57 protein-coding genes and 1 riboswitch (2 of these 58 only partly in view) are annotated in these 53,851 nt (G+C 73.2%); of the genes, 37 read left to right on the forward strand and 20 right to left on the reverse strand.

Annotation, left to right across the window (positions count from 1 at the left end):
* Window positions 1-195: the 3' end of an anti-sigma factor RsbA family regulatory protein gene (locus tag ACP4J0_RS06440; RefSeq protein ID WP_426597628.1), read on the forward strand. Its footprint begins 735 nt before the window's first position; the window shows 195 of its 930 coding nt (coding positions 736-930); its start codon lies off the left edge, out of view; its stop codon occupies window positions 193-195.
* A gap of 134 nt (window positions 196-329) precedes the next feature.
* Window positions 330-1,175: an RNA polymerase sigma factor SigF gene (locus ACP4J0_RS06445; RefSeq protein ID WP_426597629.1), complete on the forward strand. Its 846-nt coding sequence runs from the start codon at window positions 330-332 to the stop codon at window positions 1,173-1,175.
* Window positions 1,176-1,188: 13 nt separating this feature from the next.
* Here the strand turns inward: ACP4J0_RS06445 and ACP4J0_RS06450 are convergent, their stop codons facing one another.
* Window positions 1,189-2,289 (reverse strand): Ku protein, encoded by a 1,101-nt coding sequence (locus tag ACP4J0_RS06450; RefSeq protein WP_426597630.1) that lies wholly within the window; start codon window positions 2,287-2,289, stop codon window positions 1,189-1,191.
* 227 nt (window positions 2,290-2,516) lie between these two features.
* Between ACP4J0_RS06450 and ACP4J0_RS06455 the strand changes: the two genes are divergently transcribed.
* Window positions 2,517-3,638, forward strand: a complete 1,122-nt coding sequence (locus ACP4J0_RS06455) for a lipid II:glycine glycyltransferase FemX (RefSeq protein WP_426597631.1) — start codon at window positions 2,517-2,519, stop codon at window positions 3,636-3,638.
* 40 nt (window positions 3,639-3,678) lie between these two features.
* Here ACP4J0_RS06455 and ACP4J0_RS06460 read toward each other — a convergent pair whose 3' ends face one another.
* Window positions 3,679-4,419, reverse strand: a complete 741-nt coding sequence (locus tag ACP4J0_RS06460; protein ID WP_426597632.1) for a class I SAM-dependent DNA methyltransferase — start codon at window positions 4,417-4,419, stop codon at window positions 3,679-3,681.
* A gap of 119 nt (window positions 4,420-4,538) precedes the next feature.
* On the opposite strand from ACP4J0_RS06460, the gene ACP4J0_RS06465 reads away from it, so the two are divergent.
* A complete protein-coding gene (locus ACP4J0_RS06465; RefSeq protein ID WP_426597633.1) occupies window positions 4,539-5,237 on the forward strand; it encodes a type 1 glutamine amidotransferase in 699 nt (232 codons plus the stop codon).
* 3 nt (window positions 5,238-5,240) lie between these two features.
* Here ACP4J0_RS06465 and ACP4J0_RS06470 read toward each other — a convergent pair whose 3' ends face one another.
* Window positions 5,241-6,416: a GDSL-type esterase/lipase family protein gene (locus ACP4J0_RS06470; RefSeq protein ID WP_426597634.1), complete on the reverse strand. Its 1,176-nt coding sequence runs from the start codon at window positions 6,414-6,416 to the stop codon at window positions 5,241-5,243.
* Window positions 6,417-6,520: 104 nt separating this feature from the next.
* Window positions 6,521-7,090: a TetR/AcrR family transcriptional regulator gene (locus ACP4J0_RS06475; protein ID WP_426597635.1), complete on the reverse strand. Its 570-nt coding sequence runs from the start codon at window positions 7,088-7,090 to the stop codon at window positions 6,521-6,523.
* Between the two features lie 247 nt (window positions 7,091-7,337).
* Between ACP4J0_RS06475 and ACP4J0_RS06480 the strand changes: the two genes are divergently transcribed.
* From ACP4J0_RS06480 to ACP4J0_RS06505, 6 genes are all read left to right on the forward strand, one after another.
* Entirely contained in the window at window positions 7,338-7,913 is a 576-nt protein-coding gene (locus tag ACP4J0_RS06480) for a GNAT family N-acetyltransferase (protein ID WP_426597636.1), read from the forward strand.
* A 111-nt stretch (window positions 7,914-8,024) separates the two neighbouring features.
* Window positions 8,025-8,597, forward strand: a complete 573-nt coding sequence (locus ACP4J0_RS06485; RefSeq protein WP_426597637.1) for a DUF488 family protein — start codon at window positions 8,025-8,027, stop codon at window positions 8,595-8,597.
* Window positions 8,598-8,648: 51 nt separating this feature from the next.
* On the forward strand, window positions 8,649-9,614 hold the full coding sequence (locus tag ACP4J0_RS06490) for a hypothetical protein (RefSeq protein ID WP_426597638.1): 966 nt from the start codon (window positions 8,649-8,651) through the stop codon (window positions 9,612-9,614).
* Window positions 9,615-9,685: 71 nt separating this feature from the next.
* Entirely contained in the window at window positions 9,686-9,991 is a 306-nt protein-coding gene (locus ACP4J0_RS06495; RefSeq protein ID WP_426597639.1) for an SCO0607 family lipoprotein, read from the forward strand.
* Window positions 9,992-10,256: 265 nt separating this feature from the next.
* Window positions 10,257-11,087, forward strand: a complete 831-nt coding sequence (locus ACP4J0_RS06500) for a hypothetical protein (RefSeq protein ID WP_426597640.1) — start codon at window positions 10,257-10,259, stop codon at window positions 11,085-11,087.
* 94 nt (window positions 11,088-11,181) lie between these two features.
* Window positions 11,182-12,045: a DMT family transporter gene (locus tag ACP4J0_RS06505; RefSeq protein ID WP_426597641.1), complete on the forward strand. Its 864-nt coding sequence runs from the start codon at window positions 11,182-11,184 to the stop codon at window positions 12,043-12,045.
* A gap of 45 nt (window positions 12,046-12,090) precedes the next feature.
* Here the strand turns inward: ACP4J0_RS06505 and ACP4J0_RS06510 are convergent, their stop codons facing one another.
* Complete coding sequence (locus tag ACP4J0_RS06510; protein WP_426597642.1) at window positions 12,091-12,375, reverse strand: hypothetical protein; 285 nt, start codon at window positions 12,373-12,375, stop codon at window positions 12,091-12,093.
* 275 nt (window positions 12,376-12,650) lie between these two features.
* Between ACP4J0_RS06510 and ACP4J0_RS06515 the strand changes: the two genes are divergently transcribed.
* Window positions 12,651-13,133: a hypothetical protein gene (locus ACP4J0_RS06515; protein ID WP_426597643.1), complete on the forward strand. Its 483-nt coding sequence runs from the start codon at window positions 12,651-12,653 to the stop codon at window positions 13,131-13,133.
* 57 nt (window positions 13,134-13,190) lie between these two features.
* Here ACP4J0_RS06515 and ACP4J0_RS06520 read toward each other — a convergent pair whose 3' ends face one another.
* On the reverse strand, window positions 13,191-15,566 hold the full coding sequence (locus ACP4J0_RS06520; RefSeq protein ID WP_426597644.1) for a glycoside hydrolase family 65 protein: 2,376 nt from the start codon (window positions 15,564-15,566) through the stop codon (window positions 13,191-13,193).
* Window positions 15,563-17,953, reverse strand: a complete 2,391-nt coding sequence (locus ACP4J0_RS06525; RefSeq protein WP_426597645.1) for a phosphoketolase family protein — start codon at window positions 17,951-17,953, stop codon at window positions 15,563-15,565. The genes ACP4J0_RS06520 and ACP4J0_RS06525 overlap by 4 nt, the downstream gene beginning before the upstream one ends.
* A gap of 448 nt (window positions 17,954-18,401) precedes the next feature.
* Here ACP4J0_RS06525 and ACP4J0_RS06530 point away from each other — a divergent pair, with 448 nt between their 5' ends.
* The 3 genes from ACP4J0_RS06530 (at window position 18,402) to ACP4J0_RS06540 (ending at window position 21,057) form a co-directional block, all read left to right on the forward strand.
* Window positions 18,402-18,563 (forward strand): hypothetical protein, encoded by a 162-nt coding sequence (locus tag ACP4J0_RS06530; RefSeq protein ID WP_426597646.1) that lies wholly within the window; start codon window positions 18,402-18,404, stop codon window positions 18,561-18,563.
* A gap of 18 nt (window positions 18,564-18,581) precedes the next feature.
* Window positions 18,582-19,265: a TetR/AcrR family transcriptional regulator gene (locus ACP4J0_RS06535; protein WP_426597647.1), complete on the forward strand. Its 684-nt coding sequence runs from the start codon at window positions 18,582-18,584 to the stop codon at window positions 19,263-19,265.
* Window positions 19,266-19,434: 169 nt separating this feature from the next.
* A complete protein-coding gene (locus ACP4J0_RS06540) occupies window positions 19,435-21,057 on the forward strand; it encodes an MDR family MFS transporter (protein WP_426597812.1) in 1,623 nt (540 codons plus the stop codon).
* A gap of 144 nt (window positions 21,058-21,201) precedes the next feature.
* Here ACP4J0_RS06540 and ACP4J0_RS06545 read toward each other — a convergent pair whose 3' ends face one another.
* Both ACP4J0_RS06545 and ACP4J0_RS06550 read right to left on the reverse strand, forming a co-directional pair.
* Complete coding sequence (locus ACP4J0_RS06545) at window positions 21,202-21,714, reverse strand: GNAT family N-acetyltransferase (protein WP_426597648.1); 513 nt, start codon at window positions 21,712-21,714, stop codon at window positions 21,202-21,204.
* Window positions 21,715-21,918: 204 nt separating this feature from the next.
* Window positions 21,919-22,446 (reverse strand): copper chaperone PCu(A)C, encoded by a 528-nt coding sequence (locus ACP4J0_RS06550; RefSeq protein ID WP_426597649.1) that lies wholly within the window; start codon window positions 22,444-22,446, stop codon window positions 21,919-21,921.
* A 394-nt stretch (window positions 22,447-22,840) separates the two neighbouring features.
* Here ACP4J0_RS06550 and ACP4J0_RS06555 point away from each other — a divergent pair, with 394 nt between their 5' ends.
* Complete coding sequence (locus tag ACP4J0_RS06555; RefSeq protein ID WP_426597650.1) at window positions 22,841-23,293, forward strand: flavodoxin family protein; 453 nt, start codon at window positions 22,841-22,843, stop codon at window positions 23,291-23,293.
* A gap of 336 nt (window positions 23,294-23,629) precedes the next feature.
* Here the strand turns inward: ACP4J0_RS06555 and ACP4J0_RS06560 are convergent, their stop codons facing one another.
* The 5 genes from ACP4J0_RS06560 to ACP4J0_RS06580 form a co-directional block, all read right to left on the reverse strand.
* Complete coding sequence (locus tag ACP4J0_RS06560) at window positions 23,630-24,481, reverse strand: ABC transporter ATP-binding protein (protein WP_426597651.1); 852 nt, start codon at window positions 24,479-24,481, stop codon at window positions 23,630-23,632.
* Window positions 24,478-25,572 carry a FecCD family ABC transporter permease gene (locus ACP4J0_RS06565; protein WP_426597652.1) on the reverse strand — a complete coding sequence of 365 codons (1,095 nt, stop codon included), beginning with the start codon at window positions 25,570-25,572 and terminating at the stop codon, window positions 24,478-24,480. Before ACP4J0_RS06565 ends, ACP4J0_RS06560 begins: the two co-directional genes overlap by 4 nt.
* A 14-nt stretch (window positions 25,573-25,586) precedes the next feature.
* A complete protein-coding gene (locus ACP4J0_RS06570) occupies window positions 25,587-26,657 on the reverse strand; it encodes an ABC transporter substrate-binding protein (protein WP_426597653.1) in 1,071 nt (356 codons plus the stop codon).
* Window positions 26,658-26,720: 63 nt separating this feature from the next.
* Window positions 26,721-26,906, reverse strand: a riboswitch (cobalamin riboswitch).
* Between the two features lie 106 nt (window positions 26,907-27,012).
* Window positions 27,013-27,945 (reverse strand): M56 family metallopeptidase, encoded by a 933-nt coding sequence (locus ACP4J0_RS06575; protein ID WP_426597654.1) that lies wholly within the window; start codon window positions 27,943-27,945, stop codon window positions 27,013-27,015.
* Window positions 27,946-27,951: 6 nt separating this feature from the next.
* Complete coding sequence (locus tag ACP4J0_RS06580; RefSeq protein WP_426597655.1) at window positions 27,952-28,335, reverse strand: BlaI/MecI/CopY family transcriptional regulator; 384 nt, start codon at window positions 28,333-28,335, stop codon at window positions 27,952-27,954.
* Between the two features lie 136 nt (window positions 28,336-28,471).
* On the opposite strand from ACP4J0_RS06580, the gene ACP4J0_RS06585 reads away from it, so the two are divergent.
* Window positions 28,472-29,047: a TerD family protein gene (locus tag ACP4J0_RS06585; protein ID WP_426597656.1), complete on the forward strand. Its 576-nt coding sequence runs from the start codon at window positions 28,472-28,474 to the stop codon at window positions 29,045-29,047.
* 28 nt (window positions 29,048-29,075) lie between these two features.
* Here the strand turns inward: ACP4J0_RS06585 and ACP4J0_RS06590 are convergent, their stop codons facing one another.
* The 3 genes from ACP4J0_RS06590 to ACP4J0_RS06600 all read right to left on the reverse strand — a co-directional run bounded on the left by ACP4J0_RS06590 (window position 29,076) and on the right by ACP4J0_RS06600 (window position 32,032).
* A complete protein-coding gene (locus tag ACP4J0_RS06590; RefSeq protein ID WP_426597813.1) occupies window positions 29,076-30,767 on the reverse strand; it encodes a hypothetical protein in 1,692 nt (563 codons plus the stop codon).
* A 130-nt stretch (window positions 30,768-30,897) separates the two neighbouring features.
* The gene (locus ACP4J0_RS06595; protein ID WP_426597657.1) at window positions 30,898-31,569 is read right to left on the reverse strand and encodes a lytic polysaccharide monooxygenase auxiliary activity family 9 protein; all 672 of its coding nucleotides are present in this window, start codon (window positions 31,567-31,569) and stop codon (window positions 30,898-30,900) included.
* A 229-nt stretch (window positions 31,570-31,798) separates the two neighbouring features.
* The gene (locus ACP4J0_RS06600) at window positions 31,799-32,032 is read right to left on the reverse strand and encodes a hypothetical protein (protein WP_426597658.1); all 234 of its coding nucleotides are present in this window, start codon (window positions 32,030-32,032) and stop codon (window positions 31,799-31,801) included.
* Window positions 32,033-32,502: 470 nt separating this feature from the next.
* Here ACP4J0_RS06600 and ACP4J0_RS06605 point away from each other — a divergent pair, with 470 nt between their 5' ends.
* The 19 genes from ACP4J0_RS06605 to catB all read left to right on the forward strand — a co-directional run bounded on the left by ACP4J0_RS06605 (window position 32,503) and on the right by catB (window position 48,909).
* Window positions 32,503-33,159, forward strand: a complete 657-nt coding sequence (locus ACP4J0_RS06605) for a class I SAM-dependent methyltransferase (RefSeq protein WP_426597659.1) — start codon at window positions 32,503-32,505, stop codon at window positions 33,157-33,159.
* 82 nt (window positions 33,160-33,241) lie between these two features.
* The gene (locus ACP4J0_RS06610; protein ID WP_426597660.1) at window positions 33,242-33,559 is read left to right on the forward strand and encodes a gas vesicle protein; all 318 of its coding nucleotides are present in this window, start codon (window positions 33,242-33,244) and stop codon (window positions 33,557-33,559) included.
* A 36-nt stretch (window positions 33,560-33,595) separates the two neighbouring features.
* Entirely contained in the window at window positions 33,596-34,114 is a 519-nt protein-coding gene (locus ACP4J0_RS06615; protein WP_426597661.1) for a gas vesicle structural protein GvpA, read from the forward strand.
* A complete protein-coding gene (locus tag ACP4J0_RS06620; RefSeq protein WP_426597662.1) occupies window positions 34,111-34,875 on the forward strand; it encodes a GvpL/GvpF family gas vesicle protein in 765 nt (254 codons plus the stop codon). Before ACP4J0_RS06615 ends, ACP4J0_RS06620 begins: the two co-directional genes overlap by 4 nt.
* 4 nt (window positions 34,876-34,879) lie before the next feature.
* Window positions 34,880-35,158: a gas vesicle protein GvpG gene (locus ACP4J0_RS06625; protein ID WP_426597663.1), complete on the forward strand. Its 279-nt coding sequence runs from the start codon at window positions 34,880-34,882 to the stop codon at window positions 35,156-35,158.
* Window positions 35,155-35,694, forward strand: coding sequence for a hypothetical protein (locus tag ACP4J0_RS06630; RefSeq protein ID WP_426597664.1), 540 nt, complete (start codon window positions 35,155-35,157; stop codon window positions 35,692-35,694). Before ACP4J0_RS06625 ends, ACP4J0_RS06630 begins: the two co-directional genes overlap by 4 nt.
* Complete coding sequence (locus ACP4J0_RS06635; protein ID WP_426597665.1) at window positions 35,691-36,599, forward strand: SRPBCC family protein; 909 nt, start codon at window positions 35,691-35,693, stop codon at window positions 36,597-36,599. The genes ACP4J0_RS06630 and ACP4J0_RS06635 overlap by 4 nt, the downstream gene beginning before the upstream one ends.
* An 18-nt stretch (window positions 36,600-36,617) precedes the next feature.
* Window positions 36,618-36,962: a gas vesicle protein gene (locus tag ACP4J0_RS06640; protein ID WP_426597666.1), complete on the forward strand. Its 345-nt coding sequence runs from the start codon at window positions 36,618-36,620 to the stop codon at window positions 36,960-36,962.
* Window positions 36,959-37,855, forward strand: coding sequence for a GvpL/GvpF family gas vesicle protein (locus ACP4J0_RS06645; RefSeq protein WP_426597667.1), 897 nt, complete (start codon window positions 36,959-36,961; stop codon window positions 37,853-37,855). The genes ACP4J0_RS06640 and ACP4J0_RS06645 overlap by 4 nt, the downstream gene beginning before the upstream one ends.
* A gap of 35 nt (window positions 37,856-37,890) precedes the next feature.
* Window positions 37,891-38,100 carry a gas vesicle protein gene (locus tag ACP4J0_RS06650; protein WP_426597814.1) on the forward strand — a complete coding sequence of 70 codons (210 nt, stop codon included), beginning with the start codon at window positions 37,891-37,893 and terminating at the stop codon, window positions 38,098-38,100.
* The gene (locus tag ACP4J0_RS06655) at window positions 38,097-38,390 is read left to right on the forward strand and encodes a gas vesicle protein K (protein ID WP_426522593.1); all 294 of its coding nucleotides are present in this window, start codon (window positions 38,097-38,099) and stop codon (window positions 38,388-38,390) included. Before ACP4J0_RS06650 ends, ACP4J0_RS06655 begins: the two co-directional genes overlap by 4 nt.
* A 170-nt stretch (window positions 38,391-38,560) precedes the next feature.
* Window positions 38,561-39,658 carry a substrate-binding domain-containing protein gene (locus ACP4J0_RS06660; protein WP_426597668.1) on the forward strand — a complete coding sequence of 366 codons (1,098 nt, stop codon included), beginning with the start codon at window positions 38,561-38,563 and terminating at the stop codon, window positions 39,656-39,658.
* 134 nt (window positions 39,659-39,792) lie between these two features.
* Window positions 39,793-41,124 carry an extracellular solute-binding protein gene (locus tag ACP4J0_RS06665; protein ID WP_426597669.1) on the forward strand — a complete coding sequence of 444 codons (1,332 nt, stop codon included), beginning with the start codon at window positions 39,793-39,795 and terminating at the stop codon, window positions 41,122-41,124.
* A gap of 26 nt (window positions 41,125-41,150) precedes the next feature.
* Window positions 41,151-42,137, forward strand: a complete 987-nt coding sequence (locus ACP4J0_RS06670) for a carbohydrate ABC transporter permease (protein ID WP_426597670.1) — start codon at window positions 41,151-41,153, stop codon at window positions 42,135-42,137.
* The gene (locus ACP4J0_RS06675) at window positions 42,134-42,997 is read left to right on the forward strand and encodes a carbohydrate ABC transporter permease (RefSeq protein ID WP_426597671.1); all 864 of its coding nucleotides are present in this window, start codon (window positions 42,134-42,136) and stop codon (window positions 42,995-42,997) included. The genes ACP4J0_RS06670 and ACP4J0_RS06675 overlap by 4 nt, the downstream gene beginning before the upstream one ends.
* Window positions 42,994-44,025, forward strand: coding sequence for a hydroxyacid dehydrogenase (locus ACP4J0_RS06680; RefSeq protein ID WP_426597672.1), 1,032 nt, complete (start codon window positions 42,994-42,996; stop codon window positions 44,023-44,025). Before ACP4J0_RS06675 ends, ACP4J0_RS06680 begins: the two co-directional genes overlap by 4 nt.
* Window positions 44,022-45,935 (forward strand): DUF2264 domain-containing protein, encoded by a 1,914-nt coding sequence (locus ACP4J0_RS06685; RefSeq protein WP_426597673.1) that lies wholly within the window; start codon window positions 44,022-44,024, stop codon window positions 45,933-45,935. The genes ACP4J0_RS06680 and ACP4J0_RS06685 overlap by 4 nt, the downstream gene beginning before the upstream one ends.
* Before the next feature lie 328 nt (window positions 45,936-46,263).
* Window positions 46,264-46,491, forward strand: coding sequence for a hypothetical protein (locus tag ACP4J0_RS06690; protein WP_426597674.1), 228 nt, complete (start codon window positions 46,264-46,266; stop codon window positions 46,489-46,491).
* 138 nt (window positions 46,492-46,629) lie between these two features.
* Window positions 46,630-48,909: a catalase CatB gene (gene catB / locus ACP4J0_RS06695; protein WP_426597675.1), complete on the forward strand. Its 2,280-nt coding sequence runs from the start codon at window positions 46,630-46,632 to the stop codon at window positions 48,907-48,909.
* Between the two features lie 55 nt (window positions 48,910-48,964).
* Here the strand turns inward: catB and ACP4J0_RS06700 are convergent, their stop codons facing one another.
* On the reverse strand, window positions 48,965-49,846 hold the full coding sequence (locus ACP4J0_RS06700; RefSeq protein ID WP_426597676.1) for a YegS/Rv2252/BmrU family lipid kinase: 882 nt from the start codon (window positions 49,844-49,846) through the stop codon (window positions 48,965-48,967).
* A gap of 72 nt (window positions 49,847-49,918) precedes the next feature.
* Window positions 49,919-51,517, reverse strand: coding sequence for an FAD-binding oxidoreductase (locus ACP4J0_RS06705; RefSeq protein WP_426597677.1), 1,599 nt, complete (start codon window positions 51,515-51,517; stop codon window positions 49,919-49,921).
* A gap of 79 nt (window positions 51,518-51,596) precedes the next feature.
* Between ACP4J0_RS06705 and ACP4J0_RS06710 the strand changes: the two genes are divergently transcribed.
* Window positions 51,597-52,214: a TetR/AcrR family transcriptional regulator gene (locus ACP4J0_RS06710; RefSeq protein ID WP_426597678.1), complete on the forward strand. Its 618-nt coding sequence runs from the start codon at window positions 51,597-51,599 to the stop codon at window positions 52,212-52,214.
* Complete coding sequence (locus tag ACP4J0_RS06715; protein ID WP_426597679.1) at window positions 52,211-53,797, forward strand: glycerol-3-phosphate dehydrogenase/oxidase; 1,587 nt, start codon at window positions 52,211-52,213, stop codon at window positions 53,795-53,797. Before ACP4J0_RS06710 ends, ACP4J0_RS06715 begins: the two co-directional genes overlap by 4 nt.
* A 38-nt stretch (window positions 53,798-53,835) precedes the next feature.
* Here the strand turns inward: ACP4J0_RS06715 and ACP4J0_RS06720 are convergent, their stop codons facing one another.
* Window positions 53,836-53,851, reverse strand: partial view of a hypothetical protein gene (locus ACP4J0_RS06720; protein ID WP_426597680.1) — the 3' portion only. It continues 263 nt past the right edge of the window; only the last 16 of its 279 coding nucleotides appear in the window; its start codon lies beyond the right edge, outside the window; it ends in the stop codon at window positions 53,836-53,838.

Genomic DNA, 53,851 nt, shown 5'->3' on the forward strand with positions numbered 1-53,851 from the left:
TGGGCCGAGGCGGGGCAGGTGGTGTGCGAGGTCCGCGACAGGGGCCGGCTCACGGATCCGCTGGCCGGCCGGCGGCCCCCCGAGCACGGTCAGATCGGCGGCCGTGGCCTGCTGCTCGTCCACTACGTCGCGGATCTGGTGCGCGTGCACACGACGGACGACGGCACCACCGTCCGCTTCTACCTCGGCCTCTGAAAAGGCGTCGGAACGCCCCCGGCCCACCACGCCGACCGCAGAAGCATGCATGGGGCCCTTGACCCGGGGTAGGCGGTCTGTCGTCGGACGACAGGCCGACAGTGACGGGGGCCGATCGACTGGGAGGGCACATCATGGCGACGACGACCGCACAGACCACCGAGCTCACCACCACGGGCATGCCGGAGGTAGCGGATCCGTCCAAGGTGGCGCCCAAGGACGCGCGGGAGTTGTCGAAGCTGTTCTTCGAGCAGCTGACGGTGCTCGAAGAGGGCACGCCGGAGCACCAGTACGCACGCAACACGCTGATCGAGATGAACATGTCTCTGGTCCGCTTCGCGGCCGGCCGGTTCCGCAGCCGCGGACCGGAAGAGATGGAGGACATCGTCCAGGTCGGCATGATCGGCCTCATCAAGGCCATCGACCGGTTCGAACTGACCCGCGAGGTCGAGTTCACCTCCTTCGCCGTGCCGTACATCGTCGGCGAGATCAAGCGGTTCTTCCGTGACACCTCGTGGGCCGTGCACGTCCCCCGGCGGCTCCAGGAGGCCCGTGTCCAGCTGGCCCGCGCCACCGAGGAGCTGCGCAGCCGGCTGGGCCGCAACCCCACCACCGCGGAACTGTCCGAACTGATGAGCCTCCCGGAGGACGAGGTCGTCGAGGCCCGGCTGGCGGCCAACGGCTACAACTCCGCCTCGCTGGACGCGGCCATCAACGGCAGCGAGGACGGCGAGTCGGCGCTGGCCGACTTCATCGGCGCGGACGACTCCGCGCTGGCGCTCGTGGACGACTTCCACGCCCTGGCCCCGATGATCGCCGAGCTGGACGAACGCGACCGGCAGATCATCCACTGGCGGTTCGTCGAGGAGCTCACCCAGAAGGACATCGGTGAACGCCTCGGCGTCTCGCAGATGCATGTGTCCCGGCTGATCTCGCGCCTGCTGGCCCGCCTGCGGGAGGGCATGCTCGCCACCCACTGAGCGGCGGCTTCCTTCACGCGGCCGTCGGCTTCTTCCCGCGGCCGGTTCCGGCACCGACGAGGGCGTCGATGAGCTGTTCGCGGCTCATCCTCGACCGTCCGGCGATGTCCTGGTCGGTGGCCCGCTGATAGAGCTCCGTCTTGCTCAGCTCCCGCAGCTCGCCCCGCTTCGGGGACGCCTCGCGGGAGGGCGCGGTGGCCTTCTTCCTCGGCTCGGTGCCCTTCTTCCGCGGCCCGGTGCCTTGCTTCCGCGGCCCGGCGCCTTGCTTCCGCCGTGCCGGGGGCTGTTCGCCGCCGGTGCTCTCCGCCTTCGCGGGCGACTGCCCGCCGGCGGCCCCCCTCGCCTGCTCCAGGCTGCCCCGCAGGACCTCCATCAGGTCGACGACGTTGGTGGCCCGGGGCGCTTCCTCGGCGACGGCGACCTCCTTTCCCTCGGCCTTGGCCCGGACCAGGTCGCGGACCTTCTCCTGGTAGGTGTCGTGGTAGCGGGCGGGGTCCCAGGGACCGCTGAGGGCGTCGACGAGTCGCATCGCCATGTCCAGTTCCCTGCCCCGGTCCGCCCGGCCCGAGGGCAGCTCGGGAAGCTCCTCGACCGGGTCGCGGACCTCGTCGGCCCAGTGCAGCGTCTGGAGCACCAGGACCTCGTCCTCGGCGCGGAGCGCGGTCAGGTACTGCCGGTTGCGCATGACGAAGGTGGCGACACCGACCTTGCCGGCTTCGGCGAGGGCGGTGCGGAGCAGCTCGTAGACCTTGAGGTACTCCTTGCCGCGCGGGGCGACGTAGTACGTCCGGTCGAAGTAGACCGGCGCGATGCGGTCCAGGTCGACGAAGTCGGTGATCTCGAGGGTGCGGGACCGGCCCGGCGCGATCTCCTCCAGTTCCTCCGGCTCGACGACGACGTACTCGCCCTCGCCCACCTCGTAGCCCTTCACGATGTCGCCGGAGTCGACCTCCTCGCCGGTGCGCTCGTTGACCCGCCGGTTGCGGATCCGGTCCGAGGTGCCACGCTGCAACTGGTGGAAGTGGACCGTGTGGTCCTGCGTCGCGGAGAACAGGCCCACGGGCACCGAGACCAGCCCGAACGTGACGACACCTGTCCAGATCGCCCGCGCCATGACCGTCCGCTCCGTCCGTCCCGCCCGTACCGCCGGTACCGCCCACCCCGTCCACGCTGACATCCCGTCCCCGGACACGCGCGCCGGACGGCGCACACGGGTGGGCGGCACGGCGACAGCGCGCGCATCGGCCGCGGCCGGTATTCCCTGTGAGGTGCGGGACGGCAACGGCACCCCGCGTATCGGCCGTCCCTCCCCGAACGACGTCGAACAAAGGGGTACTGTCCATGGACTGTCACGTGAAGACGATCACGCGCGAGGAACATCTGCGCTTCGTCTCGGCCCGGCCCTCCGTGAGTCACCTGCAGACCCCCGCGTGGGGCGACGTGAAGCCGGACTGGCGGGCGGAGAGCCTGGGCTGGTTCGACGAGCGCGGCGACCTGGTGGGAACCGGGCTGGTGCTGCTGCGGCCGTTGCCGAAGCTGAAACGGTATCTGGCCTATCTGCCCGAGGGCCCGGTCATCGACTGGGGCGCGGCGGATCTGGAGCGGCGGCTGGAGCCGATGCTCGCGTACCTGAAGCAGCGGGGCGCCTTCTCGGTGAGGATGGGGCCGCCGGTGGTGGCCCGGCGCTGGAGTGCCGAAGCGGTCAAGGCGGCGATCGCCGACCCGGGCGCGCGACGGCTGGGGGACGTGGAGGCCACCGTGTGCAATCCCGGGGCCGACGCCGTCGCCGAGCGGCTGCGCCGGACGGGCTGGCGACGGACCGAGCCGGGGGGCGAGGACGGCTTCGCCGCGGGCCAGCCGCGCTACGTGTGCCAGGTACCGCTCGCCGGACGGTCGCCGGCTCAGCTGCAGAACGGGTTCAACCAGCAGTGGCGCCGCAACATCAAGAAGGCCGAGAAAGCCGGCGTCAAAGTCGTCCGGGGCGACCACGAGGACCTGCCGGCGTTCTACGAGCTCTATGTCGAGACCGCCGAACGGGACCGGTTCGTCCCGCGCCCCCTCGCCTACTTCCGGCGCATGTGGACCGCGCTGACGGCCGAGGACCCCGACCGCATGCGCCTCTACCTCGCCCATCACGACGGTGAGGTGCTCGCCGCGGCCACGATGCTGACCGTCGGGGAACACGTCTGGTACTCCTACGGCGCGTCCACCGGCCGCCGGCGCGAGGTGCAGCCGAACAACGCGCTCCAGTGGCGGATGATGTGCGACGCCCACGAGCTCGGCGCGGCCGTCTACGACTTCCGCGGTATCACCGACACCCTGGACGAGGACAACCACCTGCTCGGACTGCTCCGGTTCAAGGTGGGCGCCGGCGGCGAGGCCGTCGAGTACCTCGGTGAGTGGGACTACCCGCTCAACAAGGTGCTGCACAAGGCCCTGGGCCTGTACATGGCGCGGCGCTGAACCGTCCGGCGCTGAACCGTCCGGCGCCGGACCGCCCCGGTCAGTCGGCGGGCTTCTCCCAGACCGATACGTGGCCGCGGCTCTCGTGGGTGAACGGCTTCCGGGTCCACCCCTCCCACCGGTCGCGCAGCCGCAGGCCGGCGAGCCGGGCCATCAGGTCGAGTTCGGAGGGCCACACGTACCGGAAGGGGTAGTACTCGTACTCGGCGCGTCCGTCCACGAGGGTGACGTAGTTCGAACTCATCGCCTGGGTGGCGGTGTCGTAGGTGTCGAACGCCCACCCGCCGGGGCCGGTACGGAACGGCACGGCGGTCTGTCCCGGGGGCAGCAGGCGCAGTTCCGGGACGCCGACCTCGATGACGAAGCAGCCGCCGGGTTCCAGGTGGGCGGCGGCGTTGCGGAAGCAGTCGACCTGGGCGTCCTGCGTCGTCAGGTTGTTGATGGTGTTGAAGACGAGGTAGGCCACCGTGAACGTGCCCGGCACCCGGGTCGTCGCGAAGTCGCCGATGGTCACCCCGACGGCGTCGCCGCCCGGTTTGGCACTCAGCCGGGAGGTCATGGCCCGGGACATGTCGATGCCGTGCACCGGGACCCCTCGCTCCGACAGCGGCAGCGCGATCCGCCCGGTGCCGATGCCGAACTCGAGGGCGCGTCCCCCGCCGGCCAGCTCGGCCAGCAGGTCGACCGCGGGGACCACCGCGTCGGACGTGAACATGTCCGCCGCCGACTCGTCGTACCGAGCGGCGACGCCTTCTCCGAAGTAGCCGTCCTCATCAGGCATGCGGGGACCGTACCTCTCGTCAGGTCGCCGGCGCCTGTGATTTTCCGCCGCGTACGGGGGCCTCGTAGAGCAGGATGTGGTCCGAAGACGACGGACGACGACGGACAAGGGGGTGGGCGATGTCGCGGCTGCTGGTAGTGCAGAACGGTCCGCGCGGGGGACCCGGCCGGTTCGGTGACTGGCTGGTCTCCGAGGGTCTGTCACTGGACGTGGTGCACGCGTACGCCGGTGCGCCGCTCCCCCGTCGTCCGGAGCACGAGGGCGTCATGGTGCTGGGCGGCGGCTACCTCCCCGATGACGACCACCGCGCGCCCTGGCTCGCACCCACCCGCACACTGGTCGCCGAGGCGGTGGAGCGGAACGCTCCCGTGTTCGGTGTCTGCCTCGGCGGGCAGCTCCTCGCGCAGGTCGCGGGCGGCACGGTGCGGGGCGACCACGGCGAGCCGGAGTTCGGCAGTACGCCGCTCACCCTGCGGCCGGAGGCCGGGCGTGATCCGCTCTTCCGCGGGCTGCCGGAGCGGGTGACGGCGGTCGAGCACCACGTGGACGCGGTCACCGCCCTGCCGCCGGGCGCCGCCTGGCTGATGGAGAGCGAGAGCTGCCCGTACCAGGCGTTCCGGGTCGGCGACCGGGCCTGGGGCGTGCATTTCCACCCCGAGGCGGGCGCGGAGCGGGTCCGGTCGTGGGATCCGGAGCGGTTGCGGGCCAAGGGGCTGGACCCGGCGGAACTCTCCCGCCGGGCGGAACGCGACGAGCCCGCGGCGGAAGCCGTCTGGCGCGAGGTCGCCCGGCGCTTCGCCGCGGTCGTCGGGGCGTGAGGGTCAGCCGGAGAAGGCGCCGCCGCCGGTGAAGACCAGGCCGGCGAAGCGTTCGCCGATGCGGCGGTGGGTGGCCGCGTCCGGGTGGAGGCCGTCGGGCAGGGGCAGTTCGGCGGCGTCGGTCTCGCCGTAGAGGTCACGGCCGTCGAGGTGGTGCAGGTTCGGGTCGTCGGCGGCCCGCTGGGCCACGATCCGGGCCAGCTCGTCCCGGATGACGTTCAGGGTCAGTTTCCCGCTCGCGCGTTCCGCCGGGTCGCCCGTGGCCACGAAGCGCAGCCGTCCCTCGCCGAGGCCGGCGAAGTCGGGGGCGAGGGGGCCGGGGGTGTCCTCGTGGATGGGACACAGGACGGGCGAGACGACCAGCAGCGGGGCGGTGGGATGGCCTTCGCGGACGGTGTCGAGGAAGCCGTGCACGGCGGGGCCGAAGGCACGCAGACGCATGACGTCGTGATTGACCACGTTGATACCGATCTTGACGCTGATCAGGTCGGCGGGGGTGTCGCGCATGGCCCGCGCGGTGAACGGGTCGAGCAGGGCGCTCCCGGCCAGGCCCAGGTTGACGAGTTCGACGCCGCCGAGGGAGGCGGCGAGTGCCGGCCACGTGGTGGTGGGGCTCGCGGCGTCCGAGCCGTGGCTGATCGAGCTGCCGTGGTGCAGCCAGACCCTGCGGCCCGGGTCCGGGGCGGGCTCGACAGGGGCGTCGGTACGCAGGGCGACGAGCTCGGTGGTCTCGTTGTGCGGCAGCCAGATCTCGATGTCCTTGCTGCCCTCGGGCAGCCCGGCGAAGCGCAGGGTGCCTACGGGGCCGCGCTCCACACCCGCCGTGCCGGTGGTCATGTCGATGGTCAGGACGTCGCCGCCCGCGACACTGCCCTGACCCGCCGGGCGCCCGTCGACGAGCAGGTCGTACAGGCCGTCCGGGCGGGGCGGGGCACCGGCGTAGACCCGCTTGGTGGGCACGGTGTCCAGCTCGAGGGCGGTGGCCCGGGTACGCAGGGCCAGGCGCACCCCGGAGGGCTGGGACTCGGCCATGGCCAGCTGTCCGTCGGTGTTCTGGGCGCGGGCCCGGGCGGGCAGCCGGTGCGGCAGCAGGCCGCGCTCGGTGCGCTCCAGGTCGAGGGCGCCGCGCAGGAGGTCCTGGGTGATCGGCGTGGTGATCCAGTCCTCGTCGGTGTGCATGCCGCCTCCGGCTGATGGGGTGATGGTGTCGGTGTCACGGCGCGGGGCCGGCCGGTCGGGGTTGCCGGTGCGGGGTCCACCGGCCGGCGCTGTCGGTGTGCGGTTCACGCCGCTGGCCAGTTGCGCAGCAGGGCGTCGAGGGCGTCCACGATCCGGGCCCACGTTTCCTCGGTGTCGGGTGCGCTGTGGCTGAAGCCGCCGCCCATCTCCAGGCTGACGTAGCCGTGGAAGACGCTGCCCAGCAGGCGTACCGCGTGGGTCTGGTCGGGTTCCGCCAGGTCGTAACCACGCAGGATGGCCCGGGTCATCTGTGCGTGGCGCACGCCCGCACTGGCCGCCGCCGTCTCCGGGTCGAGCCGCAGCTGGGCCGCGGCGTAGCGGCCGGGGTGTTCCCGGGCGTAGTCGCGGTAGACGTTCGCGAAGGCGGCGAGGGCGTCCTTCCCGGCCCGTCCGGCCAGTGCCGTGCTGCCCCGGTCGGCGAGTTCGGCGAGGGCGAGCAGGGCGATCCCCGTCTTGAGGTCATGGGAGTTCCTCACGTGCGAGTACAGACTCGCGACCTTGACGTCGAAGCGCCTGGCCAGCGCGGAGACCGTCACCTGCTCGAAGCCGACCTCGTCGGCCAGTTCCGCGCCCGCCCGTACCAGACGTTCCGTGGTCAGCCCCGCACGCACCATAATCGTCTCCTCGTTTGCCTGAACCGATTAAACATTTACCTAAGCCTTTTAGGCAACTTCGCACCGAAGGTGGGCAGGGCCGCGGGCTGCAGGGCAACCGGGTGGGCGCCTGTACAGCGGCGACCCTCGCCCGCTCGCCGTACGGCCGCGGCAAGCGGGAGGCCGCACGAGGTCCGCCATGGTCCGGGCTTCATCGACAAGGTGATCGCGTGAGGGACGTTCCGCGACGCGCGGTTAGGATCCCGAAATGATCGAAGGCAAGTTGACACGGTTGCGCGCACTGCGATCCGAGGACGCGGCACACCATCTCCGGTGGCGCAACGATCCTCAGGTGGTGCGCTGGGCCGCTGCCGGTGACCCGTGTTTCGGCCCCGTGACGGCGGAGGCGATCTCAGCCGCCTTCGACACCATGCTGCGGCTCAGCCCCAGGGAGTCGGCCGTGTTCACCGTCGAGGACGCGGCCGACGGCGGGGTGATAGGCATGGCCGACTACCGCGACCTGGACCCGTACGCCGGGGCGGCCACCCTCGGCATCACCATCGGCGACAAGGCGTTCTGGGGGCGCGGCCACGGGTCGGAGGCCGTACGACTGCTCATGGACCACCTGTTCGGCGCGTACGGTCTCCACCGGCTGGAACTGGACACCTGGAGCGGCAATGAGCGCGCCATGCGCTCTTTCGCCAAGCTGGGCTTCCGTGAGGAGGGCCGGCTCCGCTCGGCCGTACTGATGGAGGGGCGGCGCTACGACCGGGTGCTGTTCGGCATCCTGCGCGAGGAGTGGTCGGCGCTCGGGCCGCACGCCCGACGGCCCACGTCCGGCTGACGGCCACCGGCTCGGTACCCGCCCGGGTGGGCACCGTTCCGGGTCGCGGAGCGGTCGGCGTGACCGTAGAACGGGAGGCATGGGCGCAAGCAGCAGGGGGACCCCGACCACATGTCCCCGCCTCACCTGGTCACGTTCGGGCACGGCACCGTGGGCCGCACGGCACTGGCCGAACTGCTGCGCGGTGCCGGTGTCGCCGCCGTGGTCGATGTCAGGACGGCGCCCGGCAGCCGCCGCGATCCCGACCTGCTCCGGGAGCGGCTCGCCGGGTGGCTGCCCGAGGAGGGCCTCGCCTACCGGTGGGACCGGCGTCTGGGCGGTTTCCGCAAGCCGGCACCGGACTCGCCCGACGTCGTCTGGCGCAACACCTCGTTCAGGGGGTACGCCGGTCACACCCGCTCGCCGGAGTTCGTCACCGCCATGGACGAGTTGCTGGACCAGGTGGCGCGGGAACGCACCGCGGTGATGTGCGGCGAAGCGGTGTGGTGGCGGTGCCACCGCCGCCTCATCGCCGACTTCGCCGTCCTGGCCCGCGACACCCCCGTGGACCACCTCATGCACGACGGCCGCCTGACGGCCCACTCCCCCACCCCGGGTGCGCGGCTGCGCACGGACGGCCTTCTCGTCTACGACGACGAGGCGGCGGCGGCCGAGCCGGCCGCCTCCGGGCCCGCTCGGTCGTAGCGGCCGTAGCGGTCGTGGAAGCCGTAGAGGCCGAGGCTGAGACGGAGGAGCATGCAGCGCAAGGGCGGGAACCGCCGGGAGGCCGGTGACCGGCACGTGGAGCCGGTCGATTCGGTCCTCGAACAGCTCTACGCGACGCCGCCGTCCGACTTCGTCTCCCGCCGGGAGGAACACGTCGCGGCCGCCAGAGCCGCCGGTCGCAAAGAGGACGCGCGTCGGATCCACGCCGCACACCGGCCCACGCTCGCGGCCTGGGCGGCGAATCTGCTCAGACGCTCCCGGCCGGAGGAGAGCGAGCGGTTCCTGGAGTTGGGCCATGCCCTGCGCGAGGCACACCGCACGCTCGACGCCGCCGGTCTCAAGGAGCTCTCCGCGCAGCGTCGGCGCATCGTCGCCGCCCTGTCCCGGCAGGCCGCCCGGCTCGCCCGCGAGGCCGGACACCAACTGTCGGAATCGGCGCAGCGGGAGGTCGAGTCGACGCTGCGCGCGGTCCTCGCGGACCCGGACGCGGCCGACCAGTGGGCCGGCGGACGCCTGGAGGTCTCCCTCACGCCGCCGTCGGAGTTCCCCGCGGGCGGCGCCCGGGCGGAGGCCGCGCCGCGCGAACGGCCGGCCCGGCCGGATTCCCCGCGCGCCGCCGGCGGCACTCGGGCGAAGGACGAACTCGCCGAACGGCGTCGCAAACGGCAGGAGGAACTCGCGCGGGCCGAACAGGCGGCGGAGACCGCCGCGCGGCAACTGCGTGACAGACGCGCGGATCGGGCCGGCGCCGACGCGTCACTGCGTCGGGCCGACGAGGAACACGACCGGGCCCGGGAGGAGGTGTCCGCCGCCGAGCGGCGACTGCGGCAGGCACAGGAGGATCTCGCCCGGTCCGAACGGGAGCGGCGGGAGGCCGAGGAGCGGGGGCGTGCGGCCGTGGACGCGCTGGCGCGGGCCGAGCGGGAGGCACACGAGACCGCACGCCAGGTGGACCGTTTGGCCGGCCGGGGCAGGCGGTCCGGCTCCTCCTGCTGAGTACCCGTACTCATGAGGCGCCTGCTCCCCTCGGGGAGGCTTGCCGTACCAGACACGCAGAAGGAGTCAACGTGCGTACTACCAGCCGACTTCACCGGCCGGCGCTGGGCCTCGCCCTGGCCTGCGTGACCGCTGCCGCGGTCCTGACCGGCTGCTCCGCGGAGCAGGCGGCCTGCGGCGGCGGCGAGTACCCGGTCATGGCCATCGGCAGCACCGGCAGTGCGTGCGTGCCGGACGGCGAGGAGCCGCCCGAGGGATACACCCGCTACCCGGAGGGCAAGGTCCCGGAGCACGTCGGCGACAAGTGGGACACCTACTGGCAGACACACACCGTCGACGGGGAGGGAAGGGTCGTCGAGGTGTCCGACGGCGAGTGAGTCCGGGTACCGACGCTCCGAACGGACGCACGAGGAACCCGCGGGACATACCACGTTGACGGCTTTACGTGGTATACCGGCCCGGCAGCAAACAGGGGAACAACAGGCGCCGTCCGTCCGTACTATCTGTGTGTCAGCACAGCCGGTGGCAGTCTCGCATTCCCCGCTGCCGGGCGCCGACCGGACATGGTCCCCATGTCCCGCGCCTGATGTCCCGCCGTTCCTCACGAGCCTTCACGGCCGCGAATCGAGGAGAGTCAACACCATGTCCGAGACCACACAGCAGGCCGCCACCCAACTGGCATCGCAGTACAGCGTCCAGGTGACCGATGACCTGGAGCGCAACGTCAAGGAGCAGGAACGCATCAGCGAGGAGATCACGTCCCTGCAGCAGCAGCTGGCCTCGCTGCAGCACGACCACGCCCTGCTGGTGAACATGCAGCAGGCGCTCGGCATCACCCCGCCGCCGGCCCGGCCCGCGACCGCGCCGCAGCCCGACGCCGCGACCGTGCCCGCTCCCCGTGACAGTGCCGCCACGGAACCGGCCGCCGGGAAGCGGACGCGCAGCGGGAAGACCGGCACCGCGCCCAAGCGCGCCGCCACCGCCGCGAAGCCGGGGGCCAAGCCTGCCGCGAAGGCCGGCGCCGCCCCTGCCGCCAAGCCGTCCGCCAAGGCCACCAAGGCCACCAACACGACCAAGGCCACCAGGAAGCCGGCGGCGAAGAAGGCATCGGCGCAGGCCACGTCCGCGTCCACCGCCTCGTCCGCTGCCTCGTCCGACTCCGCGTCCGCGTCCTCGTCCGCGAAGCAGGCCGCCGACCGGCCCACGTTGGTCGAGCTGGTGCGGAACCACCTCGTCGAGCAGAGCGAGCCGCGCTCGGCCGCCGAGGTCACCACGGCGCTCGGTCAGGCCCACTCCGGACGCACCATCAAGACCACGGTCGTCCGCACCACTCTCGAGGGACTCGTCGCCAAGAACCAGGCCCAGCGCACCAAGCAGGGCACCTCGGTCTACTACACCGCCACCGACGCACCGGAGCCGAAGCAGAAGCAGGAATCCGGGACCCGGACGCCGTCCGCGCAGAGCGACAGCTGACGGCCGCCGCACCCGGCACCACCGGTCGGTGACATCCGCTTCCCTCGCCGCGGCGCGGCGCGCGGTCGGGGGGAAACCGGGTGAGGATCGGTGGATGGGTGTTGTACTGCCGGTGCTCTTCGCACTCCTCGCCGCGTTCAGCAACGCGCTGGCCACCGTGCTCCAGCGGCGCGCCGCGCTGACTGTGCCGCAGTCCCAGGGGTTTCGGCCCGGGCTCGTCATCGACCTGTTGCGGCGGCCGGTGTGGATCGGCGGCATGCTGGCCGTCGTCGTCGCCGGTGTGGGCCAGGCGGTGGCCCTGGCGACGGGGCCGCTGTCACTCGTACAGCCGTTGTTCGTGCTGGAGCTTCCGCTGGCCCTGCTGCTGGCCTCGCTGATGACCGGCCGCCCTCTGCCCCACGCCCTGTGGCTCGCCGTGGGCGGGGTGGTCGTCGGACTCGGTGTCGCGCTGGCGTCGGCCGCTCCGGACGCCGGCGAGGCCGACGTGCCCCTCGATCGCTGGCTGCCCGCGCTGGCGGCCTGCGCCGGGGCGGCCGTGCTGCTGGCAGCGGCCGGTCTGAAGCGCCCCGTCGGCAAGGCCCGCGCCGGTTGTCTCGGTGCGTCCACGGCGGTGTGGTACGCCCTGACGGCCGCACTGATGAAGGACTCCATGCGTGTCCTGGACACCGACGGGGTGGTCGGTTTCCTGACCACCTGGCAGACGTACGGCTTCGCCGCGGCCGGTGTGTGCGCCGTGCTCCTGCTGGAACACGCCATGCAGGGCGGTCCTCTCGTCGCCTCCCAACCGGCCCTCACCCTGGGGGACGCGACGGTGAGTCTCCTGCTCGGTGTGGTCCTCTACCGCGAGGACGTGCGCGCGGGGTGGTGGATCGTGCCGCAGCTGCTCGGCGTCGCGCTGATCGTCGTGGGCGTCCTCACCCTCGCCCGGCGCGGCATCGACCTGCGCACCGGGCAGTGAGCGCCGCTTCGGCTTCTGAGCGTCCCGCGGGCACGCCACCACAGGTCACCGGCAGAACCCGTACGCCTGCTCCAGCCACCGGTGCAGTGCCGCGTGCACGCTGCCGGGGAGCTCGCTGAGCTGTGCGATGGCGGCCCGGTCCCCGGCGGAGGGCGCGATGCCCGCTGCGGTCAGCAGGGCGAGCAGGTCAAGGCGGCGCAGGTCGACGGGGTCGATGCGGCAGGGGACGCGCTGGGCGGGGTCGGGCGGCTGGAGCAGGAAGTCGCCCTGTGTGTCGTGGGAGAGCGAGCGCGCCGGGTCGGCGGCAGTCGGGGCAGTCATCGTGTGCATACCGCGGTCCTCCACTTGATGGGTCGCCGTTCTTCGACGGGATGAGACACCGGGGCGGCGACGGCGGTTGCGGACCGGCCCGACGACCACACGGTCGACGCAATCGGCGCCTTATCGCATGAACCGACCCGGCACGGGCGCCGGCCGGCAGGCGTCCCCATGGCCGACGCCCGTGCCCTGCTCCGTACGAGTGGTGCATCCCGGGACACGGCCTTACGGTCGGTACGGGTAAGGGAGAGCGGAGACACGTGACCCCGAGACGGCCGGGAGCAGACATGGGCAGAACCCCGATGAGGGCAGCGGTCACACTGTGTGCCGCCGCCACGCTCGCGATACCCCTGGGCGCGGCCTCCGCCGCACCGTCGGCGGACGACCCGACACAGGCACAGGCACAGGCACAGGCACAGGCACAGCAGACGCAGGCTCCCGTGCTGGTCGACTGTTCCTGGCAGCCGGAGGTACGTCCCGAGGCGTTCCTGCTCGCCTGCGGTGACGGCAACAGCCGTCTCGTCTCGCTGCACTGGGTCCGCTGGGACGCGAACGCCGCGGTGGGCCGGGGCACCAACGCCATCAACGACTGCGACCCCTACTGCGCCGCGGGCACGTTCCACTCGTATCCCGTGACCGTTCGGCTCGACCAGCCGCGGCCCTGGGAGAAGGACCCGGGAGAACGGCACTACACCCGGATCACCCTGACCTACACCGACGGCAGGCCGGACGGGTTCCCCCGCGTGGTGACCTATCCCCTGTGGGACTGACCTGCGGGGCTGGCCTCCCGGTCTGTCCTGCCGGGACCACTGGTTCCCGGTGGCCGGTCAGTCCGGGAGTGCCAGCCGGCAGGTGTCGCCCGGCTGGAGTCGCACCGCGCGGTCCGGCAGCCGGACGTCGATGGGCCAAGGGCCGGACGACGGCACGGCGATCTCCAGCCGGCCGTGCTCCAGCCGGAGCCGCACGCCCCAGTGGCCCTGGTAACGGATCGAGAACCCGTACGACGACAGTTCCGGCAGCGGCACCGGGTTCAGCCACAGGGCGCCCGCGCGGGTCTCCAGTCCGGTCAGTCCGCGCTGGACGAGGTCCAGGGTGCCGGCCATGGCCCCGAGGTGGATGCCCTCGCCGGTGGTGCCGCCCTGGAGATCGGCGACGTCGCCCTTGAGCGCCTCCTGGCAGAACGTCCAGGCCTCGGCGCGGCGGGCCCGGGCCAGGATCCAGCCGTGTACGAGTCCGCTGAGGGTGGAGCCGTGGCTGGTGCGGGCCAGGTAGTAGTCGACGGTGCGCCGCCAGGTGCTCTCGTCCAGGCTGTACCCCAGCCGTTGGAAGAGCGAGCGGAGTTCGGCCGGGGAGAAGAGGTAGCCCAGCATCAGTACGTCGGCCTGCTTGGACGCCTGGTAGTTGTTGACGCTGTCGTCCTCGGCCTCCAGGACACGGTCCAGCCGCCGGATGTCGCCGTACCGTTCGCGGTAGCCGTCCCAGTCGAGCTCGGCGAGGTCGCCGTATCCCTCGAACTGGCTGACGACGCCGTCGTGGAAGGGGACGTGGAGGGTGCGTGAGACGCTCTCCCACTGTTCGAGTTCACCGTCGTCCAGAACGGTGCGCTCGACGAGTTCACGGCGGCGGGGTCCGGGCAGGTCGGCCAGCACCTCCAGGGTGCGGGTCAGGACCCAGGCGGCGGTGACGTTGGTGTACGCGTTGTCGTCGAGGCCCGGCTGCCCGGCGCCCGGGTAGGCCTCGTGGTACTCGTCGGGGCCGACGACGCCGCGGATGCGGTGCCGTCCCAGGTGCTCGTCCCAGGTCGCGGAGTCCGCCCAGAAACGTGCGATCTGCAGGAGCATCTCGGCACCCTTGGTGTGGAGGAACTCGGCGTCGCCGCTGGCCTCGCAGTACTGCCAGACGTTGTACGCGATCGCCGATCCCACATGGTGCTGGAGGTGCGAGTGGTCCGGGAGCCAGCGGCCCGAGTGCGGGTTGAGGTGCAGTTGCTGGGTCTCCTCACGTCCGTCGCTGCCGCTCTGCCAGGGGTACAGCGCGCCTCGCCTGCCGATCGCGCGGGCGGCGGCCCGGGCCCGTTCCAGGCGGCGGTGCCGGTAGTGGAGCAGGGCCCGGGACACCTCGGGGAAGTGCAGGTTGAGGTAGGGCAGGACGAACAGCTCGTCCCAGAAGACGTGTCCGCGGTAGGCCTCCCCGTGCAGTCCGCGCGCCGGTACACCCACGTCGAGGTCGGCGGTGTGCGGGGAGAGGGTCTGCAGCACGTGGAAGAGGTGCAGGCGCAGGATGTTGCCCGCCTCGCCGGGTACGTCGAGTTCGGCGCGGCGCCACAACTGGCCCCAGGCCTTCCGGTGCGTCACCAGCAGTTCGTCGAAGCCGGGGGCGTCCGCCACCCGGTCGACGGCGGCCTGCAGGGGGTCGCTGATCGCCGGGTCGCGGGAGGTGTGCAGGGCCACGAGCTTGTCGACGGTGACGGTGCGGCCCGGCTCCGCGCGCAGCGTCGTGCGCTGGGTGACCCGCAGGTGCTCGCGTGCCCGGGTGACGGGCGCGTCGGCCGTCGTGCGGGCCGCCATGCCGACCCGGATGTCCGAGGTGCGGGTGCGGCAGCGCAGCCACACCGTGCCGTCGTCCGCCCCGCCGGTGTGCACGTGGGTCAGGTGGCGCCCTTCCAGGTCCCGGTAGCGCGGCACCCCGGAGTTGGTGACGCCGCCGTCGAGGGCGGCCTCCACGTCGAGGTCCGCCGTTCCGGCGTCGACCGTGAACTCCGTGCGGAGCGCGGCGAGGTGGGGGTCGGCCATGTGCACCATGCGCAGCTGGCGCACGGTCAGCACGCGTTCCCCGCCCAGCCCGAACTGGGTGCGGCGCTCCAGCACGCCCGAGTCCAGGTGCACGGTCTGCCGGTGGTCGAGCACCTCCGCGGTGTCCGGCGTGAGCCAGTCCCCTCCGTCGGCCCGGAAGCGCAGCGGCAGCCAGTTGGGGAGGTTGACCATGTCCTCGTTCTCCACCTCGCGGCCGGCGACGGTGGAGGTCAGCCGGTTGTAGCAGCCGGCCACGTAGGTGCCCGGGTAGTGCACGTCGTCCGCGGCGCACTCGGGCAGCGCGCCGCGGGTGGCGAAGTAGCCGTTGCCGAGCGTGCACAGCGACTCGCGCAGCCGCTCGTCCGCGGGGTCGTAGTGGTCGTAGTCCCAGGTCGAGGGGGTCACCGTCACTTCGAGCCCTCCCAGGACCAGTCGGCGACCTCGGGCAGGTCCACTCCGTGCTCGCGGATCCAGTCGTGGTGGCGCACCCGGGCGTCCTCCATCCGCTGCCGTACGGCCGCCGCGCGCACGGCGAGGCCCGGTACGCGGTCGATGACGTCCATGACGAGGCGGTAGCGGTCCATGTCGTTGCCGACCACCATGTCGAAGGGGGTGGTGGTGGTCCCGATCTCCTTGTAGCCGCGCACGTGCAGATGCGCGTGGCCGGTGCGCCGGTAGGCGAGCCGGTGGATCAGCCAGGGGTACCCGTGGTACGCGAAGATGACCGGCCTGTCCGCGGTGAACAGGCCGTCGTACTCGAAGTCGCTCATGCCGTGCGGGTGTTCCCCGCTGGGCAGCAGCCGGGCGATGTCGACGACGTTGACGACACGAACGGCGAGTCCGGGCAGGTGGCGGCGGACGAGCTGGGCGGCGGCCAGTACCTCCTGGGTCGGGACGTCGCCCGCGCAGGCCAGCACCACGTCGGGTTCGCGGGTGCCGTCCTCGGTGCCGGCCCAGTCCCAGATGCCGGCGCCGCGCGCGCAGTGCGTCCTCGCCTGCTCCATGGACAGCCAGTCGAAGCAGGGCTGCTTGCCGGCGACGATCACGTTGACGTAGTCGCGGCTGCGCAGGGCGTGGTCGGCGACGGACAGCAGGGTGTTGGCGTCCGGCGGCAGGTAGACGCGTACGGCCTCGGGACTCTTGTTGAGGATGTGGTCGACGAAGCCGGGGTCCTGGTGGGAGAAGCCGTTGTGGTCCTGGCGCCACACGTGGGAGGTGAGGAGGTAGTTGAGGGAGGCGATGGGTGCGCGCCAGGGCAGGCGGCGGGTCACCCGCAGCCATTTGACGTGCTGGTTGACCATGGAGTCGACGATGTGGACGAAGGCCTCGTAGCAGGAGAACAGTCCGTGCCGGCCGGTGAGGAGGTAGCCCTCCAGCCAGCCCTGGCAGGTGTGTTCGGAGAGGATCTCCATCACGCGGCCGTGCCGGTCGAGGTTCTCGTCGACGGGCAGGGTCCGTTCCTGCCAGGCCTTGCCGCTGGCGGCGTAGACGGCCTGGAGGCGGTTGGAGGCGGTCTCGTCGGGGCCGACGAGGCGGAAGTCGCGCCGGTCGGACGTGGCGTCCATGACGTCCCGGAGCAGGTCGCCGAGGACCCGGGTGGGTTCGTGCGTGCTCGCGCCGGGTGCGTCGACGGGGACGGCGTACTTCTCCAGCGGCGGCAGGGGCAGCTCGCGCAGCAGCAGTCCGCCGTTGGCGAAGGGGCCGGCCCCCAGTCGGCGCGCGCCTTCGGGGACGGCGGCGAGGACGTCGGGGCGTGGTGCTCCGGTGGCGTCGAACAGCTCCTCGGGCCGGTAGGAGCGCAGCCACCGCTCCAGCTGCCTCAGGTGTTCCGGGTCGGTCCGTACGGCGGACAGGGGGACCTGGTGGGCGCGCCAGGTGTTCTCCACGGGCAGGCCGTCGACCTCGGCCGGGCCGGTCCAGCCCTTGGGGGTGCGCAGCACGATCACCGGCCATCGGGGACGGCCGGTGGCGCCGTCCTCGCGGGCGGCGCGCTGGATCGCGGCGATGCGGTCCAGGGCGGTGTCCATGGCGTGGGCCATCGCGCGGTGGACGACGGCCGGATCGTCGCCGGTGACGTGGACCGGGTCGTGGCCGTAGCCGCGCAGGAGTTCGTCGAGTTCTGCCTCGGGAAGGCGGGCGAGCACCGTCGGGTTGGCGATCTTGTAGCCGTTGAGGTGCAGGATCGGCAGGACGGCGCCGTCGTTCACCGGGTCGAGGAACTTGTTGGAGTGCCAGGACGTCGCCAGCGGCCCGGTCTCCGCCTCGCCGTCACCGATCACGCAGGCGACCACCAGGCCGGGGTGGTCGAAGGCGGCGCCGTAGGCGTGCGCGAGCGAGTAGCCGAGCTCCCCGCCCTCGTGGATGGATCCCGGCGTCTCGGGTGCGACATGGCTCGGCACGCCGCCGGGGAACGAGAACTGCTTGAACAGCCGGGCCATCCCGGCCGCGTCCCGGGTGATGTCCGGGTAGGTCTCGGTGTACGAACCCTCCAGCCACGAGTTGGCCAGTACGGCGGGCCCGCCGTGGCCGGGGCCCCAGACGCACAGCGCGTCGAGGTCGCGGGCCTTGATCACCCGGTTGAGGTGGGTGTGGACCAGGTTGAGGCCGGGTGAGGTGCCCCAGTGGCCGAGCAGGCGCGGCTTGACGTGCTCGGGGCGCAGTGGCTCGGTCAGCAGGGGGTTGGCCATCAGGTAGATCTGGCCGACGGACAGGTAGTTCGCGGCGCGCCAGTGGGCGTCCAGGCCGGCGAGCTCCTCGTCCGTGAGCCCGCGGGATGCCTGCTGGGGGTCGACGGACATCGGGGGTCCTTTCCGTGTCGGGACGGCGGTCGGGCCGCGTGGGCACGGGGGTGCCCGTCCACATCCCAACCCTGCGCAGACCGGTCGGGTACCCGACAGGGCCGTTCGGGTCACGTCGGTTTCCGCCGGTGCCGCGCGTACCCGGCGGCGCCGGCCGTCGATCGGCTCCGGCGTCCGTGCGCTGCTCGCAGCCCGCGGCGTCTGCGCCCGTGCCTGACACCAGGAGCACGGCCGGCCCCGGCGCCGACCCCGGCGCCGACCGTGCTGACGCACCGTGTACCCCAACTCGACAGTGATACGCAGGAGTTGCCCGGGCCGTACGGCGGAGGGCATCGCGCCCCGCGTTTCACCGCCGCCTCGAGGAGCACGCACTGGCGATACCCCGGGGTGTCTCTGTCGCGGTCCTTCCCCAAGACACCCAGGGGGTGAGCCGGAAGGAGGGCGCCCCGTGCTCCTTGTTCTTCGCTCCTTCTTCTTCGGCGACGTCCTGGAAACCGAGGGACCGGGCAACCGCAGCTGCCCGGCAGGCGGTGTCCGGTCGGCCGGCGTCGATCCGCCGCCGGACGTCGACCGTGTTCGGGAATCGACGCCCGCCCCTAATTTTGCATGACATGCATCTTTGCATACCATGCAACTTATGTCGGAGAAGAGCGCCACAGGCGGTGGCCTGCGGGAGCGGAAGAAGCGGGCCACGCGTGCCGCCCTCACCGAGGCCGCGATACGTCTGGCCGCCGAGCACGGGGCGGAGAAGGTCACCGTCGAGGCGATCAGCGCCGCGGCCGGGGTATCGGTGCGCACCTTCTTCAACTACTTCGACACCCGCGACGACGTCTTCGTCCTGACCGGCGCCGAGACCAGCGCGCACGTGCGCCGGGCGCTGCTCGCCGCACCGGCCGCCCTCACCCCGCTCGAAGCCCTGCGCGACGCCCTGGCGGCGGAGCTGGCCGAGGCCGAGCAGCAGCGCGAGCTGTGGCGTCTGCACGGTGAGGTGCTGCGCGCCGCGCCGCACCTGTTCGTGCGCAGTCTCGGCGCGCACCTGGCGGACGAGACGGAACTGGCCGAGGCCATCGCCGAACGGATCCGCTTCGGCGCCGGCCTCCCCGCAGGCGCCCCCGCACCACCGGCCGCGTCCGACGAGGAGCGGCGCCAGGCCCTGGACCTCTACCCCCGGCTGCTGGCCGCGGTGGCGGTCACCGCCGTCCGGGCCAGCATCGATCACTGGTGCGCCCGCCCGAAGGAGCGCGCCTTCCGCGACGTGTTCCAGGAGGTGTTCACCCTCCTCGCCGCCGGGCTGCCGGCGCCGCCCGCGTAGTCCACCGCACCGGCCGTCCGGCTTCCGAGCCGACCCGGTGCCCCCACCTTCCGACCCGCGCGCCCGAGGACCGACGTCCCCGCCCGGACCGCGCGGATCACCGATCACCACCGTCGAAAGAGAAGTCGTGACCGCAGCTCAGGCGCCCGCCGACGCGCCTCCCACCTCCATGAACCAACGGCAGATACTCCAGGCCATGTCCGGCCTGATGGCCGGCATGTTCGTCGCCATCCTGGCGGGCACCGTCGTGTCCAACGCGCTGCCGACGATCATCGCCGACCTGGGCGCCAGCCAGTCCTCCTACACCTGGGTCGTCACCGCCGAACTGCTGGCCATGACCGCGACGGTGCCCCTGTGGGGCAAGCTGTCCGACCTCTTCAACAAGAAGCTGCTGCTCCAGCTCTCGCTCCTCATGTTCGTGGTCGGCTCGCTGCTGGCGGGCTTCTCGCACGACACGACGCTGCTGATCTTCAGCCGGGTCGTGCAGGGCATCGGCGCGGGCGGCCTGACCGCGCTCGCCCAGGTGGTCATGGCCGCCGTCATCCCGCCCCGGGAACTGGGCAAGTACTCCGGCATCTTCGGTGCCGTCTTCGCCGTGGGCACCGTGGCCGGACCGCTGATCGGCGGCGTGCTGGTCGACACGTCGTGGCTGGGCTGGCGCTGGTGCTTCTTCATCGGCGTGCCGTTCGCCCTGCTGGCCATCCTCCTGTTGCAGCGCACGCTGAAGCTGCCCACCGTCAAGCGCCAGGCGAAGATCGACTGGCTCGGCGCCTTCCTGATCGTCGCCGGTGTCTGCGCGCTGCTCATCTGGGTCTCGCTGGCCGGCAACCAGTTCGACTGGGCGTCCTGGCAGACCGCCGCGCTCGTCATCGGCGGTGTGCTGCTGCTGGGCCTGGCGGTCCTCGTCGAGGCCCGCACCGCCGAGCCGGTCATCCCGCTCGACATCTTCAGGAACCGCACGGTCACCCTGACCACGGTCGCCAGCCTCCTGGTCGGTGTCGCCATGTTCGGCGGGACCGTCTTCCTCTCGCAGTACTTCCAGGTGTCCCTGGGCAAGTCGCCGACCATCGCGGGCCTGATGAGCCTGCCGATGATCCTGGGCCTGCTGGTCTCGTCCACCGTCGCCGGACAGCTGATCAGCCGGACCGGGAAGTGGAAGGGCTACCTGGTGGCGGGCGCGGTCATCATGACCGTCGGCCTCGCCCTGCTCTCCCTGATCGACGCCGACACCCACTTCGGGCTGCTCAGCATCTACATGGCCGTCCTCGGCGTCGGCGTCGGCATGCTGATGCAGAACCTGGTGCTCGCCGCACAGAACGACGTCCCCGCCGCCGAGCTGGGCGCCGCGACCTCGGTGCTGTCCTTCTTCCGCAGCATGGGCGGCACGATCGGCACCAGCGTCCTCGGCGCGATCCTCGCCAACCGGGTCGCGAGCGAGATGACCAAGGGCCTGGAGAAGGCCGGCGCCGCCGGTGCCGCCGAGGGCGGCTCGGGCGGCGGTCACGGGGCCGTCCCGGACATGAGCACGCTGCCCGCCCCGATGCGGGAGATCGTGGAGCACGCCTACGGTGTCGCCACCGCCGACCTGTTCCTCGTCGCCACCCCGTTCGCGCTGCTGGCTCTGGTCGCCGTGGTCTTCATCAAGGAGAAGCCGCTGAAGACCACCAGCGGCATGGAGCGTCTGGCCGAGGAAGCCGGCGAGGTCGCCGGCGGCACGGTCTCCGTACCGGCGCAGCGCTCCGGTGACACCCCGTCGAAGGCGGACAGCGGACCGGCGTCCCCGGTCGGCTGAGCCGTCGGCCCACGGCACGTCACGGCCTGACAGGGGCCGCCCACCACGCACGGTGGGCGGCCCCTTCCGCTTGCCGGGCACCTCGGCCGCGCGCCACCGCGCTCGAACCGCTCGCGCGGCGCGGCACGGTGGGCCGGCCGCCGGTCAGATGCCGAACGGTGCCGCGTAGCGGACGGTGCCGGCGGGCAGCGGGTGGGCGGCGTCCAGGGTGAGGGCCATGAGTGCCTCGTCCGGAACGTCGATGGTCAGGCTGATCCCGTGGACGGAGGCCCGGCCGAAGCCGAACCGCGGGTAGTACCGCGGGTGTCCGAGGACGACGACATGGCGCTCGCCCAGGCGCTCGGCCGCGGCGAGCGCCGCCCGGACGGCCGCGGAGCCGACGCCGCCGTGCTGGAGCTCGGGCCGGACGGCGACGGGTGCCAGGCAGAGCGCCGGGCTGTCCCCGATGTGGCAGCGGGTCAGCAGGGCGTGGCCCACGGGACGGTCGTCTCCGTCCACGGCGACGAGGGACAGGCCGTCGATCCAGGCCTCGGGGTCGGCGCGCAGAGCGTCGACGAGGGCGGCCTCTTCCGGCGTGGGAAAGGCGGTGCGGACGATGTCACGGATGGCGGGGACGTCGGCGCCGGTCTCGGCGCGGGTGTTCCAGGTGCGGGACATGACGGGATGAGGATCCGTTTCTGGGTTGCGTTCGTCTGGGTCAGGTCGTGGCCCGGGACGCGAGGGAGACCCGGGCGCCGCGAGAGGCGGCTTGGAGCACGGTCATCGACCTCACCTCCCTGTCGTCCTGGTCGTCCGATCGAACGCGAACGGCCTCAGTGTACCCGTGGAGGGGCCGGCGGGGGCCCGTGGGGACCGGCGGGATCACTCACTGGGGGAAGGGCTGGAGTCGTAGGCGGGGATCTGCGACTGGATGTTGAACGTGACGGATCCCGCCTTCTCGAAGGTCAGGGTGATCTTCAGGAAGTCACCGCCGCGGACGGCCTCGCGCACGTCCCGCAGCAGCAGGTGGTTGTTGCTCGGCTCCAGTTGCCGCAGCTTGTCCGGCGGCAGTTCCACCCCGTCCGGCAGGGCCTTGCCGTCCGCGTTCACGATGCTCACCGACTCCGCGTCGGGGCTGCCGGCGCCCACCAGGCGGTCGGCGCTGTCCCCCTCGTTCATGAGCCAGACGTAGGCCGGGACGTCGTCACCCGGTCGCCACGGTTCCCCCTTGGGCTCCGCCACGTGGGCGTAGCGGATCAGGACGTCGCCGACGCTCGCGTTCTGGCCGGGGGCATGCCAGTCCTGCAGTTCGAAACTGTCGTCCCCGCCGCATCCGCTCAGTGCCAGGGCCGCCGCGGCCAGCACGGTCGCGGCGGCGGAACGTGCGGTTCTCCCACGGCTGAGCAGCATGGCGCCTCCACTGCGTCGGTCCTGTGTCCGCGCCCGGGTTGCCCCGGGACCGGACTGCAAACAGCGGCTAATACGGCAGGCCGGGCGCTGCGACCGGGAAGTACCCGGCCATCGGGTCCGCAGGGACGGGCGGTCCGCACGGCGGCCGCCGTGGCAGGGTGGGGCTCCGGCACGTCGGGGAACCACCGTGCCGGCCTCACGGGGGCCGAGAGGAAGGTCCGCGGCGCCGAGCAGGCGCCGGAGCGGGAGAAGCGGCAGGTCCGCGAGCGCGCGGAGCGCTGGAGTCCGCGGGCCGGGCGGACGCACCCCGGCCGACGGAACGCCGGGTGCGCCGTGCTCCGGACGGGGTGGCGCTTCTTGCGGCCGGCGGGTGCCGGGCGGCAGGCTTCGGGGTGTGCCTACTCTGCTGATCGTGCATCACACGCCGTCGCCCAACTGCCGGGCGATGCTGGAAGCCGTCGTGTCCGGGGCGACCGCACCCGAGATCGAAGGGGTACGGGTGGTCAGGCGGGCGGCGCTGGCGGCGACGGCGGTCGACGTGCTGGAGGCCGACGGATACCTGCTGGGCACTCCGGCCAACCTGGGCTACATGTCCGGTGCCCTGAAGCACTTCTTCGACCAGGTCTACTACCCCTGTCTGGACGAGACGCGGGGCCGGCCCTTCGGCTACTACGTGCACGGCGGCAGCGACACCACCGGCGCGGTGCGCGGCATCGAGTCGGTCACGACCGGCCTCGGCTGGCAGCGCGCGGCGCCGGCGGTGAGCGTGGCCGGTGAGCCCGGCAAGGCCGATCTGGAAGCCTGCTGGGAACTGGGGGCCGCACTCGCCGCCGGGCTGACGGACTGACCGCTCGGACGGCAGGACCGAAGGACCGGGCCGTCCGGTGCGGCGGCGAGTCCGGCGGAGCGAGGGGCCGGGCCGGGCATGCCGCCCGGGAAGAGCGCCGGCTCGGTGGGGGACGCCGCCGATTCGGCCGCCGGTGACTGGGCATGGCGCACGCCCACGCCCTGTGGTGTCAGGGCGGGAGAGGCGTCCCGGCCAGTAGCCGGACCACGGCGGGTGCGGATCAGCGCGGCCCCTTCCTCGTCGCCCCCGCGGCGCAGCCGAGAGACCGGCCGCTCGACGGTGTCCGGGGTCCGCCGGGGCCGCGGGGCGGTCGGCGGCTCGGGCCTGTGCGCCGTCTCAGCCGCGTCGCTTGCGCCGCTCGAGCGATGCGGTGGTGCCCGGGCTGCCGAGCCGAGCACCGTCACCCGCCCGGGGAGCGTCCGTCAGTGTGCCGAGGAACCGGACGTGCGGGCGGCCGCCCGGACCGGTGGGGGCGATCTCGGCGTGCACCCGGTAGACCTCGGCGACCAGGTCCGCGGTCAGGACCTCGGCGGGATCGCCACAGGCCACGACCCGCCCCTCGGACAGCACCACGAGGTGGTCGCAGTACATCGCCGCGAGGTTGAGGTCGTGGAGGGCGACCACACTGGTGACGGGCAGGGCGGCGACCAGGGTCAGTACGTCGAGCTGGTGCTGTATGTCGAGGTGGTTGGTCGGTTCGTCCAGCAGGAGTTCCCGCGGCTGCTGGGCGAGGGCGCGGGCGATCTGGACGCGCTGGCGTTCGCCGCCGGAGAGGGTGTGCCAGAGCCGGTCCGCCTGCCCGGTCAGTCCGGTGCGTTCCAGGGCGTCCGTGACCGCCTCCTCGTCGGACGCCGACGTCGGCGTCCAGGCGCGGCGGTGCGGGATCCGGCCGAGCCGGACGACGTCCCGGACGGTCAGTTCGACCTGCGTGTCCGCCTGCTGCTCGACCACGGCCACCCGCCGGGCGACGTCCCTGCGGCCCGCCCGGTCCAGCGGGCGGCCGTCGAGGGTGACGACGCCGGAGGCGGGGGTGAGCACGCCGGCCAGCAGCCGCAGCAGGGTGGACTTGCCCGAGCCGTTGGGGCCGAGCAGTCCGGTCATGGCACCGGGCCGGGGGGCCAGGTCGACGCCGTCCAGGATGAGCCGCCCGCCGGCGGCGCGGGAGACCCGCTCGGCGTTCAGCGTCACCGTGTCCTCCTGGTGCGGTACAGGACGAGGACGAAGGCGGGCACGCCGATGAGCGAGGTCATCACGCCCACCGGGACCTCTTGGGGTTCGAGGACGGTACGGGCCAGGGTGTCGACCCACACCAGGAACACCGCCCCGGCGAGCGCGCAGACCGGCAGCAGCCGGGCGTGTCCGGGGCCGGTCAACGCCCGTACGGCGTGCGGCAGCACCAGGCCGACGAAGCCGATGGCCCCGGCCGAGGCGACCAGGGCCGCGGTGAGCAGGGCGGTGGCGCACAGCAGGACCAGCCGGGTGCGGGCCACGTGGACGCCGAGCGTGGCCGCCGCGTCCTGACCGAACGCGAAGGCGTCCAGTGTCCCGGCGTACCCGAGGCACACGGCCAGGACCACGACCAGGACCGCCGTACCCGTCCACACGTCCGTCCAGCCCGCCCCGCCGAGCGAGCCGAGCAGCCAGAACAGCACGCCGCGGGTGGTCTCGGCGTCGGCCGCGGTCATCACGACGAACGACGTGAGCGCGGAGAACAGCTGCATCGCCGCCACGCCGGCGAGCACCACCCGGTCCGGGGTGCCGCCGAGGCTGTGACTGAGCAGCATCACCAGCGCGAAGGAGCAGACCGCCCCGATGAACGCCCCGCCCGACACGGACAGCGCGCCGCCGCCCACGCCGAGGACGACGACCAGGACGGCACCGGTCGAGGCACCGGAGGAGACGCCCAGGACGAAGGGGTCGGCGAGCGGGTTGCGCAGCAGGGACTGGAGTACGGCGCCGCACACGGCGAGGCCTGCACCGCACACCGCCGCGAGGAGGGTACGGGGCAGCCGCAGGTTCCAGACGATGCCGTCGCGGATCGGGGTGACGTCCACGCCGGGGGTACCGCCGCCGAGATGGGAGACGACCACGGACCAGACCTCGCCGACGCCGATGTCCGCGGGACCGATGGTGACGGCGACGGCCACGGAGGCGCACAGGGCGACGAAGCCGGCCGCCGCCCACACCGGGTAGCGGCGCCCGGCCGCGCGTAGGCCGGGGATCCCCCGGCTCGTGGACGTCACCCGACTGCCCGGTGTCCTCCGGCTTCCCGGCGTCATCCGGCTTCCGGACGTCACTTGGTGAGGCCGTACGCGCGCAGCGCCGCCGCCACCTTCTCCACGCCCTCGACGGTGCGGATGGTGGGGTTCATGGCCTGCCCGCTCAGCAGCACGTACCGCTTCTTCCTGACGGCGGTCATGTTCTTGGTGACGGGGTCGGACTCCAGAAACTCGATCTTCTTCGCGGCGGTCTCGGCCGTCTGGGACTTGCGGGTGAGGTCTCCGACGACGAGGACGTCGGGGTCTCGGTCGGCGACGGTTTCCCAGCCGACCTGGGGCCATTCCTCGTGGGTGTCGTCCATGGCGTTCTCCGCGCCGAGCGCGCGGGTCATGATGCCGGGGGCGCCGCAGCAGCCCGCCATGTAGGGCGAAGTGGAGTTGGCGAACCAGTACATGAGAGTGACACCGGAGGCGTCGACGCCCGAGGTGGCCTTCTCGACCCGCGCCTTCAGGTCCGCGACCAGTTCTTCGCCGCGCTGCTCGACGCCGAACACCCGGGCCAGGTCGTGGACTTCGCCGTAGACGGTGTCCATGGTCAGGGGCTCGCTGCGGACGCCGTCGCCGTCGCCGCCGTTGTCCTTGCCGACGCAGTCGGACGGGGACAGGTAGGCGGGCACCCCGAGTTCGGTGAACTGCTCGCGCGTGGCCACGCCGCCGGAGCCGAGCGTGGAGGCGAAGGAGGCCGCGACGAAGTCGGGTTCGGCGTCCAGGACCTTCTCGAAGGAGGGCATGTTGTCGGCGAGCCGGGGCACACCGGCGTTCGCCTTCTCCAGGCCCTTCATGACCGGGTCGGTCCAGGTGGCAGTCCCCGCCATCCGGTCGGCCAGGCCCAGCGAGAGCAGGATCTCCGTGGTGCCCTGATTGAGGGAGACGGCCCGTTCGGGTGGCGCGGGGATCTCCACCTTGTGCCCGCAGTCACTGACGGTGCGTGGATAACCGGCTGCCTCGGCCGGCGCCGCGGAGTCGGTAGCAGTCGTTGCGGAACCGCAGCCGGACGCCAGCAGGGCACCGGACAGCAGCAGCGGGAAGCGGGAGGGGAAGGGACGGAAGGAGCGGCGGAAGCCGGCGGGGCGCGCTGCGGACATGGAAGATCCTCTGGCGTCGAGGGCTCATACGCGAAGCCCGTTCGTACGGTGTGGCCCGCGCCGTACGCGGCGCGGGTGCCAGCAGGTCTTCGGACTCGGGATCGTCCGGGCGGGACGCCTTCCCGGACGGCTTGTGCCGCCCAGTGGCCGTTGTCCCGCCCGTCCCCCTCACCGCTGCGCGTCAGCTCCGGATTCGCACCGGATTCCCTGACCCACCAGGTGGGTTCGACTGGCTCCCGCAAGCTACCACAGGGCCACCGCGGTGCCAGGGGGGCGGCCGTCCGCCGATGCGATCCCGGACCACCTCAGCGCCCCGGGATCGCGCGGGTGTTTTCGGAGGGGAGACGCGAGACGCTCAGAGGGGCGTCGCGGCGCGGAGGATGAGGAACATCGTGACGGCGGCGTTCGCGGACGACATCGCCGACACGGCGGTTCCGGCGGCCGCGGCCCATGCCGCCAGGCCCACCGAGGTGAACACCGGGGGCCAGGTGCGGACAGCGGGCGCGGGGCCCAGCAGGGCCGCCACCCGGCGCGGTACCGGGCCGGGCGCCGCGAGGCCGGCGAGGGTGGCGACCGGGGTGCCCCGGGAGACCAGGGCCGCCTTGCCGATCGCGGTCGCCACCGCGCGGCGGTCGCCGACCGTCCGCGCGGCCTCCTCGTCCGCCCACCGCTCCGCCGTGTAGGAGACGGCGGTCCGCAGGGGCCGCAGGAACGGGTTGGCCAGGGCGGCGAGCCGGACGGCGAGCAGGAAGCGATGGTGCCGGGCGGTCAGGTGGGCCCGCTCGTGCGCGAACAGCGCGCGCCGCTCTGCCGGTTCGAGGCAGTCGAGCAGGGCCGTGCTCACCACCACGCGGTCCCGGCGGCCGCCGGGCAGCGCGTACGCGTAGGGCACCTCGTCCGGGAGTACGGCCACTCCGGTCCCCGGCAGTCCGGCCAGCGCGCGGTGGGCGCGGCGACGCACCCTGCCGTGCCGCCACAGGGCCCGCGCCGAGGCCACGACCACCGCGCACAACGCGGGGATCGCCGCCTTGCCGACGACCTCGTCGTACGGCACCGCCGCCCGCACCTCGGGGTCGGACCAGCCGTCCGGCAGGGGGTTGCCCGGCAGTTGCGCGGTGCCGACCACCATCACCAGGGCCAGGCACACCGTGCTGCACAGGGCCATCACGGCGGCCACCGCGGTGAGCAGCCTGGTCGCACTCCGCGGGTGCAGATGCTGTTCGGCCAGCCGGGCGATCGGCCAGGCCGTCAAGGGCAGGACCAGCGGCAGGAAGACGAATACACCCATGCGGCGTCAGCCGTCCCCCACATCGCGCGCGTGTCCCAGGAGTTCGCGCAGCAGCCGCTCGTCGTCCGGGTCGAGACCGGTGACGAAGCTGGCCAGCACCGCTTCCCGGTCACTCTCGGCGTCCAGGACCTTGCGCATCTTCCGCGCGGCGAGGCCCGCCTGGTCGGAGGCGGGTGTCCAGGCGAAGGAACGGCCCGCGCGCTCGCGGCTGACCGCGCCCTTCTCCAGCAATCGGGTCAGGATCGTGATCACGGTGGTGTAGGCGAGGTCGCCGCCCAGGCGCTCCTGCACCCAGCCGGCCGTCGCGGGCCCGTCCGCCTCGCACAGCGCCGACAGCACCAGCGCCTCCAGCTCGCCCTGCCCCCGCCGCCGCGGACGCCGGTGATCCATCACGTCCCGCCTCCTTCCGCCGCTGTCCGCCTTCCGAGGTCACATCGTATAGAAGGGCATACTTCTACAGCACTGTAGTGCGTCGGGTAGCGTGATCGGCGGAAGTCATCCAGCAGACCTGACGAAGGAGAACGCAGTGGGAGTTTCCCTGGCCAAGGGCGGCAACGTCTCGCTCAGCAAGGAGGCGCCCGGCCTGACCGCCGTCGTCGTCGGCCTCGGCTGGGACGTGCGCACCACGACCGGTACCGACTACGACCTCGACGCCTCCGCACTGCTCCTCGACACCTCCGGCAAGGTGCTCTCGGACGGGCACTTCGTCTTCTACAACAACCTGACCAGCCCGGACGGCTCGGTGGAGCACACCGGCGACAACCTCACCGGCGAGGGCGAGGGCGACGACGAGGCGGTCAAGGTGAACCTCGCCGCCGTCCCCGCCGAGGTCGACAGGATCGTCTTCCCGGTCTCCATCCACGACGCGGAGAACCGCGGGCAGAGCTTCGGCCAGGTCCGCAACGCCTTCATCCGCGTCGTCAACCAGGCGGGCAACCAGGAACTCGCCCGCTACGACCTCTCCGAGGACGCGTCGACCGAGACCGCGATGGTCTTCGGCGAGCTGTACCGGCACGGCGCCGAGTGGAAGTTCCGGGCGGTCGGGCAGGGGTACGCCTCGGGCCTGGCGGGCATCGCCGCGGACTTCGGCGTCAACGTCTGACCCGAACCGGGACGCCCAACCGGGACGCTCAGTGGTCCGTGGCGCAGCAGCCGCCCGCACCACCGGTGGCCGGCGCGGTGTCGAGGCGGCAGTAGCAGGAGGCCTCGACCGGTACGTCCGCCAGGGCGGTGGCGAGCTTCAGCTGCTGTGCCACGATCCGCGCCTCTCCCTCCTTGCCCAGGCGCGCCAGGCACTCGTGGAGTCCGTGCAGGGCCCAGACGTTCCCCGGGTGCTGCAGGGCGCGGGGAAGGGTGTCGTCGAGACCCAGATCGGCCCGGTAGACCGCCTCGGCCTCGGCGACCCGGCCCTGTTCCAGGAGCAGGGCTCCGTAGGCGTGCCGGGTGGGCTGCATCCAGCCCCACGGTTCGTCGTAGGGGAGGTTGTCGTCCAGTTCGACCGACCGCTCCAGGGCGGCGAAGGCGGCGGCGTGATCGCCCTTGCGGTACTCCAGTTCGCCGTCGAGCATGGCGGAGGCGATGGCGAGGATGTCGGCGCAGGTGTTGTTGAACAGGGTGCGGGTCCGCGGCACCCGGGCGGCCGCCTCGCGGAACAGGACGCGTTCGGCCTCCGCCTCGGCGACCTTGCCGGTGGCCGAGAGGGCGACCCCGCGGGCGTAGTGGAGCATCGCGGTCGTCACGCAGTACAGGCGCGGGTCGGCGGGCAGCGGCAGCCGGAGGACGTCCGCCCAGCGGCCGAACCGGATCAGCACGTGCACCCGCATGGCCAGGAAGCCCTCGAGCCAGTCGGCCATCGGCGGGCTCTCGACGCGCAGCAGTTCCTCGGGGATGGACGCCTCCAGTCGCGCGGCGGCGTCCAGGGCGACCTCGTACTGACCGAGGAACATCGCGCCGTAGATCCTGAAGTGGTGGTTGTGCGAGCGGTAGAGGGTGTAGAAATTCATCGCCCCGGCCCGCGCGCGGTACTTCTCGTCGGCGGCGATCGCGGCGCTGTTGTCCGACACCACGCGCCGGTAGTCGCCGCACAGCACTTCGAGGTGGGACGGCATGTGCGCGAGGTGTCCGGCATCGGGGACCAGGCCGCGCAGCCGGTCGGCGACGGCGAGGGCCACCTCGGGAGTGGCGGACATCTCCATCAGGTGGATGTAGAGGTGCAGGACGCCGGGGTGCTCGCGTCCGCCCTCGGCGGCCAGGGCCCGGTCGAGGACGGCCTTCGCCTCCAGGGTGCGGGCGCCCTCCGCGGGCAGTCCGGTGCGCAGGTCCCAGAGCTGCCAGGGTGTCAGGTTCATCAGCGCGTCGGCGTGGAGCGCGGCGACGTCCAGGTCGTCGGGGGCCAGTGCGTACACGGCCCGCATGCTCTCGGCGTACGGCGCGTTCCACACCGAGCAGTCCTCGACGGCGCGCGCCTGCGGGTAGCGGGCGCGCAGGGCGCCGACCAGGGCGCGTTCGACCGGGGTGGCGGAGCGGGCCGCCTTCTCCTGGGCGAGTTCGACGGCGGCGTGGGTGCGGTCGACGGTCCGCGTCAGTTCCTCGGCACCGAAGGCCTCCCAGGGCTTGTTGTAGTTCGGACCGAGGGCGTAGGCGATGCCCCAGTGGGCCATGGCGCAGTCCGGGTCGGCCGCCGCGGCGGTCTCGAAGCAGGCGACGGCCTCCTCGTGGTGGAAGGCGTACGTCCACACCAGCCCGCGGTCGAACCACCGCTGCGCCTCGGGGGACGAGGTCGTCACGGTCCGGCCGTGGGTGCCGAGGTCGTAGTAGTCCATGGGGTCCATGAGGGGACGTATACCGCACCCCGGGGCGGCCGCGAAGCACGTCGCGCGGGCGGTCGCACCGACCCGTGTCCCCGCCGGACGCGGCGCGCCCGGCGGGGGTGGGGGGACGGGGTGGCGTGGATCAGCCGAAGTCGACGTCGCTGCACAGGAAGTACGTCTGGTCCATGTGCGACGCCTGCCAGATGGTGTAGACGACGTGCCGGCCGCTCAGGCCCGAGGTGCTCACCGGGATCTCGTAGTTCTGACTGGGGGCGTACCTGCCCGTGGTCTCGACCAGTTGGAGGTCGTCCCAGCCCATGGCCTGCGTGGCGGGGTCGAATCCCTGCCGGGTGACGTAGACCTTGAAGTAGTCGGCGCCGTGGCTGGCCTGGTCGTACAGCTTGACGGTGAAGTTGTCGGTGACGTCCGTGGTCTGCCATGCGCCCACGGTGTCGAGGGAGTTGTAGCGCCCGCCCTCGGTCCGGCCGCCGCTGCACAGCTGGCCGTCGGGGACGACGGCTTCGAAGTTGCCAGCGGAGCCGTTGCGGTACAGGCCGTTCCAGTTCCACATGGCGTTGGGGTTGTCCTGCCAGGCCTGCCAGCACATGGGGTCTTCCTGGGCCATGGCGGGGTTCTGGAAGTCGTCGCCCCAACGCTGCCAGCAGCCGTAGTTGCGGGAGGCGGGGTCGACGACCGAGCCGTGGGCGACGGCGGTGCCGCTCCAGGGGATCAGGGCGAGCAGAGCCGCGGTCAGGGTGCCGAGGGCGACGGTCGACGCACGCCGGGCTCTCTTGATGCGATCATGACAAGTCATGATGTCCTTCTTTCGCGTGGGGGGACGGCTGGGGACGAGGAGGAGTGGAAGCGCGATTGGGAGCGCTCCCAGAGCCTTTCGGGGACCAGGCTGCGCCCGGGCAGACGGAATGGCAATAGTTGAAACGCGCCAGATGCCTGACCTGGATGGCGTGTTCGCTGCGGTCCGGCCCGGCGGGCGGGCGGGGTCCGGCCCGCCCGCCCGCCGTCACGGCGACGTCATGCCAGGGTCACGGCGAACGCCGCCCGGAGCGGATCAGCAGCACGCAGCCGCCGGCGATGAGGACGCCTCCGGCTGCCGCCGGCCAGAGACCGAGACCGGAGCCCGTCTCGGCGAGTCCACCCCGCACCGCCTGCGGCTCGGCCGCCGGCCCGGCGTCGGCACCGTCACCGCCGTTCGTGCCCTGTGCCGCCCCGGGCGCGGCCGCGGCGGGACTCGCGTCCTTGGCCCGGCTGCTCGGCACCGCACAGGGCGAGGCGCTGCTGCGGCCGAGCGTCGAGCACGACGACACCCTGGAGGACCGGCGCGGCCCCTACTGGAGCGAACGCCTCGACCGCACCGTGCTGATCGTCCGGCGCGGTGTCGAGCGGGGGGAGCCGGCCGCCGGCACCGATCCCGGGGCTGCTGATCGAGGCCGTCAGCGGCCCGCTGTTCGTCCGGGCGCTGCTCAGCCGGGCGCCGCTGGACGACGCGCTCGTGCGGGGATTGGTGGATCTGGCCCTGGACGGCGCCCGGCCCCGCGGTGGGTGCGCGTCCGGCCCGTCCGGCCTCACGCCCTGCCACGGTCGCCTGCCGCGCTTCCCGGCCCTCGCGGTGATGCGGCGGCCGGGAGCAGGCGGGTGCTCGTGGGTCGCCCGGAGGGCCCCTTGTCGGCGCCCGTTCCCGGTGGCACGATGCTCGCGGCTCCGGCCCGCCACCACCGAAGGGACCGACGTGACCGACGAGCAGCGACGGCCGCAGGCCGCGGCCGCGTTCGACGCGCTGGGCGCCGAGTACGAGAAGGCGTTCGCCGGATCGCACCCGCACCGGCGCTCGCTGGAATGGCTGCTCGGGCGGCTCGCGCCGGGCAGCCGGGTGCTGGACGTGGGCAGCGGTACGGGCCGGCCCACCGCCGAGACCCTGGCGGGCGCCGGGCACGACGTGCTGGGCGTCGACATCTCCCCCGTCATGGTGGATCTGGCGACGCGGCAGGTGCCGGCGGCGACGTTCCGGTGCGCCGACATCCGTGACGTACCGCTCGCCGACGCCTCGTTCGACGCGGTCTGCGTGTACTTCTCACTGCTCCAGCTGGACCGGCGGGAGCAGGCGGACCTGGTCCGGCGCCTGGTGCGGGTGCTGAAGCCGGAGGGCTACCTGGTCCTCGCCACCGTGCCGCTGGACGTCGAGGGCGTCGACGCCACCTTCATGGGACAGCCGGTGCGCGTGACCAGCTTCAGCGCGCAGGACCTCACCACCGTGGCCGAGGAGGCCGGCCTGGAGGTACTGGCGCAGGAGGCGTCGCTGTTCACCCCGGCCCACCCGGACGCGCGGCCGGAGCCGCACCTCTTCCTGCACTGCCGCCGCCGGACCGCCATCGCGCCGGGCGTCTGACCCACCGACGGGCGGGCTTCACAGCCCCCGGATGGGGTAACTGCGCACGCGCGGACCGGACCCCGCGGCCAGAGTGGGCAGCATGACAGAACCTGGCGGGCGACGGCGCGGCACGACGTCCACGACCACGCGCGAGCGTGCCGTGCGGGGCGCCCGGGACGCCGCCCAGCGCGCCGCGGACGCCCTGTCCGAGCTGATCCGGCATCGCCTGGAGGGGGTCTCCGCGGTGTGCCGCAGCGAGGACGACGGCTGGATCGTCAACGTGGACGTGCTGGAGGTGGCACGCATCCCCGACACCACCAGCCTGCTCGCCACCTACGAGGTCGAGCTGGACCCGGCGGGCGACCTGCTCCAGTACCGCAGGGTCGCCCGCTACCGGCGCGGTGCCCAGGACCAGTGACCGGGCCCCGCGACCCGCATCCGGAAGGACCCCCGCATGATCACCTACGACGACGAGGTCGTCTGCGCGCCCCGCGCCGGAACCCTCTACGACGTCCTGGAACTCATCCTCGACCGCGGCATGGTGATCGACGTCTTCGTGCGCGTCTCCCTGGTCGGCATCGAGATCCTCAAGGTGGACGCCCGCATCGTGGTCGCGAGCGTCGACACGTATCTGCGGTTCGCCGAGGCCTGCAACCGTCTGGACCTGGAGTACGACGCACGCTCCAAGACCGTTCCGGAACTGTTCGGCGGGCCGGTCGCCAAGACCATGGGCAGGGCGGGTGCCAAGCGGACGGCTCGCTCCCTGACCGACAAGGTGCGGGACATCCTCACCCCCGAGGAGGAGGCGGAAGACGTGGCAGCCCTGCCCCGCGAGCGCGAGCACACCCGCGAGCGCGCGGAACGCGCCCGGGACCCGCAGCGGCCGCGCGGCAGACCGGCCGCACGCACCCGTGACGAGGACGACCGCCCGCGCAGCCGGCCCCGCCGGCGTGTGGAGACGGAGGACGAATGACCGCGCCGGCCACCACCACGACCACCACCGCACCCCTGAAGGCCCTGTACGTCTACGGCATCACCCCCGCCGGTGTCCGCGCCCCCCGCTCCCCCGGGGTCGACGGTGCCCCGGTACGGCTGCTGACCGGGTCCGGCCTGTGCGCGGCGGTGTCGGCCGCGCCCGCGCGGCTGCGGCCCCGGCGCCGCGACCTGCTGGCCCACCAGGCCGTACTGGACGAACTGGCCGCGCAGGGGCCGCTGCTGCCCATGCGGTTCGCGGTCCTCAGTCCCCGGCCGGACGTCCTGCTCTCCCAGCTGCGGGCCGATTCCGCCCACTTGTCACGGCAGCTCGACGACGTCCGGGGGTGCGTCGAGCTCAACGTCAAGGGAACGGTCGTGCCCGGCCACTTCGCCGAACTGGTACGCCGGGACGAGGGCCTGCGGAACCTGGCCCTGCGGACGCGACGCCGACCGGACTACGAGGCCAACGTCCGCCTCGGTGAGGCGCTCGCCCGCGGTGTCCGCCGCGAGGCACGGCGCGCGGCCCGGGACGTCCTCGACCACCTGACCCCGCTCGCGGTGCGCACGGTGCGGGGTCCGACCGACGACGAGCAGGTGCTGAGCGCTTCCTTTCTGCTGCGCTCCGCCGACGAGCCGCGGTTCCGGCAGGCGGTGGAGGCGCGGGCACGCGAGTGCGGGGACCGGCTGGCCCTCAGCGTGACCGGGCCCCTGCCCTGCTACAGCTTCGTCGACCCGTCTCCCGCACCGGCCGGGCGGTGACGCGGTGGGCATCCTGAGCGGTCTTCTGCTGCTGCCCCTCGCCCCGGTGCGCGGCACGGCGTGGATCGCCGACCACCTGCTCCAGGAGGCGCGGCGCCAGACCCGTGACCCGCGCGCCGTCCAGGCGCGTCTGGCCGCGCTCAACCGGGCCCTGGACGAGGGGGCCATCGACGAGGCCGCTTTCGAGCGGGAGGAGGAGCGTCTGCTCACCCTCCTCGAACGCCCGTCCCGGTCCGCCGGCCGCACGACCACCATGAATCCGGCGCAGAGAAGGCACGTATGAACGACAGCAAGGCGGCCATGGCGGCGGCCGTGGCGGGCGGATACCTCCTGGGCCGCACCAAGAAGGCCGGACTGGCGTTCGTGGTCGGCTCCTACCTCGTGGGCCGGCGCATCGGCCTGACCCCCGGCCGGGTGCTGTCCCAGGGCCTGGCCGGCCTCCAGCGGACCCCGCAGCTCCAGGAACTGACGGACCAGGTGCGCGACGAGCTGCTGACCGCCGGACGTGCGGCCGTCACCGCCGCGGCGAACCGCACGCTCACCGGCCTCGCGGACACGCTCCGCGACCGTACCGACGCGCTCACGGGCGCGGGCCGGTGGGCCGACGGGGCGACGGACGGGGACGGCGCGTACGAGCGCGACCACGACGACGACCACGGCGACGACCACGACCGCGGCCACGGCGGCGTTCCGGACGAGGACGCCTACTTCGGCGACGAGGAACGGGAGGAGGACCGCGAACCCGCTCCCGCACCGCCCCGGCGTACCGCGCGGCGGACCACGGGTTCCGGCGGCAGGCGCGGAGGTGTACGCCGATGACCCCCACCCGGCAGGAGAACGGGGCCCCCTCCCCCCTCGGCGATCTCAAGGACGCGCTCGGCGGATACCTCGCCGCCACGGGGCACAGCCTCGTGGGCAAGGCGGGGGAACGGATCGGCGGGCTGACGGAACGACTGACCGAGTCCGCCGGCGACCGCGGTTCCGGGGGCCGCCGCGGCGCGCGGGGCGGGGCGGGCGGCGGCAGTGTCAAGGCGACGCACATCATGGAGACCGTGGACATCGGGGTCCCCCTGCGCACCGTCTACGACCAGTGGACGCGGCTCCAGGACTTCAGCGGCTTCACCAAGGGCGTCCGCGGCGTCAGCGCCGACGACGAGGCGACGACGGACTGGAACGTCAAGGTCGGTCCGTCGAACCGCAGTTGGAGGGCGACCGTGCGGGAGCAGGTCCCCGAGGAACGGATCGTCTGGACCTCCGAGGGCGCCAAGGGCAGTACGAGCGGCGCGGTCACCTTCCACGAACTGGCGCCCCGGCTGACCCGGGTGGTCGTGGTGGTCGAGTACTACCCGGCGGGCTTCTTCGAGAAGACGGGCAACCTCTGGCGCGCCCAGGGGCGCCGGCTGCGGCTGGACCTGAAGCACTTCGCGCGGCACGTGACCTTGAGGGGCGACGAGGAAGTGGAGGGCTGGCGCGGGGAGATCCGCGACGGCGAGGTCGTCAAGAGCCACGAGGAGGCGCTGGAGGAGGAGGAAGCCGACGCCGCCGAGGACGACGGATACGAGTACGAGTACGAGTACGGGGAGTACGGGGACGGCGAGGAGGAGGACGGTGAGGACGAGGACGGTGAGGACGGTGAGGACGACGACGAGGGCCAGGAGGACGAGTACGAGTATGAGTATGAGGACGAGGACGAGGACGAGGAACGTGTCCGCCCGGATCGCTGATCCGGTGGGGAGCACGCGGTGACGGACGTCGGACTCCGGTACGCGGGCCCGGACACGCAGCCCTGCGCGCCTGCCACCGGCAACCTCGCCGACCTGCTCGAACGGGTCCTCGACAAGGGCATCGTCATCGCCGGCGACATCAAGATCGACCTGCTCGACATCGAACTGCTCACCATCCGGCTGCGGCTGTTCATCGCCTCGGTGGACACCGCGAGGAAGGCGGGCATCGACTGGTGGGAGACGGACCCGGCGCTGTCGTCCCGGGCCGCACGAGACGCGCTCGCCGAGGAGAACGCGCAGCTGCGGGCCCGGCTCGACGCCCTGGAGGGGGCCGGCGAGGAGACGGCGGGAGCCGCCCGGTGAGCGCGGCCACGACCGGGCCGGCGGACGCCGGCATCGTCTGCGCGTTCGCCGTCACCCGCACCCCGCCGGACGCCGCCACGCTGGCCGCGGTGACCGGTCACGAGGAGGGCGGCCCGCTGCGCGTGCTGCGCGCGGGTGGACTGTGTCTGGTCGTGCAGGACGTCCCCGCGGCGTTGTTCGACGCGGAAGCCTTGGTGGAACGCCTCAACCGGCCCGACGACCTGGAACGCTGCGCCCGGGCCCATCACCGGGGCGTCGAGGCCGCGGCCGGGCAGGGGCCCGTCGTGCCGCTGCCGATGGCGACCCTGTACCGCGGCGACCGGAGCGCGGAGCAGGCCGTCGTCTCCCGGGAGGCGGTGCTGGTCGCGCAGCTCGACCGTCTCCGGGGACGTACGGAATGGGCGGTGAAGGTGCACGCCCGCGAGCACGCGGAGGACGCCGCCGCCGGTGCCGGTGCGCCCACCGCATCCGCTTCCGGGGCCGCTTCCGGGGGGCGTGCCTACCTCAGCCGGGCCAGCGCACGGCGGCGCGACCGGCAGGACGCGCACGGGAGGGCGGCGGCCGAGGCGGAGGCCGTCGACGCGGAGCTGCGGGGGTACGCCGTCGCCGCGACACGGCACCGCCCGCAGAGCGAGCGGTTGACGGGCCGGCGCGCCCCGCAACTGCTCAATGCCGCCTACCTGGTGGAGGACGCGGAGTGCGCCGCCTTCACCCGCGCCCTGGCCGGGCTCACCGCCGGCGGCCGGCATCCGGCCGTGGAGGTCAACGCCTCGGGCCCGTGGATCCCGTACTCCTTCGCCCGCTGGGACGAGGATCCGGCCGCCACGGGGGCGGACCGCACCGGACCGGGCCGCACGGAAGAACACCGCACGGAGCAGGAGGTCCGCACGTGACCGTCCCGGACATCCGCACGCCGGGCCCGGCACCCGTGCCCTGGGGCGATCCGGAGCCGTACGCGCCGGTCGGGGTGCCCCTGGTCGACCTCCTCGACCGGGTGCTGGCGACCGGCGTCGTCGTCAGCGGGGACCTGGTCCTGGCCATCGCCGACGTGCCGCTGGTGCGGATCTCGCTGCACGCCCTGCTGTCGTCCGTGAACGAGCGGGTGCCCGCCCCCTGGCCGGACAGCGGGCCGCTGTGACGGCGCCCCGGGCGCACGCCCTCGACCTGGACCCCGAGCGGGTCACGAACGATCTGGCCGCCCTGGTCCTGACCGTCGTGGAGCTGCTGCGGCAGCTCATGGAACGCCAGGCCGTGCGCCGCTTCGACGAGGGCACGCTGAGCACGGAGCAGGAGGAACGGCTCGGCACGGCGCTCATGCTGCTCGACGAACGCATGGACGACCTGTGCGCGCAGCACGGCCTGAGCCGCGGTGACCTGAACCTGGACCTGGGACCGCTGGGCCCGCTCCTCGCGGACCCGGAACCGTAGGGGCCCTCGCGCCGTAGCCGTGGGGCCCTCGCGGACCCGGAAGCGCAGGGGCCGCACACCGGGCCCGAAGGCGGCGCACACCGGGCCGGAAGGCCGCGCACACCCGGGACGGGCGATCGCTATGATGACGGCGAAACGCTCAAACGAACATTCTCGGGTGGGGAGGCCTGATGCGGGAGCCGGTCGATCTCAGGCGCCAGCGGATTCTGGCGGCGGTCCAGGCGCGCGGTACCGCGCGGGTGCGCGATCTCGCCGACGAGTTGCAGGTCTCCGTGGTGACGGTGCGCCGTGACGTGGAGGAGCTGACGCGGGAGGGGCGGCTGCGGCGGGGCCACGGTGTCGTCCGGTCCACCCTGCCCGCCGAGGAGGCGCCCGCCGACGCGGCCGGGGGGGCCGGGGACCGGGTGGCCGTGGTGGTTCCCGTGCGGCACTCGTACCTCAACGAGGCCATGCACGGCGCCCGCACGGTCCTGGAGGAGGCCGGGCTGCGCATAGCCCTGCACCTCGCGCCGCAGGCGGCCGGCGCCGAACGCCCCCTGGTGGAACGGGCGCTGGCGGACGGGGCGCACGGTCTGCTGATCGCGCCCCGCTGGCGCGGCCGGGCCGACGAGGAGGCCGACCACGAGTGGCTCGCCGCGCTCGGGGTGCCGACGGTGCTGATGGAGCGCCGCCCGTGGCGCGGCAGCGCGCTGCACGCCCTGGACTCGGTCTGCTCGGACCACTGGTACGGCGCGCACCTGGCCGTGGAACACCTGGTGGGGCTCGGTCACCGGCGTATCGTGTTCGCCACGCGCCACGACAGCCCCACCGCGCGCTCGCTGCGTGCCGCCTTCGCCGAGATCGCCGAGGCGCACCCGCTGGTGGAGCGGTGGGCGTGGACGCTCGTCGCGCCGGAGGCCGGGGCCGACGGACCGTACGCGGCGGACGAGACGGCCGAGTTGCCGGCGCTGATGCGCAAGGTGGGTGCGACGGCCATGGTGCTGCACGGCGACGTGGACGCGCTGATGGTCGTCCAGCGGCTGGCGGAGGAAGCGGTGCGCGTGCCGGAGGACTGCTCGGTCGTGGCGTACGACGATGTCGTGGCCGGGCTGGGCTCGCCGCCGCTGACGGCCGTGTCGCCACCGAAGACCGAGGTCGGCCGCATGGCCGCGGAACTGCTGCTCCAGCGGCTGTCCGAGACGCCCGGCAGTCGGCCGGGCCGGCGCGTCGAGCTGCTGCCGCGGCTGATGGTGCGGGGATCGACACATCGCGTGAACGAGGACGAATGATGTTTTGATCGTTTGAGTGTTTCATTTTCTTCTGATCGATCCCTTGACCGTTTGTTTCAGGGCGTCCAGGATTCCCGTGTCCCGAACAGCCGGGTCCGCACCCACGCGGACCCGCAGGAGCCGCGGGAGGCGCCATGCCCGGACGACCCAGCCGTCGGTCCGTGCTCGCCGCGATGGCCGCCGTACCCCTGACAGGAGCCGTGAGCGCCTGCAGCGGGGGGAACGGCGCATCGTCGGCCCGTACGGGCACCACCACGCACATCACCTTCTGGTCCGCGCTGCGCGGCAGCCAGGAGGTGGTCGACGCGTTCAACCGCACCCACCGGAACATCCGGGTGGAGTTCCAGCAGATCCCCTCCGGCGGGCAGGGCGGCTACGCCAAGCTCAGCAACGCCGCCCGGGCCGGCAACGCGCCCGACGTCGCCACCATCGAGTATCCGCAGGTGCCCGGGTACGCCATCGACGGCGTCGCCCTCGACATCACCGACCTGGTCGGTGACGGCCTGCGCCGCAAGCTGCTGCCGCAGGCCCTCGGACTGACCACCTTCGAGGGCCGGGTGTTCAGCGTGCCGCTGGACGTCGAGCCCATGGTCATGCACTACCGCGCCGACCTGTTCGACCACTACGGACTGCGGGTCGCGGGCACCTGGGACGAGTTCGCCGAGCAGGCCGCGACCGTGCACCGCAAGGCGCCCGACCGGCGGCTGGCGCTGTTCCCCACCGACGGGATGACGCAGTTCGCCGCGTACGCCTGGCAGGCGGGCGCCCGGTGGTTCGACACCTCGCGCGGCGCCTGGAACGTCTCCCTCGCCGACGCGCCGTCGCGGCGGGTCGCGGACTACTGGCAGCAGCTCATCGACCGGGACGACGTCTTCATGAACGCCGTCGAGAGCAGGCAGTCCGACGCGCAGATCGGCAACGGCCTGGTCCTCACCCGGCTCAGCGGCGCCTGGGACGCCGGCGCGCAGATGAACGCGCGGCCCGGGCAGAAGGGCCAGTGGCGGATCGCGCCGCTGCCGCAGTGGGACACCGGCAGCCCGTCCGCCGGCACCCACGGCGGGTCGACCTTCGCGGTGACCAAGGACAGCCGGCATCCCGAGGCCGCCATGGAGTTCATCGAGTGGCAGGTCTCCCACCCGGACGCCCTGCGCGCCCGCCTCTCCAGCGGCACCAGCAGCCAGTACCCGGCCGCCCCCGGCCTGGTCTCCGTGGGCCGCGACGCCTTCGACCGGTCGTACTACGGCGGGCAGGACGTCTACACCCTGTTCGAACAGGAGGCCGAGAAGATCGGCGAGCAGTGGCTGTGGGGCCCGCGGATGAGCGCGACCCAGAAGGTCATGCAGGACTCCTTCGCCCGCGTCAGCGGCGGCCAGGGCAGCCTCGTCGAGTCCCTGCGGGCCGCCCAGGAGGGCACCATGCCCGACCTCAGGGCCCTCGGCCTGTCCACCACCCAGCACAGCACCTGAGCCGACGAAAGGCAGGTGACACCCCCATGACCACGACCACCCACACCCGGGTGCCGGCCGGCTCCTCCCCCGCCGCCGACCCGGCGCCCTCCGCGTCGGGAGCGCGTGCCCGCAGGGCGGCCAAGCGCCGCCAACTGACCGCCGCCGGCGTCCTGATGACGCCGTTCTTCGCCCTGCTGGTCACCGTCTTCCTGATCCCCGTCGGCACGGCGGTCTACCTGAGCTTCTTCAGCGACGACCAGCCCGGCCTCGGTTTCGGTCCCGAGCGCACCGTCTTCGTCGGGCTGCGCTCCTACGCGGCCGTGCTCACCGACCCGACCTTCCTCGGCGGGCTCGGCACGGTCGCGCTGTACTGCCTGATCTACATCCCCCTGATGGTGGCCGGCGCGCTCGCCCTCGCCCTGCTGCTGGACTCCGGCGCGGTCCGGCTGCGCGCCTTCGCCCAGCTCGGGCTGTTCCTGCCGCACGCGGTGCCCGGCATCATCGCGGCCCTGATCTGGCTGTACCTGTACACGCCCGGCATCAGCCCGGTCATCGAACTCTTCGCCCAGGGCGACATCACGATCGACTTCCTCGGCATCCACACGGTCGTCCCGTCCATCGTGAACATCGCGCTGTGGAGCAACCTCGGCTACAACATGGTGGTCTTCTACGCCGCCCTGCAGGCCGTGCCCCGCGAGGTGATCGAGGCGTCCGTCGTCGACGGCGCGGGTCCGGTGCGCACCGCGCTCCAGGTGAAGACGCCGCTGGTGCGCGCCTCGATCGTCATGGTCGCCATCTTCACCCTGATCTGGGCGCTCCAGCTCTTCACCGAGCCGATGCTGCTCAGCCAGTCCTCCCCGATGATCAACTCCCGCTTCTCGCCGAGCATGTACATCTACGACGCGGCCTTCACCCGCAACAACTACAGCCTCGCGGCGGCCGCCTCGGTCGTCCTGCTCGTCTGCACCATCGCCCTGTCCTACGCCGTCACCCGCTTCACCAGCCGCGTCGACGCCGAGGAGGCCCGATGAGCGCCACCGACAGCTCCCTGCTCCGCCCGAAGCTGCTGGGCCGGGCGACGGTCAACGTGGTCGTCGCGATCTCCGTCCTGTACACACTGCTGCCGGTGCTGTGGCTGGTGCTCGCCTCCACGAAGACCCGGGACGCGCTCTTCAGCAGCGACCTGCTGTCCCTGAGCGACTTCTCCTTCGTGCAGAACCTCCAGGACCTGTTCGCCATGGACGGCGGGCTGTACGGCCGCTGGTACGTCAACAGCCTGCTGTACGCCGTGCTGGGCGCGGCCGTCGGCGCGCTGGTGAGCGTCGCCTGCGGCTACGCCTTCGACAAGTACCGCTTCCGGCACAAGGAGAAGCTGTTCGGCCTGGTCCTGGCGGCGGTCATGGTGCCGCAGACGGTCCTCGCGCTGCCGCTGTACCTGATGGCGTCCGAGGCCGGCCTGGTCAACACCTTCTGGGCGGTGTTCATCCCGGTGCTGTTCAACCCGTTCGGTGTCTACCTCGGCCGGATCTTCGCGCGGGGCTATGTGCCCGACGAGGTGCTGGAGGCGGCGCGCGTGGACGGGGCGGGCGAGCTGACCACGTACGCCCGGGTGGCGCTCCGGATGCTCGGTCCCGGTCTGGTCACCGTCTTCCTCTTCCAGCTGACCGCGATCTGGAACAACTTCTTCCTGCCCATGGTGATGCTGTCCGACCAGGACCTGTACCCCGTCAGTCTCGGGCTGTACCAGTGGAACAGCGCGGCGTCCGTCTCTCCGGAGTACTACCCCGTGGTGATCATGGGTTCGCTGCTCGCCGTACTGCCGCTCATCCTCGCCTTCGTCCTGCTCCAGCGCTTCTGGCGGAGCGGGCTGACCGCCGGAGCCGTCAAGTGACATCGCACTCCCCCGGTCCCGGTTTCCGGCCCCGTGCCGCCGTGGCCATGTCCCGGGACGCCGCCTCGGCCGTCCTCGACCCGCAGTCCCTCGACGCCTTCCGCCGGGTCTGCGACCTCGCGCCGCTCCCGGTGCTGGACGACCTGTCCACGCCGCGGGCCAGGTCCGCGCTGGCCGACGTCGACCTGCTGATCACCGGCTGGGGCTGCCCGCCGCTGGACGCCCGGGTGCTGCGGGCGGCACCGCGGCTGCGGGCCGTGGTGCACACGGCGGGCAGCGTCCGCGGGCATGTCACCGACGCGTGCTGGGAGCGGGGGGTCGAGGTCTCCTCGGCCGCCGCGGCCAACGCGCTGCCGGTGGCCGAGTACACGCTCGGCATGATCCTGCTCACCGGCAAGCGGGTCCTGGAGCGGGCCCGCGACTACCGGGTGTCCCGGGAGCGCGGCAACTGGCTGCGCACCCCGCGCGGCATCGGCAACTACCGCCGCACCGTGGGCATCCTGTCCGCCTCGCTGATCGGCCGCCGGGTCGTCGAACTGCTGCGCCCGCACGACGTCGACGTCCTGCTGCACGATCCGTACGTGAGCGACGCGGACGCCGCCGGGCTCGGCGTCGAACTCGTGGACCTGCCCGAGCTGTTCGCGCGCTGCGACACCGTCAGCGTGCACACCCCGCTGCTGCCCGCCACCCGCCACCTGGTCGGCCGTTCACTGATCGACGCGATGCCGGCCGACGCGGTGCTCATCAACACCTCCCGGGGGGCGGTCGTCGAGCAGGAGGCGCTCACCGACGCGGTCCTGGCGGGCCGGATCCGGGCGGTGCTGGACGTCACCGACCCCGAGGTCCTGCCGCCGGACCACCCGCTGTGGGACTGCGACAACGCGCTGATCACCCCGCACCTCGCCGGCTCCGAGGGCAACGAGTGGCGCCGCCTGGCCGACCTCGCCCTCGCCGAGACGACCCGCTGGGCGTCCGGTGCCGGTTTCCTCCATCCCGTACGACGCGAAAGGCTGGCGTTCCTGGCATGAGCATCCCGTTCGAACTGCCCACCGAGGACCGTGCGCTCAGCCCGTACACCGGTTACACCCGGGCGCACTGGGAGGCCGTCGCGGACGGGCTGCTGTGGGCCGCGTGGCGCTGGAGCACACCCGGCCGCGCCCTGCTCGACCTGCCGGGGCGCCCCTCGCGCTCGGGCGTGCGCTCCGACGGACTGGAGGGCTTCGCCCGGACCTTCCTCGCGGCGGCCTTCCGGGTCGCCGGCGCGGACGGCGACGACCCGCACGGCTGGCTGGACCGCTATGCGCGCGGCCTCGACTCGGGCACCCGCACGCCCGGCCGCGAGGACACCGAGTCCTGGCCGCTGATCCTCGACCACGACGTGCAGGGCCAGCCGATGGTCGAGTCGGCGTCGGTCGCGCTCGGGCTGCGGCTGACCGCGCCCTGGCTGTGGAAGAACCTCGACGCCGGGGTGCAGGACCGGGTCGAGGCATGGCTGCGCGGGGCGCTCCGGCACGTACCCGCGCCGAACAACTGGTACCTGTTCCCGTACACGGTCGCCGGGTTCCTGGAGTCGGTCGGCCGCGGGGACGCCGAGACGGCCGCGGCCCGCGGGCGGGCGCTGGAGCTGATGGAGGGCTGGTACCGGGGCGAGGGCTGGTACGCCGACGGTGACGGACGCGCCTTCGACCACTACAACGGCTGGGCGCTGCACCTGTACCCGGTGCTCGACGGCCACCTGGCCGGCGACACCGGACAGGCCGCCGCCCGGTACGGGGAGCGGCTGCGCACACACCTCGACGGTTTCGCGCTGATGTTCGGCGCGGACGGGGCTCCGCTGCACTACGGCCGCTCGTTGTCGTACCGGTTCGCCGCCTCCGCGGCCGTGGGCCTGGGCGCGGTCACCGGGCACACGCCGCTGACACCGGGCGCCTCACGGCGGCTGGCGAGCGGCAGTCTGCGCTACTTCGTCGAACGCGGCGCGGTGACCGACGACGGGCTGCTGAGCCTCGGCTGGCACGGCCCGCACGGGGCCACCCTGCAGTCGTACTCCGGCCCGGCCTCCCCCTACTGGGCCTCCAAGGCGTTCGTGTCGCTCCTCGCCCCGGCCGGCCACCCGCTGTGGACCGCCACGGAGGAGGCCGCGCCGGTGGAGGAGGCCGACCGGGTGCTGGCCCTTTCCGCGCCCGGACTGCTGGTGCAGGCGACGCGCGGCGACGGGATCGTACGGCTGCACAACCACGGCAGCGACCATGTCCGGCCGCACGAGGGCGAGTCGGCCGTCGAGGACGACCCGCACTACGGGCGGCAGGCCTACTCGACCCGGACCGGCCCCACGGCGCCCGGGAACGTCGCCGACAACCACCTGTCGGTGGAGGTGAACGGCCGGCGCAGTGTGCGGCGTCGCGTCCATCCGCTCGGCGCGGGGCAGGGCGACGGCTGGGGCTGGGCGGCGTCCTGGCACCGGCCCGTCTTCGCCGGCGGGCCACCGATGGTGCCGGGGCTGCGGGTGGAGAGCGTGACGGTGGCGCGGGGGCCGTACGAACTGCGGGTGCACCGGGTGCTCGGGGCGCCGGCCGGCGCACGCCTCACGCACACCGGTTGGGCGACCGGCCCGGAGGAGCCCCTGGTCTCGGCACTGCACGGCCTGCACGGCTGGCGCCCCGAGCCGGAGACCGTCCGCGCCCCGCAGGGCACCGCCTACACGCCGTGGGCCGAGCTGCCCCGGCTGTCCGGCGACGCGGACGGCACCTCCCTGCACGTCTGCCTGGCCGCGCTCACCGGTGAACCGGGCCCCGGTCCGCTCGCGGAGGCGGTCACGGAGGTCCTGGCCGGTGAGACCGGTGTCGAGGTGGTCTGGGCGGACGGCGGTGGGCGGACGCGGGTCTCGTTCGAACCGGTGGGGGTGACGCACACGGCGAGCGGGCGCGGGTCTCTTTGACGGGGTGGCCGGCCGCGGTCCGCCGGGGCGACCCGGACCGTACCGAGGTGAAGGCCGCCTGGTGGTGTCCGGGTCGCCGCGGTAAGCAGCACGCCGTCTTGGCCTCGGGTAGGCACAGAGGTGCGGGGACGTGCCCGGTGCGGGGACGTGCCCGGTGCGAGGTGCTCTTCCGACCGGCCGGGCCCGGTTCAAGGCGTACTGTCCCGGCGCGAGCCGTGGCCTCCGGGTGCCCCGGCCGGGGGCGTCCTCCCCCGTGCGCACGCCTCCGGTGGCGCACGGCCCCCGGCCCGGTGACGCTGGTACGGCACCGGTGAGAAGGAGCTCCCCCATGCGCAAGTCGTCGTGGGCCGTGATCGCGGCCCTGGCCGTGCCGGTACCGTGCGCCGCTTCGACCGAGGCCGCCGTACCCCACTCCGGGCCTCTTCCGGGCGACGTGACGGCGACCGGGTGCGTCCAGGGCGGCGGCGCGACCGCCGCGTCGGCGGGCAGGGAGGAGACGGGCTCCTGCACGGCTGGTGGCCGGCGCGGCACCCACGACGGGGAGTGCGTCACCTGAGCCGGCCCCTCCGTTCCCTCGCGCCCATGCCTTGAGTCCCGATCGCTGGGTACGCGGTCACGGCCCACCCCCACGACAGTCGGTACTCGAACACGACCGGCCGCGTGCAGCGGCCCGCCCAGAACGGAGAGAAGGCTGATGAGCGAGGCCAACCCCCTCAAGCGGGTAGCCCACAAGGTCACCGAGAGCCTGCAGGGCGACGGTGGCGGACCGGCGGACGGGATTCCCGGCAAGCCCGGCCCCGAGTCGCCCTCCGTCGCGGAACCCACCGAGCCCCGGGAGCCGTTGCCGCCGAAGCCGGACCAGAGCGGTCCGGACACCGTGTCGCCGACCGGTCAGCCCACGGGAGCCGACCAGGCCCGGGTGGCGCAGTCCGGGAGCTACCTGACGAACGCCCAGGGCACCCGGCTGTACGACACGGACCACTCGCTGAAGGCCGGGCCGCGCGGACCCGTACTGCTGCAGGACCATCACCTGCGCGAGAAGGTCATGCACTTCGACCACGAGCGCATCCCGGAGCGCGTGGTGCACGCCCGGGGCGCGGGCGCGCACGGGGTGTTCCAGAGCTACGGCACGGCGGCCTCGGTGACGAAGGCGGGGTTCCTCGCGGCGGACGTGGAGACGCCGGTGTTCACGCGGTTCTCCACGGTGGTCGGCTCGCGGGGGTCGTCGGACACGGTGCGGGACACCCGCGGTTTCGCGACGAAGTTCTACACCAGCGAGGGCGTCTTCGACCTGGTCGGCAACAACATCCCGGTCTTCTTCATCCAGGACGCCATCAAGTTCCCGGACGTCGTGCACGCCGCGAAGCCGCATCCCGACCGGGAGATCCCGCAGGCGCAGAGCGCGCACGACACCTTCTGGGACTTCGTCTCGCTGCACACCGAGGCGACCCACCACACCATCTTCTTCATGGGCGACCGCGGCATCCCGCGCTCCTACCGGATGATGGAGGGCTTCGGTGTCCACACCTTCCGGCTGGTGAACGCCGAGGGCGCCACGACGCTGGTGAAGTTCCACTGGAAGCCCAAGCTGGGCGTGCACTCCCTGGTGTGGGACGAGGCGCAAATGATCAACGGCATCGACCCGGACTTCCACCGCCGGGACCTCGCCGACGCCATCGAGGCGGGCGCGTACCCGCAGTGGGAGCTGGGCATCCAGACCTTCCCCGACAACCCGGAGCAGACCTTCGAGGGCATCGACCTGTTGGACCCGACGAACCTCGTGCCCGAGGAACTCGCCCCGGTGCAGCCGGTCGGGCTGCTGACCCTGAACCGGAACCCGTCGAACTTCTTCGCCGAGACCGAGCAGATCGCCTTCCACGTCGGCCACCTGGTCCCGGGCATCGACGTCACCGACGACCCGCTGCTCGCGGGGCGGCTCTTCTCCTACCTGGACACCCAGATCACACGTCTCGGCGGCCCCAACTTCCCGCAGCTGCCGATCAACCGCCCCCAGGCGCCGGTGAACGACATGCTGCGCGACGGCATGCACCAGACCGCCGTGCACCGGGGCGTGGCCCCCTACCGGCCCAACTCCCTGGACGGCGGCTGCCCGTTCACGGCCGGGGCGGACATGAGTGCCTTCGTCGAGGCGCCGGTCAGGGTCCCGGAGGCGGTCAAGGTGCGGGAGGCTCCGGAGTCGTTCGCGGACCACTTCAGCCAGCCGCGGCGGTTCTGGCTGAGCATGAGTCCGGTGGAGCGCGAGCACATCATCGGCGCCTACACCTTCGAGCTCGGCAAGTGCTACGAACAGGCCGTCAGGGAACGGACCCTCCAGGTGCTGGCCAACATCGACCCGGAGCTGTGCGCGGGCGTCGCCGAGGGCCTCGGCCTGCCCGCCCCGCGACCGACCGTGCCGCTGGCCGACGTCGAGCCCAGCCCGGCACTGTCCCAGGTCGGCCGGACCTGGCCCCTCGACGGCCGGGTCGTCGGCATCGTCACCGGCGGGGCGGACCTGGAGGGTGTGACGGCCGTACGGGAGGCGGTGCTGAACGCCGGGATGGTGCCGCTGGTCGTGGCGCCGACCGGCGGCACCATCGGCTCGGGCGACGCGGCGCTGACCGTCCAGCGCAGCTACGTCACCGCGCGGTCCGTCGAGTTCGACGCCGTCCTGGTGGCGGGGACGCCCGACATGGGCGGCGACGCCTACACTCCGCGGGACTACAAGGCCACTCCCCCGCCCGCGCAGCCGGGGACGATCGACCCGCGGGTGAGCCTCATGGTGTCGGAGGCGTACCGGCACGGCAAGGCGATCGGTGTCTGGGCGGGCGGCGAGGCCGCGCTCGAGGCGTCGGGCGTGCCCACCGACGCTCCCGGTGTGGTCGTCGCGGCGTCCGGCACCGCGGCCCTGGAGCAGGTGACGGAGCTGATGGGCGCCCACCGGGTGTGGGAACGCTTCACCACTCCCCGGGGCTGATCCGCGCGCCCCGTCGGGCCGGTCGCCGAAGCCGGCGGCCGGCCCGGCGGCGTGTTCAGCACAGGACGCGCAGCGCCCCGGGCAGCACTCTCGCCGTGACGGGGACGACGGCCTCGACCTCGCCGTCGGCGCCGTAGGGTATGGCCCGGTCGGCCTCGATGCGTACTTCCCGGCCCCGCAGGACGCGCACCTGGGGCCGGTGGACGTGGGCGCCCGACCCCAGCTCGTTCATCAGCGCGAAGAACAGCCACCGGGGCGCGTCGTGGATCATCACGACCTCCAGCAGGCCGTCGTCCACCCGGGCGGCGGGGGCGATGAGGCGGTTGGAGCCGTAGTAGCCGGAGTTGGCGGCCACGGCGGTGTAGCCGGTGAACGCGTGTTCCTCGCCGTCGACGGTGACGCGGTAGCGCGTCGCGCGCCAGGTGGTGATGGCGCGCAGCGCGCCGGCGTAGTAGGAGGCGGTGCCGCGCAGCAGGCGCGCGTTGTTGGCGTGGTGGTTGGCGAGCGCGTCGACCCCGGCGTAGACGCTTCCGAGTACGACGGTGCGGTCGTGGACCGCCGAGGTGACCTCGATGGTGTCCACGGGGCGGGGCTCGCCCCGCAGCAGCAGTCCGGCGAGGACGGTGGGGTCGGTGGGCAGGGCCAGGGCGCGGGCGAAGTCGTTGCCGCGGCCGGCCGGGACGAGGCCGAGCAGGGCTCCGGTGCCGCTGAGGGCGCCGCCGATTCCGCCGGCCATGCCGTCGCCGCCGACGGCGAGCACGACCCGGCCCCGCGCCCCGGCCCGCCGGGCGATTTCCCGGGCGTGCGCGAGGCTGCGGCTGTACTCGGTCTCCAGCTCGGCCCCCGCCTCCCGCAGCAGCCGGGCCACCCCGAGCAGCGCGGCGGCCGGGGTGGCGCCGCCGGCGGTGGGGTTGACCACGGCGGTGAACTGTCGCATCGGTGTGCCTCCGGGCTGACGGGTGATGCCGGACTGTTGTCTCACGGGGTCGGGGCGAGCCGCTGTGCGGGGTCAGTCCTCGGGCAGCAGGACGCCCGGGCTGAGCAGTCCGGCGGGGTCCAGGCTCCGCTTGACCGCGCGCAGGGCCTCGACGCCGAGGGGGCCCGCCTCCCGGACGTACCAGTCGCGGTGGTCGGTGCCGACGCCGTGGTGGTGGGTGATGGTGCCGCCCGCGGCGAGGATCGCCTCGTTGGCGGCGTGCTTGGCCCGGGTCCAGTGCGCGACGGCGTCGTCGCCCTGTGCCGAGACGACGGTGAAGTAGAGGGAGGCGCCGTTCTCGTAGACGTGCGAGATGTGGCACATGACCAGCGGCGGGGTGCCGGCCCCGGTGAGGGTGCCGGTGAGCGCGTCGCGGACGGCCGCGTACAGGGCGGGGATCCGGGACCAGTAGGTCGCGGTCTCCAGGGTCTCGGCGAGCGCCCCGGCGTCGAGCAGCGCGTCGCGCAGGTACGGCGCCGAGTAGCGGCCGCGGGCCCAGCGCTCCCCGGGTTCCTCGCCGGCGAACGTGCCGCCGCCCTCGCGCAGTACGGCGGCGGCGCCCTCGCGGCGGTACGCGGTGTCCTGCGCGGTGCCCTCGAATCCGACGACCGCCAGGCATCCGGCGTCCCGCCGCTCCGGGGAGGCGCCGACGGCGTCGGGCTGGGCGAGGCCGATCAGGGTCTCGGTCTCGTCGGACAGCCGCAGCACCGTCGGACGCGGGCCGTCCTGGGCGAGCCGGCGCAGCGCCGCGGCGCCCTCGGCGAAGGAGGCGAAGCGCCAGCCCTCGTAGCGGCGGACCTCCGGCACGGGCCGCACGCGCACGGTGACGGACGTGATGACACCGAAGGCGCCCTCGGAGCCCAGCAGGAGCTGGCGCAGGTCGGGGCCGGCCGCCGAACGCGGGGCGCGGCCCGTGTCGAGGGTGCCCCGGGGAGTGGCGAGGGTGAGGCCGAGGACCATCTCGTCGAAGCGTCCGTAGCCGGCGGAGGCCTGTCCGCTGGAGCGGGTCGCGGCGAAGCCGCCGATGGTGGCCCACTCGTAGGACTGGGGGAAGTGGCCGAGGGTGTAGCCGTGCCCGGCGAGGAGCGCCTCGGCCTCGGGGGCGCGCAGGCCGGGTTGCAGGGTGGCGGTGCGGGAGACCTCGTCGAGGTCGAGCAGGCGGTTCATACGGCGCAGGTCGAGGGCGACGAAGGTGCCGTCGCGCCCGGGGGCGAGGCCGCCGACGACGGAGGTGCCGCCGCCGAAGGGGACGAGGGCGAGACCGTGCTCGGCGCAGGCCTCCAGTACGGCGAGCACCTCGTCGTGGCCGTCCGGGAGGACGACGGCGGCCGGGGTGTCCGCGGTGTCGCCGGCCCGCATCCGCAGCAGGTCGGGGGTGGACTTGCCGCGGGTGTGGCGCATCCGGGTCTCCGCGTCCGTACGCACGCCGTCCGCGCGGTCGCCGACGGCGGCCTCCAGCGCGCGGCGGGCGGCCGCGTCCAGCGGCGATCCGGGTACGTCGATCTCCTCCAGCGGGACGGAGGCGGCGTGGCGCGGCTCGACGCCGAGCAGCTCGCGCAGCAGCCCGGTCACCGTGTCGGGCAGCGGCGTCGCACGGGCCGGGTCGCCCCAGCCGTTCCACAGCATGTCCATGGCCTGTCGTCCTCGCGGTCGGTCGGGGGGATGCCGTCGGGTGGTGTCCGCGCGGCCCCAGGGCGTTACACTGTTACACATGACGCCTAACCGTCACAATGACTCGGGCCGACCGAACACCTCCGACAAGGACGCGGTGCTGGACGCCGTGCGCGACTGCGTACTGGCCGTCGGGGTCCGCCGGACGACGATGACCGACGTCGCCCGCCGGGCCGGCGTCTCCCGGATGACGCTGTACCGGCGCTGGCCGGACGTGCGGTCCCTGGTCGGCGACCTGATGACCCGGGAGTGGATCGCGGTGGCCACCGGCGCCGTCCCCGAGCCCGGGCCGGGGGTGGCCACGCGCCCGCGCATCGTCGAGGGACTGGTCACCGGGGTGGAGGCGTTCCGCGCCCATCCGCTCTTCCGCAAGATCGTCGACGTCGATCCAGAGCTGCTGCTGCCCTACGTCCTCGACCGGCGCGGGGCCAGCCAGGAGGCCCTGCTGGGACTGCTGGCCGACTCGCTCGCCGAGGGCCACGCCGACGGGTCGGTGCGCCCGGCCCACACGGGGCGGCAGGCACGCTCCGTGCTGCTGATCGTCCAGTCCTTCGCGCTGTCGCTGCGGACCATGACCGAGGAGGACGACGCCGAACTGTCCCCCGCGGCCCTCCTCGCGGAGCTGCGCACCGTCCTGGAGAGGACCCTCACACCATGAGCCCGACCGGCAGCACCCCCGCCGCCGGGGCCTCCCTGTCCGCCGCACGGCGCTCGCGCGAGCTGACCGGGGCCGCCGGCGGCCCCGTCGTGGACGTCCTGGTCGTCGGTCTCGGCGCGACCGGCGCCGGCGCGGCCCTGGACGCCGCGGCCCGCGGTCTGAGCGTCGTCGCCGTGGACGCCCACGACCTGGCCTTCGGCACCTCCCGCTGGAGCTCCAAGCTCATCCACGGCGGCCTGCGCTACCTCGCCTCCGCCCAGCTCGACGTCGCCCACGAGAGCGCGGTGGAGCGCGGCGTGCTGATGGAGCGCACCGCTCCCCACCTGGTGCGCGCCCAGCCCTTCGTACTGCCGCTGACGCCCCTGGTCTCCCGTGGCCGGGCCGGGCTGGCGTGGGCCGGGTTCCGGGCCGGCGACGCCCTGCGTCTGGCGGCGCGCACCGCCCGGGCCACGCTGCCCGCGCCGCGCCGGCTGTCCGCCGTGGAGACCCGCCACCTCGCACCGGCGCTGCGCTCCGACCGGCTGCGCGGCGGGCTGCTGTCCTGGGACGGCCGGCTCACCGACGACGCCCGTCTGGTGACCGCGCTCGCCCGGACCGCCGCCGCGCGCGGAGCCCGGATACTGACCCGGGTGAGGGCCCTGGAGCTGACCTCGTCCGGCGCCCGGATACGCGACGAGCTCACCGGCGAGGAGGGCGTGATCCGCGCCCGCGCGGTGATCAACGCCTCCGGAGTGTGGGCCGGCGACCTGGTCGACGGCATCCGGGTCCGTCCCTCCCGCGGCACCCACCTGGTCCTGCGCTCCGACCTGCTCGGCCCGCTGCCCGCCGGCCTGCACGTGCCGGTCCCCGGGGAGACCAACCGCTTCGTCCTCGTCCTGCCCCAGGGCGACGGCCGCGTCTACGTCGGCCTGACCGACGAGCCCGTGGACGGGGACGTACCGGACGTGCCCGAGGTGCCCGAGACGGACGTCGGCTTCCTGCTGGACGTGCTCGGTTCGGTACTGGAGGCGCCGGTCCACCGCGAGGACGTGGTGGGCGCGTTCGCGGGCCTGCGTCCCCTGCTGGACACCACGTCCGCCGACCGGCCCGGCAGCGGGCCCCGCACGGCGGACGTCTCACGCCGGCACGCCGTGCTCACCTCGTCCGAGGGCGTGATCACCGTGGTCGGCGGCAAGCTCACCACGTACCGGCGGATGGCCGAGGACGCCGTGGACGCCGCCGTCGCGGCCCGCCGCCTCGGCGCCGGACCGTCCCCCACCGCCGCGCTGCCGCTGGTCGGCGCCGCCGCACCGCACGCGCTGGCCGCGCTGCGGGCGCCGCGCCGCCTGGTGCGGCGGTACGGCACCGAGGCACCGGCCGTGCAAGCCCTCGCCGACCGGGACCCCCGGCTCGGCGAGCGCGTCCTGCCGGGCCACCCCGTCACCGGGGCCGAGCTGCTCTGGGCGCTGCGTCACGAGGGGGCCCTCGACGAGGGCGACCTGCTCGACCGCCGCACCCGCATCGGGCTGGTGCCCGAGGACCGGGCGGCGGCGCTGCGTGCCGTACGCGATCTCGTCGGCGAGGTCCCCGCCCGGCGGGGCTGAACGGACCGGTCCGTCCGGTCCAGCCCTGCCGGGGCCGGTCAGGTGCCCTGTCCG

The organism is Streptomyces sp. WG7 (assembly GCF_049975785.1).
GTDB lineage: Bacteria > Actinomycetota > Actinomycetes > Streptomycetales > Streptomycetaceae > Streptomyces.

What these genes read in the sequence shown, in the direction of transcription:
- ACP4J0_RS06525 (WP_426597645.1), bottom strand. Translation starts at nt 17,953, where the DNA reads ATGTCCGTCGACCCCCAGCAGGCATCCCGCGGGCTCACGGACGAGGAG.
- ACP4J0_RS06475 (WP_426597635.1), bottom strand. Translation starts at nt 7,090, where the DNA reads ATGGTGCGTGCGGGGCTGACCACGGAACGTCTGGTACGGGCGGGCGCG.
- ACP4J0_RS06615 (WP_426597661.1), top strand. Translation starts at nt 33,596, where the DNA reads ATGATCACCTACGACGACGAGGTCGTCTGCGCGCCCCGCGCCGGAACC.
- ACP4J0_RS06470 (WP_426597634.1), bottom strand. Translation starts at nt 6,416, where the DNA reads ATGCACACCGACGAGGACTGGATCACCACGCCGATCACCCAGGACCTC.
- ACP4J0_RS06510 (WP_426597642.1), bottom strand. Translation starts at nt 12,375, where the DNA reads ATGCACACGATGACTGCCCCGACTGCCGCCGACCCGGCGCGCTCGCTC.
- ACP4J0_RS06465 (WP_426597633.1), top strand. Translation starts at nt 4,539, where the DNA reads ATGTCGCGGCTGCTGGTAGTGCAGAACGGTCCGCGCGGGGGACCCGGC.
- ACP4J0_RS06705 (WP_426597677.1), bottom strand. Translation starts at nt 51,517, where the DNA reads ATGGACATGCTGTGGAACGGCTGGGGCGACCCGGCCCGTGCGACGCCG.
- ACP4J0_RS06570 (WP_426597653.1), bottom strand. Translation starts at nt 26,657, where the DNA reads ATGTCCGCAGCGCGCCCCGCCGGCTTCCGCCGCTCCTTCCGTCCCTTC.
- ACP4J0_RS06610 (WP_426597660.1), top strand. Translation starts at nt 33,242, where the DNA reads ATGACAGAACCTGGCGGGCGACGGCGCGGCACGACGTCCACGACCACG.
- ACP4J0_RS06460 (WP_426597632.1), bottom strand. Translation starts at nt 4,419, where the DNA reads ATGCCTGATGAGGACGGCTACTTCGGAGAAGGCGTCGCCGCTCGGTAC.
- ACP4J0_RS06710 (WP_426597678.1), top strand. Translation starts at nt 51,597, where the DNA reads ATGACGCCTAACCGTCACAATGACTCGGGCCGACCGAACACCTCCGAC.
- ACP4J0_RS06500 (WP_426597640.1), top strand. Translation starts at nt 10,257, where the DNA reads ATGTCCGAGACCACACAGCAGGCCGCCACCCAACTGGCATCGCAGTAC.
- ACP4J0_RS06515 (WP_426597643.1), top strand. Translation starts at nt 12,651, where the DNA reads ATGGGCAGAACCCCGATGAGGGCAGCGGTCACACTGTGTGCCGCCGCC.
- ACP4J0_RS06535 (WP_426597647.1), top strand. Translation starts at nt 18,582, where the DNA reads ATGCAACTTATGTCGGAGAAGAGCGCCACAGGCGGTGGCCTGCGGGAG.
- ACP4J0_RS06660 (WP_426597668.1), top strand. Translation starts at nt 38,561, where the DNA reads ATGCGGGAGCCGGTCGATCTCAGGCGCCAGCGGATTCTGGCGGCGGTC.
- ACP4J0_RS06685 (WP_426597673.1), top strand. Translation starts at nt 44,022, where the DNA reads ATGAGCATCCCGTTCGAACTGCCCACCGAGGACCGTGCGCTCAGCCCG.
- ACP4J0_RS06665 (WP_426597669.1), top strand. Translation starts at nt 39,793, where the DNA reads ATGCCCGGACGACCCAGCCGTCGGTCCGTGCTCGCCGCGATGGCCGCC.
- ACP4J0_RS06590 (WP_426597813.1), bottom strand. Translation starts at nt 30,767, where the DNA reads ATGGACTACTACGACCTCGGCACCCACGGCCGGACCGTGACGACCTCG.
- ACP4J0_RS06565 (WP_426597652.1), bottom strand. Translation starts at nt 25,572, where the DNA reads ATGACGCCGGGAAGCCGGAGGACACCGGGCAGTCGGGTGACGTCCACG.
- ACP4J0_RS06550 (WP_426597649.1), bottom strand. Translation starts at nt 22,446, where the DNA reads ATGCTGCTCAGCCGTGGGAGAACCGCACGTTCCGCCGCCGCGACCGTG.
- ACP4J0_RS06715 (WP_426597679.1), top strand. Translation starts at nt 52,211, where the DNA reads ATGAGCCCGACCGGCAGCACCCCCGCCGCCGGGGCCTCCCTGTCCGCC.
- ACP4J0_RS06485 (WP_426597637.1), top strand. Translation starts at nt 8,025, where the DNA reads ATGTCCCCGCCTCACCTGGTCACGTTCGGGCACGGCACCGTGGGCCGC.
- ACP4J0_RS06700 (WP_426597676.1), bottom strand. Translation starts at nt 49,846, where the DNA reads ATGCGACAGTTCACCGCCGTGGTCAACCCCACCGCCGGCGGCGCCACC.
- ACP4J0_RS06670 (WP_426597670.1), top strand. Translation starts at nt 41,151, where the DNA reads ATGACCACGACCACCCACACCCGGGTGCCGGCCGGCTCCTCCCCCGCC.
- ACP4J0_RS06630 (WP_426597664.1), top strand. Translation starts at nt 35,155, where the DNA reads ATGAACGACAGCAAGGCGGCCATGGCGGCGGCCGTGGCGGGCGGATAC.
- ACP4J0_RS06455 (WP_426597631.1), top strand. Translation starts at nt 2,517, where the DNA reads ATGGACTGTCACGTGAAGACGATCACGCGCGAGGAACATCTGCGCTTC.
- catB (WP_426597675.1), top strand. Translation starts at nt 46,630, where the DNA reads ATGAGCGAGGCCAACCCCCTCAAGCGGGTAGCCCACAAGGTCACCGAG.
- ACP4J0_RS06545 (WP_426597648.1), bottom strand. Translation starts at nt 21,714, where the DNA reads ATGTCCCGCACCTGGAACACCCGCGCCGAGACCGGCGCCGACGTCCCC.
- ACP4J0_RS06675 (WP_426597671.1), top strand. Translation starts at nt 42,134, where the DNA reads ATGAGCGCCACCGACAGCTCCCTGCTCCGCCCGAAGCTGCTGGGCCGG.
- ACP4J0_RS06445 (WP_426597629.1), top strand. Translation starts at nt 330, where the DNA reads ATGGCGACGACGACCGCACAGACCACCGAGCTCACCACCACGGGCATG.
- ACP4J0_RS06620 (WP_426597662.1), top strand. Translation starts at nt 34,111, where the DNA reads ATGACCGCGCCGGCCACCACCACGACCACCACCGCACCCCTGAAGGCC.
- ACP4J0_RS06490 (WP_426597638.1), top strand. Translation starts at nt 8,649, where the DNA reads ATGCAGCGCAAGGGCGGGAACCGCCGGGAGGCCGGTGACCGGCACGTG.
- ACP4J0_RS06480 (WP_426597636.1), top strand. Translation starts at nt 7,338, where the DNA reads ATGATCGAAGGCAAGTTGACACGGTTGCGCGCACTGCGATCCGAGGAC.
- ACP4J0_RS06690 (WP_426597674.1), top strand. Translation starts at nt 46,264, where the DNA reads ATGCGCAAGTCGTCGTGGGCCGTGATCGCGGCCCTGGCCGTGCCGGTA.
- ACP4J0_RS06540 (WP_426597812.1), top strand. Translation starts at nt 19,435, where the DNA reads ATGAACCAACGGCAGATACTCCAGGCCATGTCCGGCCTGATGGCCGGC.
- ACP4J0_RS06635 (WP_426597665.1), top strand. Translation starts at nt 35,691, where the DNA reads ATGACCCCCACCCGGCAGGAGAACGGGGCCCCCTCCCCCCTCGGCGAT.
- ACP4J0_RS06580 (WP_426597655.1), bottom strand. Translation starts at nt 28,335, where the DNA reads ATGGATCACCGGCGTCCGCGGCGGCGGGGGCAGGGCGAGCTGGAGGCG.
- ACP4J0_RS06450 (WP_426597630.1), bottom strand. Translation starts at nt 2,289, where the DNA reads ATGGCGCGGGCGATCTGGACAGGTGTCGTCACGTTCGGGCTGGTCTCG.
- ACP4J0_RS06575 (WP_426597654.1), bottom strand. Translation starts at nt 27,945, where the DNA reads ATGGGTGTATTCGTCTTCCTGCCGCTGGTCCTGCCCTTGACGGCCTGG.
- ACP4J0_RS06595 (WP_426597657.1), bottom strand. Translation starts at nt 31,569, where the DNA reads ATGACTTGTCATGATCGCATCAAGAGAGCCCGGCGTGCGTCGACCGTC.
- ACP4J0_RS06505 (WP_426597641.1), top strand. Translation starts at nt 11,182, where the DNA reads ATGGGTGTTGTACTGCCGGTGCTCTTCGCACTCCTCGCCGCGTTCAGC.